At 68.9% G+C, this 57,045-nt stretch carries 52 protein-coding genes, 1 tRNA gene and 8 pseudogenes; 36 read left to right on the forward strand and 25 right to left on the reverse strand.

Annotated features, from left to right (window positions below; translation table 11 throughout):
- Positions 1–78 precede the first annotated feature (78 nt).
- Positions 79–945 (reverse strand): ScbR family autoregulator-binding transcription factor, encoded by an 867-nt coding sequence (locus OHA11_RS18450; protein ID WP_323186585.1) that lies wholly within the window; start codon positions 943–945, stop codon positions 79–81.
- Between the two features lie 273 nt (positions 946–1,218).
- On the opposite strand from OHA11_RS18450, the gene OHA11_RS18455 reads away from it, so the two are divergent.
- Positions 1,219–3,120 (forward strand): acyl-CoA dehydrogenase, encoded by a 1,902-nt coding sequence (locus tag OHA11_RS18455; protein ID WP_266497635.1) that lies wholly within the window; start codon positions 1,219–1,221, stop codon positions 3,118–3,120.
- 514 nt (positions 3,121–3,634) lie between these two features.
- On the opposite strand, the gene OHA11_RS18460 is transcribed toward OHA11_RS18455, so the two are convergent.
- Both OHA11_RS18460 and OHA11_RS18465 read right to left on the reverse strand, forming a co-directional pair.
- Complete coding sequence (locus OHA11_RS18460) at positions 3,635–4,963, reverse strand: enolase C-terminal domain-like protein (RefSeq protein ID WP_266497637.1); 1,329 nt, start codon at positions 4,961–4,963, stop codon at positions 3,635–3,637.
- A gap of 43 nt (positions 4,964–5,006) precedes the next feature.
- The gene (locus OHA11_RS18465) at positions 5,007–6,353 is read right to left on the reverse strand and encodes a gluconate:H+ symporter (protein ID WP_266497639.1); all 1,347 of its coding nucleotides are present in this window, start codon (positions 6,351–6,353) and stop codon (positions 5,007–5,009) included.
- Between the two features lie 488 nt (positions 6,354–6,841).
- Here OHA11_RS18465 and OHA11_RS18470 point away from each other — a divergent pair, with 488 nt between their 5' ends.
- Positions 6,842–7,633: an IclR family transcriptional regulator gene (locus tag OHA11_RS18470; protein WP_266507275.1), complete on the forward strand. Its 792-nt coding sequence runs from the start codon at positions 6,842–6,844 to the stop codon at positions 7,631–7,633.
- Between the two features lie 197 nt (positions 7,634–7,830).
- The gene (locus tag OHA11_RS18475; protein WP_266497643.1) at positions 7,831–8,535 is read left to right on the forward strand and encodes a transposase; all 705 of its coding nucleotides are present in this window, start codon (positions 7,831–7,833) and stop codon (positions 8,533–8,535) included.
- Here the strand turns inward: OHA11_RS18475 and OHA11_RS18480 are convergent.
- Positions 8,467–9,156: a hemerythrin domain-containing protein gene (locus OHA11_RS18480; protein WP_266497645.1), complete on the reverse strand. Its 690-nt coding sequence runs from the start codon at positions 9,154–9,156 to the stop codon at positions 8,467–8,469. The genes OHA11_RS18475 and OHA11_RS18480 overlap by 69 nt on opposite strands.
- Positions 9,157–9,207: 51 nt before the next feature.
- Between OHA11_RS18480 and OHA11_RS18485 the strand changes: the two genes are divergently transcribed.
- A complete protein-coding gene (locus OHA11_RS18485) occupies positions 9,208–9,834 on the forward strand; it encodes a TetR/AcrR family transcriptional regulator (protein ID WP_266497648.1) in 627 nt (208 codons plus the stop codon).
- Between the two features lie 1,000 nt (positions 9,835–10,834).
- On the opposite strand, the gene OHA11_RS18490 is transcribed toward OHA11_RS18485, so the two are convergent.
- On the reverse strand, positions 10,835–11,245 hold the full coding sequence (locus OHA11_RS18490; RefSeq protein WP_266497662.1) for a helix-turn-helix domain-containing protein: 411 nt from the start codon (positions 11,243–11,245) through the stop codon (positions 10,835–10,837).
- A 111-nt stretch (positions 11,246–11,356) separates the two neighbouring features.
- Here OHA11_RS18490 and OHA11_RS18495 point away from each other — a divergent pair, with 111 nt between their 5' ends.
- Both OHA11_RS18495 and OHA11_RS18500 read left to right on the forward strand, forming a co-directional pair.
- Positions 11,357–12,277 (forward strand): NADP-dependent oxidoreductase, encoded by a 921-nt coding sequence (locus OHA11_RS18495; RefSeq protein WP_266497663.1) that lies wholly within the window; start codon positions 11,357–11,359, stop codon positions 12,275–12,277.
- A gap of 147 nt (positions 12,278–12,424) precedes the next feature.
- Positions 12,425–13,060, forward strand: a complete 636-nt coding sequence (locus OHA11_RS18500; protein WP_266497666.1) for an NADPH-dependent F420 reductase — start codon at positions 12,425–12,427, stop codon at positions 13,058–13,060.
- Positions 13,061–13,096: 36 nt separating this feature from the next.
- On the opposite strand, the pseudogene OHA11_RS18505 reads toward OHA11_RS18500, so the two are convergent.
- Positions 13,097–13,366 (reverse strand): annotated as a pseudogene (locus OHA11_RS18505) (IS5/IS1182 family transposase); the annotation flags it as partial.
- A 91-nt stretch (positions 13,367–13,457) separates the two neighbouring features.
- Between OHA11_RS18505 and OHA11_RS18510 the strand changes: the two are divergent.
- From OHA11_RS18510 to OHA11_RS18530, 5 genes and pseudogenes are all read left to right on the forward strand, one after another.
- A pseudogene (locus tag OHA11_RS18510) lies at positions 13,458–13,588 on the forward strand (sigma factor); the annotation flags it as partial.
- A 34-nt stretch (positions 13,589–13,622) separates the two neighbouring features.
- Positions 13,623–13,880 (forward strand): annotated as a pseudogene (locus OHA11_RS18515) (transposase); the annotation flags it as partial.
- A gap of 341 nt (positions 13,881–14,221) precedes the next feature.
- A complete protein-coding gene (locus tag OHA11_RS18520) occupies positions 14,222–14,854 on the forward strand; it encodes a TetR/AcrR family transcriptional regulator (protein ID WP_266497667.1) in 633 nt (210 codons plus the stop codon).
- 273 nt (positions 14,855–15,127) lie between these two features.
- Positions 15,128–15,844, forward strand: a complete 717-nt coding sequence (locus OHA11_RS18525) for an alpha/beta fold hydrolase (protein ID WP_266497669.1) — start codon at positions 15,128–15,130, stop codon at positions 15,842–15,844.
- Positions 15,845–16,893: 1,049 nt separating this feature from the next.
- On the forward strand, positions 16,894–17,679 hold the full coding sequence (locus OHA11_RS18530; RefSeq protein ID WP_266497672.1) for a GNAT family N-acetyltransferase: 786 nt from the start codon (positions 16,894–16,896) through the stop codon (positions 17,677–17,679).
- 80 nt (positions 17,680–17,759) lie between these two features.
- Here the strand turns inward: OHA11_RS18530 and OHA11_RS18535 are convergent, their stop codons facing one another.
- Positions 17,760–17,930 (reverse strand): hypothetical protein, encoded by a 171-nt coding sequence (locus tag OHA11_RS18535; protein ID WP_266497673.1) that lies wholly within the window; start codon positions 17,928–17,930, stop codon positions 17,760–17,762.
- 45 nt (positions 17,931–17,975) lie between these two features.
- On the opposite strand from OHA11_RS18535, the gene OHA11_RS18540 reads away from it, so the two are divergent.
- The 8 genes and pseudogenes from OHA11_RS18540 (at position 17,976) to OHA11_RS18570 (ending at position 24,069) form a co-directional block, all read left to right on the forward strand.
- Positions 17,976–18,605, forward strand: a complete 630-nt coding sequence (locus OHA11_RS18540) for a TetR/AcrR family transcriptional regulator (RefSeq protein WP_266497676.1) — start codon at positions 17,976–17,978, stop codon at positions 18,603–18,605.
- A 424-nt stretch (positions 18,606–19,029) separates the two neighbouring features.
- Entirely contained in the window at positions 19,030–19,281 is a 252-nt protein-coding gene (locus tag OHA11_RS18545; RefSeq protein ID WP_266497677.1) for a hypothetical protein, read from the forward strand.
- Between the two features lie 458 nt (positions 19,282–19,739).
- Positions 19,740–20,198 carry a nuclear transport factor 2 family protein gene (locus tag OHA11_RS18550; RefSeq protein ID WP_266497679.1) on the forward strand — a complete coding sequence of 153 codons (459 nt, stop codon included), beginning with the start codon at positions 19,740–19,742 and terminating at the stop codon, positions 20,196–20,198.
- A gap of 71 nt (positions 20,199–20,269) precedes the next feature.
- Positions 20,270–21,502, forward strand: a complete 1,233-nt coding sequence (locus tag OHA11_RS18555) for an epoxide hydrolase family protein (protein WP_266497680.1) — start codon at positions 20,270–20,272, stop codon at positions 21,500–21,502.
- A 74-nt stretch (positions 21,503–21,576) separates the two neighbouring features.
- Positions 21,577–21,963 (forward strand): SDR family NAD(P)-dependent oxidoreductase, encoded by a 387-nt coding sequence (locus OHA11_RS18560; protein ID WP_266497681.1) that lies wholly within the window; start codon positions 21,577–21,579, stop codon positions 21,961–21,963.
- Positions 21,863–22,258, forward strand: a pseudogene (locus tag OHA11_RS48525) (SDR family NAD(P)-dependent oxidoreductase); the annotation flags it as partial. The gene OHA11_RS18560 and the pseudogene OHA11_RS48525, both read left to right, overlap by 101 nt.
- A 249-nt stretch (positions 22,259–22,507) precedes the next feature.
- Positions 22,508–22,882, forward strand: a complete 375-nt coding sequence (locus OHA11_RS18565) for a nuclear transport factor 2 family protein (RefSeq protein ID WP_266497684.1) — start codon at positions 22,508–22,510, stop codon at positions 22,880–22,882.
- Between the two features lie 260 nt (positions 22,883–23,142).
- Positions 23,143–24,069, forward strand: a complete 927-nt coding sequence (locus tag OHA11_RS18570; RefSeq protein ID WP_266497685.1) for an NADP-dependent oxidoreductase — start codon at positions 23,143–23,145, stop codon at positions 24,067–24,069.
- Here OHA11_RS18570 and OHA11_RS18575 read toward each other — a convergent pair.
- Positions 24,015–24,500, reverse strand: coding sequence for a hypothetical protein (locus OHA11_RS18575; RefSeq protein WP_266497687.1), 486 nt, complete (start codon positions 24,498–24,500; stop codon positions 24,015–24,017). The two genes, OHA11_RS18570 and OHA11_RS18575, sit on opposite strands and share 55 nt — an antisense overlap.
- Positions 24,501–24,732: 232 nt before the next feature.
- Here OHA11_RS18575 and OHA11_RS18580 point away from each other — a divergent pair, with 232 nt between their 5' ends.
- Positions 24,733–26,307, forward strand: coding sequence for an ISL3 family transposase (locus OHA11_RS18580; protein ID WP_266497690.1), 1,575 nt, complete (start codon positions 24,733–24,735; stop codon positions 26,305–26,307).
- 370 nt (positions 26,308–26,677) lie between these two features.
- Here OHA11_RS18580 and OHA11_RS18585 read toward each other — a convergent pair whose 3' ends face one another.
- The 3 genes from OHA11_RS18585 to OHA11_RS18595 form a co-directional block, all read right to left on the reverse strand.
- A complete protein-coding gene (locus OHA11_RS18585) occupies positions 26,678–27,115 on the reverse strand; it encodes a class I SAM-dependent methyltransferase (RefSeq protein ID WP_266497692.1) in 438 nt (145 codons plus the stop codon).
- 115 nt (positions 27,116–27,230) lie between these two features.
- Positions 27,231–27,368: a hypothetical protein gene (locus OHA11_RS18590; RefSeq protein WP_266497694.1), complete on the reverse strand. Its 138-nt coding sequence runs from the start codon at positions 27,366–27,368 to the stop codon at positions 27,231–27,233.
- 66 nt (positions 27,369–27,434) lie between these two features.
- On the reverse strand, positions 27,435–28,016 hold the full coding sequence (locus tag OHA11_RS18595; protein WP_266497697.1) for a TetR/AcrR family transcriptional regulator: 582 nt from the start codon (positions 28,014–28,016) through the stop codon (positions 27,435–27,437).
- A 126-nt stretch (positions 28,017–28,142) separates the two neighbouring features.
- Between OHA11_RS18595 and OHA11_RS18600 the strand changes: the two genes are divergently transcribed.
- The 4 genes from OHA11_RS18600 (at position 28,143) to OHA11_RS18615 (ending at position 30,605) form a co-directional block, all read left to right on the forward strand.
- A complete protein-coding gene (locus OHA11_RS18600) occupies positions 28,143–28,982 on the forward strand; it encodes an alpha/beta fold hydrolase (RefSeq protein WP_266497702.1) in 840 nt (279 codons plus the stop codon).
- A gap of 137 nt (positions 28,983–29,119) precedes the next feature.
- Positions 29,120–29,593, forward strand: coding sequence for a cupin domain-containing protein (locus tag OHA11_RS18605; protein ID WP_266497706.1), 474 nt, complete (start codon positions 29,120–29,122; stop codon positions 29,591–29,593).
- 256 nt (positions 29,594–29,849) lie between these two features.
- On the forward strand, positions 29,850–30,155 hold the full coding sequence (locus OHA11_RS18610; protein ID WP_266497709.1) for a helix-turn-helix transcriptional regulator: 306 nt from the start codon (positions 29,850–29,852) through the stop codon (positions 30,153–30,155).
- A 377-nt stretch (positions 30,156–30,532) separates the two neighbouring features.
- Positions 30,533–30,605, forward strand: a tRNA-Arg gene (locus OHA11_RS18615).
- Positions 30,606–30,788: 183 nt separating this feature from the next.
- Here the strand turns inward: OHA11_RS18615 and OHA11_RS18620 are convergent.
- Complete coding sequence (locus OHA11_RS18620; RefSeq protein WP_266497712.1) at positions 30,789–32,207, reverse strand: DUF234 domain-containing protein; 1,419 nt, start codon at positions 32,205–32,207, stop codon at positions 30,789–30,791.
- A gap of 518 nt (positions 32,208–32,725) precedes the next feature.
- Between OHA11_RS18620 and OHA11_RS18625 the strand changes: the two are divergent.
- From OHA11_RS18625 to OHA11_RS18635, 3 genes and pseudogenes are all read left to right on the forward strand, one after another.
- A pseudogene (locus tag OHA11_RS18625) lies at positions 32,726–32,965 on the forward strand (AraC family transcriptional regulator); the annotation flags it as partial.
- Between the two features lie 379 nt (positions 32,966–33,344).
- Positions 33,345–33,486, forward strand: a pseudogene (locus OHA11_RS18630) (IS110 family transposase); the annotation flags it as partial.
- Between the two features lie 587 nt (positions 33,487–34,073).
- Positions 34,074–34,646 (forward strand): MarR family winged helix-turn-helix transcriptional regulator, encoded by a 573-nt coding sequence (locus tag OHA11_RS18635; RefSeq protein WP_266497713.1) that lies wholly within the window; start codon positions 34,074–34,076, stop codon positions 34,644–34,646.
- Positions 34,647–35,086: 440 nt separating this feature from the next.
- Here OHA11_RS18635 and OHA11_RS18640 read toward each other — a convergent pair.
- Positions 35,087–35,206, reverse strand: a pseudogene (locus OHA11_RS18640) (leucine zipper domain-containing protein); the annotation flags it as partial.
- Between the two features lie 691 nt (positions 35,207–35,897).
- On the opposite strand from OHA11_RS18640, the gene OHA11_RS18645 reads away from it, so the two are divergent.
- The 3 genes from OHA11_RS18645 to OHA11_RS18655 all read left to right on the forward strand — a co-directional run bounded on the left by OHA11_RS18645 (position 35,898) and on the right by OHA11_RS18655 (position 37,881).
- Positions 35,898–36,077, forward strand: coding sequence for a hypothetical protein (locus tag OHA11_RS18645; RefSeq protein WP_266497716.1), 180 nt, complete (start codon positions 35,898–35,900; stop codon positions 36,075–36,077).
- Positions 36,078–36,182: 105 nt separating this feature from the next.
- Entirely contained in the window at positions 36,183–36,410 is a 228-nt protein-coding gene (locus tag OHA11_RS18650) for an SDR family oxidoreductase (RefSeq protein ID WP_266497718.1), read from the forward strand.
- 106 nt (positions 36,411–36,516) lie between these two features.
- The gene (locus tag OHA11_RS18655; RefSeq protein WP_266497721.1) at positions 36,517–37,881 is read left to right on the forward strand and encodes an aminotransferase class V-fold PLP-dependent enzyme; all 1,365 of its coding nucleotides are present in this window, start codon (positions 36,517–36,519) and stop codon (positions 37,879–37,881) included.
- A 254-nt stretch (positions 37,882–38,135) separates the two neighbouring features.
- Here the strand turns inward: OHA11_RS18655 and OHA11_RS18660 are convergent.
- The 12 genes and pseudogenes from OHA11_RS18660 to OHA11_RS18715 form a co-directional block, all read right to left on the reverse strand.
- Positions 38,136–38,291: pseudogene (locus OHA11_RS18660) on the reverse strand (SpoIIE family protein phosphatase); the annotation flags it as partial.
- 107 nt (positions 38,292–38,398) lie between these two features.
- A complete protein-coding gene (locus tag OHA11_RS18665; protein WP_266497723.1) occupies positions 38,399–39,235 on the reverse strand; it encodes a hypothetical protein in 837 nt (278 codons plus the stop codon).
- Between the two features lie 132 nt (positions 39,236–39,367).
- Complete coding sequence (locus OHA11_RS18670) at positions 39,368–40,090, reverse strand: gamma-glutamyl-gamma-aminobutyrate hydrolase family protein (protein ID WP_266497725.1); 723 nt, start codon at positions 40,088–40,090, stop codon at positions 39,368–39,370.
- Positions 40,087–41,577 carry an aldehyde dehydrogenase gene (locus OHA11_RS18675; RefSeq protein ID WP_266497727.1) on the reverse strand — a complete coding sequence of 497 codons (1,491 nt, stop codon included), beginning with the start codon at positions 41,575–41,577 and terminating at the stop codon, positions 40,087–40,089. The genes OHA11_RS18670 and OHA11_RS18675 overlap by 4 nt, the downstream gene beginning before the upstream one ends.
- Before the next feature lie 432 nt (positions 41,578–42,009).
- Positions 42,010–43,467: an APC family permease gene (locus tag OHA11_RS18680; protein WP_266497730.1), complete on the reverse strand. Its 1,458-nt coding sequence runs from the start codon at positions 43,465–43,467 to the stop codon at positions 42,010–42,012.
- 444 nt (positions 43,468–43,911) lie between these two features.
- Complete coding sequence (locus tag OHA11_RS18685) at positions 43,912–44,526, reverse strand: TetR/AcrR family transcriptional regulator (protein WP_266497733.1); 615 nt, start codon at positions 44,524–44,526, stop codon at positions 43,912–43,914.
- Between the two features lie 168 nt (positions 44,527–44,694).
- A complete protein-coding gene (locus tag OHA11_RS18690; protein WP_266497736.1) occupies positions 44,695–45,540 on the reverse strand; it encodes a fumarylacetoacetate hydrolase family protein in 846 nt (281 codons plus the stop codon).
- Between the two features lie 11 nt (positions 45,541–45,551).
- Positions 45,552–46,487, reverse strand: coding sequence for a 3,4-dihydroxyphenylacetate 2,3-dioxygenase (locus OHA11_RS18695; RefSeq protein WP_266497739.1), 936 nt, complete (start codon positions 46,485–46,487; stop codon positions 45,552–45,554).
- Positions 46,480–47,964, reverse strand: a complete 1,485-nt coding sequence (locus tag OHA11_RS18700; RefSeq protein WP_266497741.1) for an aldehyde dehydrogenase — start codon at positions 47,962–47,964, stop codon at positions 46,480–46,482. The genes OHA11_RS18695 and OHA11_RS18700 overlap by 8 nt, the downstream gene beginning before the upstream one ends.
- Before the next feature lie 34 nt (positions 47,965–47,998).
- Positions 47,999–48,805 (reverse strand): acetoacetate decarboxylase family protein, encoded by an 807-nt coding sequence (locus OHA11_RS18705; RefSeq protein WP_266497742.1) that lies wholly within the window; start codon positions 48,803–48,805, stop codon positions 47,999–48,001.
- Between the two features lie 12 nt (positions 48,806–48,817).
- Positions 48,818–50,029 (reverse strand): NAD(P)/FAD-dependent oxidoreductase, encoded by a 1,212-nt coding sequence (locus OHA11_RS18710; RefSeq protein ID WP_266497744.1) that lies wholly within the window; start codon positions 50,027–50,029, stop codon positions 48,818–48,820.
- A gap of 3 nt (positions 50,030–50,032) precedes the next feature.
- Positions 50,033–50,221 (reverse strand): ferredoxin, encoded by a 189-nt coding sequence (locus OHA11_RS18715; RefSeq protein WP_266497745.1) that lies wholly within the window; start codon positions 50,219–50,221, stop codon positions 50,033–50,035.
- A gap of 392 nt (positions 50,222–50,613) precedes the next feature.
- On the opposite strand from OHA11_RS18715, the gene OHA11_RS18720 reads away from it, so the two are divergent.
- The 6 genes from OHA11_RS18720 to OHA11_RS18745 all read left to right on the forward strand — a co-directional run bounded on the left by OHA11_RS18720 (position 50,614) and on the right by OHA11_RS18745 (position 56,870).
- On the forward strand, positions 50,614–51,969 hold the full coding sequence (locus OHA11_RS18720) for a glutamine synthetase family protein (protein WP_266497748.1): 1,356 nt from the start codon (positions 50,614–50,616) through the stop codon (positions 51,967–51,969).
- Between the two features lie 32 nt (positions 51,970–52,001).
- Positions 52,002–53,276: a cytochrome P450 gene (locus tag OHA11_RS18725; RefSeq protein WP_266497751.1), complete on the forward strand. Its 1,275-nt coding sequence runs from the start codon at positions 52,002–52,004 to the stop codon at positions 53,274–53,276.
- A gap of 913 nt (positions 53,277–54,189) precedes the next feature.
- Positions 54,190–55,488 carry a hypothetical protein gene (locus OHA11_RS18730; RefSeq protein ID WP_323186587.1) on the forward strand — a complete coding sequence of 433 codons (1,299 nt, stop codon included), beginning with the start codon at positions 54,190–54,192 and terminating at the stop codon, positions 55,486–55,488.
- Between the two features lie 79 nt (positions 55,489–55,567).
- On the forward strand, positions 55,568–55,705 hold the full coding sequence (locus tag OHA11_RS18735; RefSeq protein WP_266497756.1) for a hypothetical protein: 138 nt from the start codon (positions 55,568–55,570) through the stop codon (positions 55,703–55,705).
- Positions 55,706–55,823: 118 nt separating this feature from the next.
- A complete protein-coding gene (locus OHA11_RS18740) occupies positions 55,824–56,243 on the forward strand; it encodes an SHOCT domain-containing protein (protein WP_266497759.1) in 420 nt (139 codons plus the stop codon).
- Positions 56,244–56,258: 15 nt separating this feature from the next.
- Entirely contained in the window at positions 56,259–56,870 is a 612-nt protein-coding gene (locus OHA11_RS18745; RefSeq protein ID WP_266497762.1) for a cation:proton antiporter, read from the forward strand.
- The last annotated feature ends 175 nt before the right edge of the window (positions 56,871–57,045 follow it).

Consider the following 57,045-nt stretch of genomic DNA (forward strand, 5'->3'; position numbering starts at 1 on the left):
TTCGGTTGGTCGTCGCACGCCCCCGCGGTGAGGGCGCTTCAGGGACCTTCAGGGACCTTCAGGGACCTTCGGGGCGCTTCACTGAGCGGCGGTCGCGACCTCGGCGGGCGCCTCGGCCCCGACTGAGGCTCCGGCCCCGACTGAGGCTCCGGCGCCGGCGCCGGCTGAGGCCGCGACCCCGGTCCCGGTCTCAGTCCGCGAGCCGGTCGCGATGCCCGTCCGCGGACCGGCCTCGCTCTCGCTCCCGGCCTGGGCCTCGGCGTCCGCCTCCGCTTCAGCCTCCGCCTCGCGCAGTTCCATGGCCTCCCGGTGGATCCGAGCCGCCCGCTCCGGCGTGAAATCCAGCCGTACGAGCACGCCCGGCACCGCGATCGACGGCATCAGGTGCCGGTAGAGGTCGGCCACCCGCTCCGCCAGATCCGCGCGGCCCGTCATGATCCGCGACAGCACCTGTACGCCGGTGAAGGCGCCGACGAACAGCTTCGCGAGCGAGGCCACATCTGCGTGCGGCAGGACCTCGCCCTTCGCCTTGGCCTCCTGGAAGAGAGCCTGGGTGTGGTCCTGCCAGGCCTGCATCGGCACCCGCCGGTTCAGGTGATCCTTGGGCGACCCCTGGTCGACGGTCAGCCGCACACTGCCCTGGACGATCGGATCACCGGTGTCGGACTTGAGCAGATACGCGAGCAGCAGCGCCTCGTCCAGCGACTGCTGGAGCTTCAACTCCTGTTCGGGCACCCGTGGCAGGGACTCGACCTGCGCCGCGAGGACCGCCTGGGCGAGCTCCTCCTTCGACGTGAAGTGGAAGTAGAGGGCGCCCTTGGTCATGCCCGATTTCTTGAGGACGTCCGAGATGGTCGCCGCTTCGTATCCGACCTCGTCGAACACCTCGGCCGCCGCGACGAGAAGCGTCCGCCGCGTCCGAATGGCCCGCTCTTGCCGCGCCACGAAGAACCTCCGTACCATCCCGCTCACCGATAAAAGAGACCACGAGGTCGGAAAATGGGGGCTACGACCTCGCTGGTCAGAATAAAACCAGCCGAACGGTTTCTCAAGGATTCACCCATAGTCAACTCGCGGCTCGCACATTGAACCGCAATGAACCGCAATGAACTGCACCGATGCACCGTGCGCGCCGCAAGCGCCCCTCGGGCTCCCCCAATGAGCGCCTCCGTCTCCCCAAGCACCCTTGAAAACAAAACCGGTTGGTACGTATCTTCAGTGCGCAGTGGTTCGTACCTGACCGGTTCCCACACCCAGGGGAGTTCGATGGCCGTGCCCGCACACACGAAGACCCACCCCGTCGCCGACGAGCTGGCTCAGCTGCTCTTCGAGGGCGCCGACCGCGAACGCGTGCACGGGGCCTGGCGTCGGCTCGTCTCCGGCAAGGAGTTCGCGTACCGCCCCGGACTGCCGCCCGAGAAACGGACGGCCCTCTCGTACGAACGGCTGCGGCTCCTCAACGACGCGGCCGGTGATCCGGTGGAGCTGGCGGCCGATCCGTACCGCCTCGCCGGGCTGCACGAGTGGACGGGGCCGGTGGACGGCGGGCTGACCACGCTCGCGAGCATCCACTACAACCTGTTCCTCGGCAGCGTCCTCGACCACGACGGCGGCCGGCGCAGGGACCTGTCCGCCTTCATCTCGCTCCAGCACACAGGAACGTTTCTCTGCACGGAGTTGGAGCACGGCAATGACGTCGCGTCGATGGAGACGGTCGCGGTGTTCGACCGGGCGACGGGCGGCTTCCACCTCACCACCCCCACCCCGGGCGCACGGAAGTTCATGCCGAACACCAGCCTGACCGGCGGCCCCAAGACGGCGGTGGTCGCCGCCCGCCTCGTCGTCGACGGCGAGGACCAGGGAACCTTCCTCTTCCTGACCCCGCTCAGCGACGAGAAGGGCCACCTCCCCGGAGTACGGGTCCAGCCGCTCCCCCAGCGCACCGGCACCCCGGTCGACCACTGCCTCACCTCGTTCGACCGGGTGTGGCTGCCGCGCGGGGCCCTGCTGGAGGCCGAGCACGGGCGACTCGGCCCCGACGGGACACTGGCCAGCAACCTCGGCAACCGGCGCAAGCGGCTGCTGCGTTCCATCAACCGCGTCACCATGGGCAAGCTGTGCATGAGCGCCGGCACGCTGGGCATGTCACGCACCGCGCTGACCATCGCGGTGCGGTACGCCCACAGCCGCTTCCTGGCCGGACCGAAGGCGGGCGAGCGCATTCCGCTGGCCGCCCACCGCAGCCACCACGGCCGACTGCTGCACGCCCTGGCGACGGCGTACGCGATGACATTCCTGCACCGCTCGATGGTGAGCCGCTTCGCCGTCCAGACGGACGAGGACCGGGCGGAGGTGGAGCGTGACGTGGCCGTGGCCAAGGGCTGGATCACCTGGCAGGCTCGTGCGATCACCACCGAGTGCCGCGAACGCTGCGGCGCCCAGGGCCTCTTCCCAGCCAACGGCCTGGCGGACCTCCCCCTGAACATCGAGGGCGGCATCACCGCCGAGGGCGACAACCTGGTGATCTGGGTGAAGGCCGCCTCCGAGATGGTCTTCGGCCACCAGGGCGTACAGGCGGGTGAGTCCGGCGACCCCGAGGGCCAGGAGCTCACCGAACTCCCCTTCCTGCGCGACCTGTTGGCCGAGGTCGAGCGCATCTGGCAGGACCGGGCACGCACAGCTCTGCGCGAGGGCCCGTCGGGCGATCCGGTCGGCCGCTGGAACGTGACGTCGGACGCCGCCCTGGAGATGGTCTCCGCCCACGCCCGCCTCCAGGCAGCCGACGCGTTCCTCGCCGCGGTCGCCCGGGCGGCAGATTCCCGCGCCGCCTCCCTGATGCGGAACCTGTGCCTGCTGTTCCTGCTGAAGCAACTGGGCGAGCACACGGGCGATCTACTCGCCGAGGGCTGGCTGACGCCGGATCACGTACGCGCCCTGCCGAAGGCCGTCGACACGGTCCTCGGCGAACTCGCACCGCACCTGATGACCCTCGTCGACGCCTTCGACCTGCCGGCGGAGGTGCTGTCGGGCATCCCGATCGCGAGCGGGGGCTCCGTGGGCGGCACCGCGACCACTCCGGAGGAGCCGGGCGTGGGGGTGATGGCCGCGGGGATGTACTGAGGCGCGGCGGTGGGGGGTGGAGGTGGAGGTGGAGGCAAGCGGGGGCGGGGGCTGAGAGCTGAGGCGGCTGCGGGCTGCGGGCTGCGGGCTGCGGGCTGCGGGCTGCGGGCTGCGGGCTGCGGGCTGCGGGCTGCGGGCTGCGGGCTGCGGGCTGCGGGCTGCGGGCTGCGGGCTGCGGGCTGCGGGCTGCGGGCTGCGGGCTGCGGGCTGCGGGCTGCGGGCTGCGGGCTGCGGGCTGCGGGCTGCGGGCTGCGGGCTGCGGGCTGCGGGCTGCGGGCTGCGGGCTGCGGGCTGCGGGCTGCGGGCTGCGGGCTGCGGGCTGCGGGCTGCGGCAAACTACAGGGGCGCACCGCGAACCGCGCATCCTTTAGGGGCGCGGGGAACTGCGCGACCAGCCCCCACCCACCCGCAGACCGCCGCCCCACCCGTAGCCCCCCAACGAACCCGTAGCCCCCCAACGAACCCGCAACCTCCCAGCCCACCCGCAGCCTCCCAACGCACCCCCAGCGGAGCGCTACCGCACCAGACACGGACGCTTCGCGTCGAACTCCCAGTCAGGGACGAGGTACCGCATACCCGCGGCATCGTCCCGGGCCCCCAGCGCCTTCTCCTTATAAAGGTCGTGGGCCGCGAGAAGACGGTCCACGTCCAGCTCGATGCCCAGGCCGGGCGCGTCGGGGACGGCGATCTCACCGCTGGTAATGCGAGGCGGCGCAACCGTGAGGCGCTCCAGTCCCTCCTGCCAGATCCAGTGGGTGTCGAGCGCGTTGTACGCACCGGGCGCCGCTGCACCGCAGTGGGTGACCATGGCGAGCGAGATGTCGAAGTGGTTGTTGGAGTGGCAGCCCCAGGTCAGCCCCATCGCGTTGCACAGCTGGGCCACGCGTACCGATCCCTGCATGGTCCAGAAGTGCGGGTCGGCCAGCGGGATGGAGACCGACTGGAGGGCGAGGGCGTGGGTCATCTGGCGCCAGTCGGTGGCGATCATGTTCGTCGCGGTCGGGAGACCGGTGGCTCGGCGGAACTCGGCCAGGATCTCGCGCCCCGAGTAACCGCCTTCCGCCCCACAGGGGTCCTCGGCGTAGGCGAGGGTGCCCAGGAGCGGCGTACAGAGTGTGATCGCCTCGCGCAGCGACCACGCGCCGTTCGGATCGAGGGTGATACGCGCCTCGGGGAAGCGGTCCTTGAGTGCCCGCACGGCCTCGACCTCCTCCGCGCCCGCCAGGACCCCGCCCTTGAGCTTGAAGTCCCGGAAGCCGTAGAGGTCGTGGGCGGCCTCCGCCTGGCGGACGATGGCCTCCGGCGTCAGGGCCTCCTCGTGCCTGACGCGGTACCAGTCGACGTCCGAGTCGGGCTCACGGACGTACTCCAGGTCGGTGCGGCCGGGGTCGCCGACGTAGAAGAGGTAGCCCAACACCCGTACGGTGTCTCGCTGTTGGCCGTCGCCGAGAAGGGCCGTGACCGGTACGTCGAGGTGCTGGCCGAGGAGGTCGAGCAGCGCCGCCTCGACGGCGGTGACCGCGTGGACGGTGGTGCGCAGGTCGAAGGTCTGGCCGCCGCGTCCGCCCGAGTCGCGGTCGGCGAACCGGTCCCCGATCGCGCGCAGGACCCGCTTGTAGTCGCCCACCTTCGCACCGAGGACGAGGGCTTCGGCGTCACGGAGGGTCTGGGTGATCTTCTCGCCACCGGGGACCTCACCGAGTCCCGTACGGCCCTCGGAGTCCTTGAGGACGACGATGTTGCGGGTGAAGTAGGGACCGTGGGCGCCGGAGAGGTTCAGCTCCATGGAGTCGCGGCCGGCGACGGGATAGACGGCGAAGTGGGTGACGGTCGGCTGGCTCATGCGGGTCGAAGTCCCTTGTGTGAGAGGGGGATTGGGCCGGTGGTCACAGGCTGAGGGTGCCGAGGGCGTCGAGGGCGGGCTCCAGCGCCAGGACGCCGCCCAGGCCGATGACCGCGAGGACTGTCGTATAGGTGGTACGGACCTTGATCGCCTCGATGACCGAGAGGTTGAAGTACTCCTTGAACAGCCAGAATCCCGGGTCGTTGACGTGGGAGAAGGCGATCGACCCGCACGACACGGCGAGGACCATGATCTCGGGGTGGACGCCGCTGCCCGCGAGGAGCGGCAGGACCACGCCGGAGGCCGTGACGACGGCGACCGTCGCCGAGCCGAGGGCCACGCGGAGGATGACCGCGATGAGCCAGGCCAGGACGATCGGCGAGATGGACCAGTCGTCGGTGGCGTCCTTGATGTATCCGGAGATACCGCCCTCGACGAGGACGTTCTTGAAGGCGCCGCCCGCGCCGATGACGAGGAGGATCATCGCCATCGCCTTGGCGGCGGAGGCGCAGGAAGCGCTGACGTCCTCCATACTGCGGCCGATCCGCGGTCCGAACGCCCAGACGGCAAGCAGCAGCGTCAGCATGAGCGCGATCGGCGCCGAGCCGATGAAGGCGACGAAGTGCAGGAAGGGGCTCTCGCCGGAGACGACCATGTCGGTCACCGCGGCGCCCGCGATCAGCACCACGGGGAAGAGCGCCACGAACAGCGACCAGCCCATGCCGGGCATCTCCTCGTCGGTGAACTCGCGTTCGCTGACCAGGCCGTTGGGGATGGCGGGGTTCATCCGCCTGACGAACGGCAGCCGCGGCCAGGCGAGCGCGATCAGCGCGCCGGCGGGTACGGCGATGAAGAGGCCGTAGAAGAGGGTGTGGCCGACGGACGCGTGGAAGGTCGCGGCCACGGCGGTGGGGCCGGGGTGCGGCGGCAGGAAGCTGTGCATCGTGGACAGCGCGATCGACATCGGGAGGCCGACCCAGAGCAGGTTCGCCCCGGTGACCCTGACCAGGGTGAACGCGATCGGCACGATGATGATGAAGGCGACCTCGTAGAACATGGTCACGCCGATGAGCATGGACGTGACCACCATGGCCACCTGGACCCAGCGGGGCCCGAAGGCGTCGAGAAGCTTGCCCGCGATGCGTTGGGCGGCGCCCGAGTCCCCCATGACACGGCCGACCATCGCGCCGAGTCCGATGGTGAGCATCGTGTCGCCGATCTGGTCGCCGATGCCGTCCGAGAGAACATCCGGGATGTCGGCCACCGGTATCCCGCGGACCAGGGCCACGCCGACCGCCACGAGGAGGAGCGCGGCGAATCCGTTGAGTTTCAGCCGGGTCATCAGGATCAGCAGGACGAGAACGCTGATCCCAACTACGAGGAGAGGCATGGCAGTTCCCCTTTGAACTGGCTTTGGCGGTGTGCCGAGTGCGGGTCGGTGGGGGCGGGTCGCGCGGTTCCCCGCACCCCTTAGGGCTGCGGGCACTCCGATCAAGTCCAGGCCGACGAGGCCCGTCTCCATATGCAGATGCCGTCTACGTATGCAGATGGAGGCTAAGTTGGTGAACTCGGTGGGGTCAATGGGTGCGACAACGCGGATTTACGATGAGCCCCATGCCGGAGAACGAAGAGGTCCAGAGCGGAGGGGTCCGCGGAGGGACCTCGGGCGGGCGCGGAGGGACAACGGGCGTGCGCCGAGAGACGGCAGGCGCGCGCGAAGAGACGGCAGGTGTACCCGCATCGACGTCCGGCGTGCGCGAAGAGACGGCAGGTGTACCCGCATCGACGTCCGGCGTGCGCGAAGAGACGGCGGGTGTACGCGCATCGACGTCCGACATACGCGAAGAGACGACCGGTGCACGTGGGGCGGCGTCCGGCGTGCGGGCAGGGGTCTCGGGCGTCCGTGAGGTCAAGTCGGCGGCCCGGACTCTCGCGCTGCTCGAACTCCTCGCCGCGCGGGGCGACAGGCCCGCCCGCCTGGACGAACTCGCCGAGGAGCTCGGCGTACCGCGCAGCAGCATGTACCAATTGCTGCAGACCCTGATCGACCGCGGCTGGGTGCGCTCCGACACCACCGGTTCCCTGTACGGCATCGGGATCCGCGCGCTGCTCACCGGTACGAACTACCTCGACAGCGATCCGCACGTACGCACGGTCCGCCCCTTTCTCGACCAGGCCTCGGACGCCCTCGGCGAGACGATCCACCTGGCCCGGCTGGACGGCCCGAACGTCGTCTACCTCGCGACCCGCGAGTCCCACGAGTACCTGCGCACCATCAGCCGGGTCGGCCGCCGGATCCCGGCCCACGCGGGCGCCCTCGGCAAGGCGCTTCTGGCCGAGCGCCCCGACGCCGAACTCCCGCTCCCCGAGGGACCGTTGACCGCCTTCACGGAGAACACCCACACCGACCGCGTCACGCTGCTCGCCGACCTCGCGGGGGTGCGCGAGCGCGGTTACTCCATCGACCGCGAGGAGACGGTGACCGGCATCGCGGGCTTCGGCTTCGCCCTGCGGTACGACTCACCGGCCACGGACGCCATCAGCTGCTCGGTGCCGGTGGCCAGGCTCGACGAGGAGCACGAGGCCCGGGTCGTGACGGTCATGCGGGAGATCCGGACAAAGATCGAGAGCGTACTGTCACCCGCGTCCGGCGCTCCCGACTGGCGTTGACCCGCAGCCACCCTCCCTCAAGTCCCGCTGACACAGAGGCAGTTCAACACCGCCCGTACACCCACCCGCGACCCCTCCCGGCGGCCCCACCACAACCGAGGCGACTCTCCCTTAACCGTGGTAGGCCTCCTTGAGGTTCCCCCGAGATGCGGGGAAAGGTGACAGAAGGTCAGATGGGTCTCATGAGAGGAGCCCAGATGATGCCTGCCCCGAGGAAGTACCCGCTGGAGTTGCGTGAGCGTGCGGTGCGGATGTACCGGACCGCCGAGCCGAAGCCGGTGATCCGCCGCATGGCCGAGGAACTCGGCGTGCATCACGAAGCCCTGCGGAACTGGATCCGGCAGGCCGAGGCCGATGCCGGCGAGCGGGATGACCTGCTCACCACCGAAGAGAAGAACGAGCTCGCCCAGCTGCGGCGCGAGGTGCGGGACCTGCGCCGGGCGAACGAGGTCCTGCGGACGGCCTCGGCTTTTTTCGCCGCGCAGCCTGAGAGTGACAGACCGCTGACCTTCTTGATGCCTGGCCTTCCCTCACCAAGGAGCGTGCCCGTGACAAGTGCTCAGCATCGACGCCGATCTCCATCTCGCGGCCCATTGGGATTGGAAATTCGGACGATTCTAGCAACCACGGGACCGCCTGAAGCGGACAGTGACGACCGCTACCGCACACACGGTGTCGTGGTGACCGATTCCGGTGAATCGGCCGGCGTGGAGTGGTTCACCTCTCGCAGTCTGCGCCGCGCCGCTGCCGACGAGCAGCTACGAGGCCGGCCCATGGCCGCCGCGGACTCTGGACGCTCTCCTCCTAGTAGCGCCGGGCCCACGCAAGAGCACTCAGCTCGGGCTCGATGCGCCGATCCGTATCAGCCGCACGTGTGCGTCGTATTGGCGAGCACCCATTAGCCGCCACAGCAGCCGGGCAGGGGCAGGCATCTCGCCGAGGAACCATGCGCGTTCGCGCGGCGTGGCATCCTCCAGGACCATACCGGCCAGGGTCAGCTTGCCGGTCAGCGTCTTGGGGCCGTGCTTCATGGCGTGCTTCTGCGGCGCCAGCCATTCCGGCACGGTGAGGTGATCGTGGATGAGCGGAAGCACTGAGTCCTCTTCCAGGTCCAGATGCTCGGTCAGGGCCGGGCCGAGATCCCGCAGGGAGTCGGCAAGCCGGTCGCGGGCCGGGGCCTTCGCATCGGCGGTCCAGGCGGGCAACGCGGCCGCGACTGTGCCGACGGCGTCGCCGATCGCCTGGTGCTGCACTTCCATGACGCCGATCAAGTCCTTCTCGATCGGCACGCGTTCCATGAGGACCGGCCAGAGCAGTTCGTCTTCGGCCTCGTGGTGGTCGTGCAGCATCCCCAGAACCAGGGAGAGGTGACTGCCGAGCAGACGGGCGCGGGCGGTATCGCCCACGGACACCCCGGCGATGAGAGCGGGAAGCTGGGCGAACTCCCGCCTCATCACACGGTGAATGACCTTCATCTGCTGGATCTCGGGCTTGTCGACAGGGGCATCAGGGTTAATCAACATACATTGATAGTAACACCATTAATATCAATGTATCCCTGCCATAATGACGGGATGGCGAAGCGCACCTACCGTTCGAAGGTCCGGACCGTCGCGGCGGGACAGACACATACCGCCATCCTCCGAGCCGCGGAAGAACTGTTCGTCGAGTCGGGGTACGCCAGGGCCACGGTCTCCGCCATCGCGGACCGGGCGGGGGTCGCGCTGAACACCGTGTACACGAGCGTCGGAGGCAAGCCGGCACTGGTGGAGGCGCTGGCACGGGAGGGCACGGAGGACGAGGAGATCCAGACCGCACTCGACGCCCTCCTGGCCACAACAGATGGCTCGGAAGTCCTGCGTCTGACGGCCGAGAGCACCGGCGAGATCACACGCCGCCATGAACGCGTCCTGAACTTCCTGCGCGACAACGCGACCGCCGATCCTGCGGTGGCCGCTGCAGCCGAACACGCTGTCAAGCGCTACCGCGAGCGGCTGGCCATCATCGCCGACCACCTGGTGGCCCTGCGGGCGGTCCGCCTGGACGCGGTCCGAACCGAGCAGATCCTCTGGTTCTACTTCGGCCAGGGGGCCTGGAGGACCGTCCGCGGGTTCGGCTGGGCCTGGGCGGACGGCGGCGTCTGGCTGGCCGCACGGGCAGCCGACGCCCTGCTGCGCACACCCACGGGCGACGGCGGCTGACCACCCGCAGTTCGTGAACAGGAGAAGACCGCGCCTCTGACCGCCTCGCTTCGTGGTCTCAGTCGTGGTCTCATTCATCAGCGTTCATCGCCGTCCGAATGCCGGTCCGCCGACCGTTGCACCGGAGGTCAGAACATCCCCGCTCACCCACGGACCGTGCCGTGACCCATTGGGAAGCGTGTTGGGGGCAACCCCTCACGAGTTCGAATTCGTCTCCTCTGCACCGGCTGGCCAGCCAAAACGAGGTCTCGGACCGCATCGCGGTCCGAGACCTCGTTTGTCGTCGGTCCTGAGCACTACTGCTGCCGGGCGAACAGGCCTGCCACTCCGGCGACCCATCCCCAGCTGCCCGGACCGCACCGTCTCCGCCGGCTGCCGCTCACGTGGGGACCAGAGACCAAGGTCCGATGCAATGACCTGCCCGCATGTCCCGTCGATAACGCGACGCCAGGCCCGGTACACCGTCGCCGTCCCCCTCGCGGCAGCCGCCAGCCTCAGCGCCATGCGGTGAACGCACCGACCACGCCGTGCCCACCGATCAGACGGCCGCGACGGTGGTCCGTGCGGCAACCCGCCGGTGCAGCTCGAAAGCAGGACCATGCCTTCCCCGTCAGCGCGTCGGGTCGAGCCCGGAACGTACGAGGCGTGCACGGATGACTGCCCCCCCGGTCAGAAGAGGCTCACCCGGACCTTGCGTTCACCTGGAACGACCCGTGATCCGCCGTGAAGCAGAGCGAGGCATTCTCCACCTACCTGGGCACGCTCCCGGAACGGCTCCTGCAGCATTCCACGTACTGGCGGGTCCGTCGCCGAGTTCTGGCACGACGACGAGCATCGTCCCCGCCGAACTGCGACCATCTGCCGTCCGTCACGCACGAGTCTTGATATGGGCCCCTGACCTGCAGTGATGATGTACGGGCCCCGCGACGGTCGCTGACGATGAGGCCGGTCATCCCGTTCGGGCGCAGGTGCACAGCCCGCGGGGAGGCTTGTGTTGTCGTTACTGGTCGGTCTGCCGGGTGTCGTAGCGGGCCCGCGCCGCGTCGACCTCATCGGTCTTGTCGACGGCCCAGTCGCGTACCTGGGACAGCAGGTCATACAGGCCCTGTCCGAGCGGGGTCAGCTCGTAGTCGACACGTACCGGCACAGTCGGTGTGGCCGTCCGCTTCACCATGCCGTCGCGCTCGAGCATGCGCAGGGTCTGGGTGAGCATCTTCTGGCTGACGCCAGGGATCTCGCGACTGACGTGGCTGTAACGCATCGGATCGCCGTAGGACCCGAGGGTGCACATCGTCAGGCTGACCCACCGGTTGCTGATCGTCGAGAGCAAGGCCACCGCGGGACAGTCGTGCATGTACGCCTCGTACGTGCCGGGCTCGACCTGGCGCGCCGACTTCGTCGTGGTGGCCATCCATCTCTCCTGTCAGGAGCGCAACGCACTTAAAAGTGCCTACTTACTAATCGATCGTAACCCACCTAGCGTTCGTGGTGTTCCAATCACACAAAAGGGAGAACGAAGACCATGCGAGCAGTTGTCTACCGGTCCGTCGGCGCACCAGACGTCATCGAAGTGGCAGCCATCGACCTGCCCGAACCGGGCATGTTCGAGATACGGATCAAGGTCGATGCCGCCGCCCTCAACCCCGCTGATGTCGCAGCCTGGAGCGGCCTGTTCCCGGCCCCCGAGCAGGGCAGTCACTTCGGTCTCGGCTGGGATGTGGCCGGCACGGTCGATGCCGTCGGCCCCGGCGTGGCGTGGGAGGTCGGCACGCCTGTGATCGCGATCGTGCAGGGGGCGACCGGTGTCGTGCGGGCCCAGGCCGAGTACACGATTGTGCCCAGTAACGCCCTGGCCCACGCGCCGACCGGGATCGACGCCGTGCACGCGTCCACCATCCCGTTGAACGGCCTGACCGCCGCGCAATCGGTGGAGCTTCTCGGCCTCGGTGAAGGGCAGAGCGTCTTCATCACCGGCGCGGCCGGTGCGGTCGGCGGCTACGCCGTGCAACTGGCCAAGCGACGCAAGCTGACGGTGATCGCCAGCGATTTCGCCGACGACGAGAACTTCGTCACCGGCGTCCTCGGCGCCGACACCTTCGTGCCCGCGAGTGACGACCCCGCCGCAGCGGTGCGCCGGTTCCACCCGCATGGCGTGGACGCGGTGCTGGACACCGCCATGCTTGGCGTCATCGCGGCAGTCAGGGACGGCGGAACCTTCGTCACCACCCGGATGGATGCTGTGCCGCAGACGGAGCGCGGCATCCAGGTACGGCTGACCCAGGTCTCCCCCGACGCGGCGATGCTCACCACCCTCTCCGACCTCGCCACCTCAGGCGCGCTCACCCTTCGGGTCGCCCAGACATACCCACTGGAAGAGGCGGCGCAGGCCCACGGACGCCTCGCGGAGGGCGGCCTGCGAGGCCGACTCGTCCTCACACCCTGACCACTCGGTACAAGCGCAGATCCGGCCGACGAGCTCGGACCTGGCCGCCTGCTTCGGCCAAAGCGGACCAAAGCCGACCGGAGCAGGCGGCCATCCCGGGCCTGCCCGGGCGACTCACTGCAGTGCACCCACGAAGGAAAGACAATCATGGCCGTCATCGGCTTTATCGGCAGCGGCAACATCGGACAGGCCCTCGCCCGACAGGCGATCGTCTCCGGCCACGACGTCGTGATGAGCAACTCCCGAGGCCCGCACACCCTCCCCCGGTTGATCGACGCGCTCGGCCCGAGGGCACGCGCGGCAACACCCGAACAAGCCGGCGTGGCCGGCGACCTGGTCGTTGTGGCGATCCCGTTCCGCAACGTGCGGCAGATCCCGGTGCAACCCCTGACCGGCAAGATCGTCATCGACGCAAACAACTACTACGCGCCGCGCGACGGACACATCGCCGCCATCGACAACGGAGACACCGCGGCCAGTGAAATACTCGCCGCGCACCTCTCAGACGCCCGCATCGTCAAAGCCTTCAACGCGATCATGGCCGCCCAGATCATCGAGCACGCCCGCCCGCCCGGCACACCTCACCGGCGCGCCATACCCATCGCCGGCGACGACAACCAGGCGAAGCGAGCCGTCACCGGATTCATCGACCGGATCGGCTTCGACACTGTCGACGCCGGATCACTGGTCAGCGGCCGAAGCATCGATCCGATGGATGCCTGGGGCCCGGTTCTCGACGCGGACGCACTGCGTGCGGCCATGGCCGCACGCACACAGCACTGAGAGGGTATCCGGCGTGGCGGCATTACCCCTTGTGCCCTAGTAGGTTCCTCGGCAAGTAGGTGTGGTCTCGTCTGTTATGCACTTGGCGAGGTTGTCGATCGAAGCGATGTGGATCATGACTTCCGAGCTGGCGGGGAGGGTCTCGTACTCGCGGGTGAGGCAGCGGCGCGTCATGATCCAGGCCAGGTTTCGCCCCACGACCCAGCGCCTTTTGACGACTTGGAAGCCGCGAACTCCGGGATTTCGGTTGACGACTCCGACGTCGATTCCGAGGTTGGCCCCGAGTTCGACGACGGCGGATTCACCGCGGTGTAGTGGCGCGGCGGTGCGGCGGGGAGGGCCGCGGCGGCGGCGCCGAGGTCACGCCTGGTGAAGTGGTACGTCGGTGCCCACCCGGCTGATCAAGTCGGCCGACCGCTTCGACCCACAGAGCGGTGTCGAGTTCTCGACGTACGCGACGCCGACGGTGGTCGGCGAGATCAGGCATCGAGGCTTGTCCGGCCACGGGGGATTGAAGCGCTCCGGGTCTGATGGAGAATCGATTCCCTAAGAGGAACGAGTCATGGCACGTCCGTCCCCCTATCCTGCTGAGCTTCGTGAGCGTGCGGTGCGCATGGTTGCGGAGATCCGCCCGAACTACCCGACCAAGTGGGCCGCGATGAAGGCGGTCGCGGCGAAGCTGGGCATCGGTGCAGCGGAGACGGTGCGGACCTGGGTCCGCAAAGCGCAGGTGGACACCGGCCAGCGGCCCGGCACCACCTCGGAGGAAGCCGCGGAGATCAAGCGTCTGGGGGCCGAGAACGCCGAACTGCGTCGGGCGATGCGCGACCTCGGCCTGGAGGGCGCCCGACGCGGAAAGAAGATCCGCACCACCATTCGGGACGACGGCCAGGAGAGGGCTGGTGACCTGCTCCGGCGCGACTTCACCGCTGCATCCGGGGCCGACGCACGCCTCGCCTCGTCGAAGTCGACGGCGCCCGGTAGTCCTTGTGTCGTTGATGATCACGATGTCCGCGCCCACATGCGAAGACGGGGTACGGCCACCCTCAGGCTCCGCAGGTGAACAGACTGTATGAACATTCCGTATGATGTTCTTGGCCGGCCGGACAGACCGGCGCCACGCCAGTCAGGCACCGTTCGCAACTTTCCGGGAGGGCAACCATGTCGTCGGTGACGCGACGCCGAACCCATGATCGCGAGCGGCGGTCCGCGGCAACAGAGGCGAAGCTGCTCTCGTCGTTGGAAAAGCTCCTCGACGCCGGTGAATCCTTCACGGAGATCAGCGTTCAGCGCATCATCGAAGAAGCCGGCGTGTCACGAGCTACGTTTTACGCGTACTTCCAGGGAAAGCCGGACATCCTCAAGCGTCTCGCACAGAAAATCAGGGAGGCTTCTCTGGCCTTGGCCAGGCAGTGGGACCCGGGGGCGGGCGAGGACGGTGCGGACAGGTACGCACAGTTCTTCGAAAACGTGCTCGCCCTCCACCGGGCGCACCATCCGGTGCTTTCCGCGGTTCGCGAGGTCGCTTCGTACGACTCAGAGGTACGGGACTTCTATACAGCCGATCTGGAGGGGTTCGACGAGGCCGTGCTCGCGACGCTCGTGGAGCAGCAGAAAGCTGGGGCGACGCCGTCCGACCTTGATGCAGTGGCCGCGAGCAGGGTCATCGTCTGGGGCGGAGCCCAGGCCATCGCCCGGCACATCAGCGTGGACGACGGGAGCGGCGATGCCGCACTGGCCCGTGAGCTCGGGAGGATCTGGTGGTACGGCGCCTATCGCCGCCCGGCCGGATAACGCGGGTCTTCGAAGTTGCTGGGGCCGGCGGCCGGGCGGTGCTCCTCCGTGACCAGTCAGACGACGGCCAGCACCCGCCTCTGCCGGACTCTCATCAGTCCGGCGGCCGCGCGAAGGAGCGCCTGCACGGCCGCACCCCCATCAAATTGGAAGACCGGTAACGCCGGTCGGCCACATCACAGGTGAAGGCGAATCACCTGATTCGGATAACGGCTGCCTTCCGTTGTTTCGTGGTTTTTACTGAGGACAAACCTTCAATTAGCGAGGATTGAAATGAGCGGTAAAGACTCTACGTATGTCCTGATCCCGGGTGCCTGGCATGGGGGGTGGTCCTGGCGTCCGGTTGCCGAGCGGCTGCGTGCCGCGGCGCATCGTGCGATCTGTCTTACGCTGCCCGGCCTGGGTGATGGTGACGATCCCACGGGGCTTGGACTCAAGGATGCGGTGGACCATGTGGTGTCCGAGGTGGAGAGGCTGGGTCTCACCGATGTGACTCTGGTGGGTCACAGCTGGGGTGGGTATCCGCTGGCCGGCGCAGCGCACCGTCTGCCGGGCAGGGTCTCCAAGGTCGTCTACTACGCTGCGCAGGTTCCCGTGCGGGGCAGGTCCATGGTGGATGACAATCCTCCGGAGGCGGCAGCGATGCTGCGGGGGCTGATCGACGCATCCCCGACCCGAGCGATCCCGCCTACGCTGCAGTTCGTCCAGGGCATCTTCATGCAGGGCGTCGATGAGGGGACCCAGCGTCTGGTGGCGGATCTGCTGACGCCGCAGCCCGGCGACTATTTCCTGGACGCACTCGACGTGCCCAATGTGAGCGAGCTTGGAATTCCCGCTCTGTACATCCTCGGCGAGGACGATCGTGCGCTTCCCCGACCCGGCGCCGAGTTCGCGGCGCGGCTGGGACTCGAACCCATCATGGTTCCAGGGACCCACGAGGGCATGCTGACCCACCCCGACGAGGTCGCCAAGGCGATCCTCAACGACTGAGACTCATTGGACAGTGGAGTCTGGCCGACCGCGCGCGCCAGAGTGAGTGCCCGACCAACGTCGCGAAATCGATGACCGCCAGTCGGCGAGCCTCCTCCTGTTCCCCTCCCGCGACTTCCTCGTATTCGGCGATGACATCGAGGACCTTCTCCAGCCCATCCAGACAGGAGCGCTGCAGCGGGCTGTCACCATGCACGTGGGCGGCATCACTGGCAAGGGCGGCGGCGCGCATCCGGCGCCCGGAGTCGCGAATGCCCGGTCGACAAGTATGTCCTGAAAAGCTCGCTGCGTGCTTGCGTCCGGTCGTGAAAGTCCTCGGATATCCGAGTGAGGGGTTCGAGACGTTCGTCGAACGCGACCGCAGTGGCAAGGCCCAGCAATTCATCCTTTGAAGCGAAGTGCTTGTCGGCGGCCGACCCGCGGGGAGCGTTGCCGGTCCGCAGTCGGGAGGCGTCCTCGGCGGCGCCACGCAGACTCTTGCCGTCCACGGTCGGAGCGCGAAGCCCGGAGGTCCTCGCGCCGCGGTCGGCAAGCCGGCGGTCGCTGCGGCAAGTACGACACACGCGGTGAGGGAGAGTACGACGGTCAGAGCAAGGCGCACGCCACCTGGATCACGCGCGTCTGGCACCTCGGCCAGTCGCTCCAGCAGGCCCGGAACCTCCTCGGAAGCGACCTCGGGCTGTGGGCAGAGCTGGTCAAGAGCCGATGGGATCAGGGATGATGCGGCGGCAGGCGCGGTCTTTCACTCGGATCACGGGGCGTCGAGAACTCCATGATCTTGGAAACCGTTCCTGTCACGTTCCCCGGTAACGAGAAGGCAGATCGCCATGAACCGGGTGCCCTCCGACTACACCGAGGCCCTGGAGCCTGTACGGCTCGCGCATTACCCTTCGGAATTTCCGGGAGTTAACCGTGACCGGGCGCATGGAATCCCAGAGGAAACGAAAGTGAACGCCATGGAAACGCCTACCCTACCGAACAGTGCACCGGATGGAGCCGCCTCTTCCGGCGCCGCCAAATTCTTTCCGGAAGTCGGCGAATTGGCGGAGGTGACCGCCAATTTCCGCCAGTATCTGCTGGGCTGGGGCATGGCGGAACGGGCCGAAGGCGAACTCGACCTCTACAGCAGCGGGATCGCCGCGGCGCAGTTCAACGGTGTCGTACGCGTACGGCCCCTCGAAGCGGTCGAGCAGGCGGTGACGACCGCACGGAAGCGGCTGGCCGGCGTCCCCTGGTGGTGGTGGGTCGGGCCGGACAGTCCCGAGGGCACCTCCGCCGCACTGACCTCCCAGGGTGCGATGCCTCTCGCCGCCATGCCGCTGATGGTCCGTCCTCTGGACGGGGACGGGGATGGTTTCGGCGACGGGTGCGGCATCGGCTCGGGCGGCGGCAGCGGTGTACCGGGCGAAGAGCCCGCCGGCCTCCGCGTCGAAGTGGTCGGGGAACCCGGGCGGCTCGCCGAACTGGTCGATGTCTACACCACGTCCATGGGCGTACCGGCGGAGCTGGCTGCCGAGGTGGTCCGGGCGGAGGCCGGGCGCGAGGACAGCGCCGACGTGGTCCGGCTCGCGGCCGTCCTGGACGGCCGGGTCGTCGGCACGACGATCGTCATCACCGCCCACGGGACGGCTGGAATCTTCATCGTCCACGTCGCCGAGGCCCAGCGGCGGCGCGGCATCGGCCGGGCACTCACGGCCGCCGCCCTGCGGGTCGGGCGGGAACGCAGGATGCGCAGGGCCGCCCTGATCGCAAGCCCGGCGGGCGAGCCCATGTACCGCGGCTTCGGCTTCACGGCCGTGTCCGAGTACCGGATCTTCGCCGTACCTGCCGCCTGAGTGGCCGGGCGTCCGCCTGACCGGCCGACCGGTCAGGCGGACGCGGCTCGATCGGCTCCGAGCTGTCCGCCGTGAGTCGTTCAGGCGAAGACGCCGACCTGCCGCCCGATCGCGTCGCCGTGGGTCGGCGTTTCCAGCCGGGCGTTGATGTCATCCAGCTCGACCGGGGTGACCGTGTGCTTGATCCTGCCCTCGCCGGCCAGGGCGAGCACCTCGGTGAGGTCGGTGTAGTAGCCCCAGAAGGTGACCATAGGGTCCGATTGGACTACACTCGCAGCCGAAGCAAGGAGGACGCCATGGCCAACGCTGCGGTGAAGCCGATGCGCAGCGACGCCGTACGGACCAGGAGACTCCTGGTCAACGCGGCATCCGAGGCGTTCGCCGAACACGGCATCGAGGTGTCGGTCTCCGAGATCGCGGAGCGGGCCGGAATCGGCAAGGGGACGGTGTTCCGGCACTTCCCCACCAAGGAGGACCTCCTTGCGGCGATCGTCACCGACAACATGTACTTCCTCGTCGCGACCGGCGACGAACTGGCAGAAGCCCAGGACCCCGCGCACGCACTGTGCGCGTTCATGAGCGCCGCCATCGAGCTGCAGATCAAGGACCTCGCCTTCTGCCAGGTCGCCCACGGAGTGGCGCGCGACCACCCCGAGGTGCGCAAGGCCCAGGAGAAGCTGGATGCGGTCGTCGAGGCGCTCACCGACCGCGCCCGCCGGCACGGAGTCATCCGCCAGGACATCACCGGGCAGGACATCACGCTGCTGATGAGCGGGATCTACCAGACCGGATCCCCTCTGCAGGCGACACAGCCGCACCTGTGGCAGCGCTACCTGCGCCTGGCCTTCGACGGCATGCAAGCCGCCGAAGCCCCGGCACTGCCGGGCCCCCCGCCCCACACCGAGACCACGGCCACCCCTCTGTGACCGCTCTGGATTCCGCCGGCCCATCAGTCATGCCTGCCCAGGCACAGCACCCCTAAGATCACCACGCGGCGGGCCCTCACTTCGACCAGCGCGCGGACAAGTTCAGCAGCTGCTCGTAGACCATCCGGCCCCCTCCCCACCACCAGCTTCGGCATCGCAGCGCCGACAGCGGCCGCACCACCTTCCTCGGCCACGTCTCTTCCGCCGCCTGGGTGCCGGCGCATGACCAGCCCGCCACCCCGGCCCGTGCCGGGCCTCGTACCGATCACCTTCGGGGCCGGCTTCGTCGGCGTATGGCAGTCCCACGACACCACCGACACCATCCGCGAGATCTAGATCCAGGCTTCACCTGGGTGAGCTGCATGCCGCCAAGTCGGGTGGGCCCTCGCCTTCGCCGCCGCTCTGGCGTCATGAGCCTGCAACGTTGCGACGATCAGGCCAATCCGCCGACGCGGACTGGATACCCGACGAGTACGAACGGGACTTCGTCGATCCGTTTCGGACGGCGAACAAGTTCGACGGCCGGCCCGTCGCGGTGCAGGCCGAGGCGGATGTCGCCGGCATCTGGTACCGGCGGGCCGATGTGGCCGCCGTCGGGCACGAGCCACGCGGACCTGGGAGGAACTGGCCGCACTCGGTGCCGCGCCGGCCGAGCGTGGCACCACCATCCCGCTGAGCTTGCCCGGCGGATCCCTGGCCGGCGAGACGGTGACCTACTGTCCTTCGGCGAATGCCTCCGCCGCAGCCTTCACCAAGAGCTTCCTGCCTCCGCACGGCATCGCTGCGCAGCTGCTTGACCGCTGCCGGGTTCGTCATGGCGGGCTCCCTCATCCACGATCAGGTGCAGCCCAACCGGACCCTTTGGTCAGATTTCATGCAACCAACGTGACCCACCGGTCATAGCGGCTGCGGCGACATGACCCGCCGGTCATATTTTGCAATACCGAACATGACCGCCCGGTCCGATTGTGTGCTACGGTCAATGTGACCGCCCGGTCCGATTTGTGGTCCATGGGGCAGGCCAAGTGCCGCTGCCCGTTGCCGAGGCTGGCCGTCGTGCCGCCGGGGCGAGTCGGGCTGCACCGTCGAATCCGGGCGCCTGCACCACTGAAACCGACAGGAATGTGATCGATCATGGATGCTGTCGAGCGTCTGAGTATCATCGAGGACCTTCGTCGCCTGATGGCCAAATACGTCCGCTCCGCGGACCACCAGCGCTGGCGGGACTTGGCCGGCCTGTTCACGCCGGACGGCACGTACACCCCGCACAAGCCGGATGGCTCGGTGTGGCTGCGCATGGAGGGCCGCGAAAAGATCGCGGAAATAGTCGGCTCCAGCGGTGGTCCCGACGACGTCCTCATCCACCACCTGTTCTCGGACGAGATCGACGTCGAGTCGGCAACCTCGGCCCACGGTGTGTGGGCCATGGAGGACATCGTCACCCGGCCCGAGAACGCCGAGGTGAACGAGGAGTTCCCCTTCAAGGGCATGCACGGTTTCGGCCACTACCACGCGCACTTCGTCAAGGCAGACGGCTCCTGGTACATCGCCGAGCTCAAGCAGACCCGACTCCGCCTGGACTTCACCTACTGACACGGCGGTGCCCCGCACCACCAGGCACCGGTCTTCCCCCTCTCACCCCCTTCGCAAGAAAGCAGAGCCTCATGAGTGACAACAGCAACCGTTCGCCAGAGCGGTTCACGATCGATGTGGCGCAGGACGTGCTGGACGACCTCACGGCGCGCCTGCGGTCGACCCGCTTCTTCGACGACCTGGACAACGAGGACGAGTACTACGGCCTGAGCACGGACTACCTCAAGCCGCTGGTCGAGTACTGGGCCGATGGGTTCGACTGGCGTGCGGCCGAGAAGCGGCTGAACGGCTACGACCAGTACAAGGTCGAGATCGACGGCACGCCCGTGCATTTCATCCGCAAGCCCGGCAAGGGCCCCAACCCGACGCCGCTGCTGGTCCTGCACGGCTGGCCCTGGCCGGGTGAGTTCAGCTACCCGCTCATCAACCCGCTGGCGGACCCCGCCGCCTTTGGGGGCGACCCGGCCGATGCCTTCGACGTCATCGTGCCGACCCTGCCCGGCTTCGCGTGGTCCACCCCCGTCGGCAGGGGCGACCTGAACTACTGGAAGATCGCCGACATCCTCCACAAGCTCATGACCGAAACGCTGGGCTACGAGAAGTACGGGTCGCTGGGCACCGACTACGGCGCGCTGGTCAACAGCGCACTGGGCCACAAGTACGCCGACAGCATCATCGCGCTGCACTACGGCCACGACCTTATGCCGGGCATGTTCCAGATCGACCGTTACTGGGACCTCACCGGCGGCGAGCCGATCCCCGCGGACGCCTCGCCGGAGCTGCGGGCGGACATCCTGAAGCTCCACTCGACCTACGCCTCCCACGTCGCCGTCCACATGCTGGATGCGTCGACGCTCAGCCACGGTCTGAACGACTCGCCGATCGGGATGCTCGCCTGGCTGGTGCAGCGGTGGAAGAAGTGGAGCGACAAGAACAACGACTTCGACGCCGTCTTCTCCCGCGACTTCATCCTCACCCAGGCCACCATCTTCTGGGTGACCCAGTCCATCGGCTCCTCCATCCGCATGTACCGCAACACGATCCGCTACCCCTGGACGCCGCTGCACGACCGCCAGCCGACGGTCGAGCCCCCGGCCGGCTTCACCTTCCTCCTCGGCGACGTCTACCCTCCCGGCGTCACCACCGTCGAAGGACGCATCGCCGCCTTCGAGAACGGACCCACCCACAGCGCGTTCAACGTCGTCAACGTCAACGCCCACCCCAAGGGCGGCCACTTCGCCCACTACGAAAACCCCGATGCCATCGTCGGCGACCTCCGCGAAACCTTCCGCAAGGTGCGCTGACAGTCGAAGCTGCGGAAGCGCCCGCTGTTCACCGACGCCTCGGTCGGCCCGAACCCCGAAGAGGGAGAGCCCTCATGTCGAACAATCTGCGAGACAAAGTCGCCATCGTCACGGGATCCGGCTCCGGCTCCGGCATCGGACGCGTTACCGCCCGGATCCTCGCGGAGTGCGGTGCCTCGGTGGTGGTGGCGGGCTTGATCTCCCAGGCCGGGGAGGACGTGGCCAAGGAGATCCGTTCGGCGGGCGGTTCCGAAGTCGCCGTGGCGACCGACGTCACGCACGAGGAGCAGATCCGCGCGATGGCCGACACCGCCGTCTACGAGAGCGGTCGGCGTCGACATTCTCCACAACAACGCCGTCTTGGTCGCCCCGACGTCATTCGCCGGGACATCAAGGTCACCGGCCTCGAGCCGGCCTCTTTGCCCGGGTGCAGCGGGTCAACGCCATCGGCTGCACCCTAAGGGCTGTCCCGTAATCCCGGGCGGGCGCACGACGACAGCTACGGCACCTCGCCGCGTTGTCGGATCGCCCGAATACGCCCAGTATGAGGACGCCCCTCCGCCTTGCGATGCACCGCATCTGACGCCGCGCGCTGATCCACCCGGGATTACGGGACAGCCCTTAGGTGCCACAAACGCGATTCCGCACATGACCGAACGCGGTGGCGGTGGGGTCATCAACACCAGCTCGGCGTCAGGGGTGCTCGGGGAGTACATCCGGCCCATGTACGGCACATCGAAGACCGCGACCATCGGCCTCACCGCAATATCACGGCCGAATTCGGCAAGCAGGGGTCCGCGCGATCGCCATCGCGCCGGGCACGATTTCCGACACCGGCCGCCCGCGCCCGCCATGGGGGTCACGATCCCCGTGGACGGCGGGTTCACCTCGCACCGGCCCACCTACGCAGAGGAGGTCGAGGGCGGTCCGGGCCCGCCCGCCGTGCTTCCACGGCAACACCAACACGACCGCCACACCCGCAGGAACAAGCAAGGAGACCCCGTCGTGACGACCGACAACAGTAAGGTGATCGCTGACTTCCTCGCCCTCTTCGCACAGAAGGACGCGTCGAAGCTCGCTCCGTACTTCCACCCGGACATCGCGTTCCACAATTACGGCGACCCGGAGATCCAGGGCCGTGACGGCGTCATCGCTGTGTGGGAGGGGGTCTTCCGCATCATGGAACGGGTGGAGTTCACGACGCTCCATTCCGCGGTCAACGGCGACCTCGTCATCGAGGAACAGGTACACGGCCTCGCGCTTCCGGGTGGGAAGCTCGCGCCCATCAGGAACATGGCCGTCTATCGAATGCGGGACGGTCAGATCATCGAGTGGCGCGACTACACCAACCAGGAGTACGCACGCTCGCTCCTTCGCTGACGACACACGCCCCAAGCCCAACGCCTGCACGGCAATGTGCCCGACCTCGCCTTCCGCCACGAGTTCCGACAAGGCCCGTCGACGGCCGCGGCTTGTTCAACGTCGTCAACGTGAACGCCCACCACACAAGGGCGGCTTTCGGCGACTGCGAAAACCCCGACGCCTACGTCGGCGGCGCCCGCGAGACCTTCCGCAGGGCGCGCTGACACCTCCGTAGCGGGCACCAGCGCTTCCGATATGCAAAGGGAAGAAGGAAAATCATGCGGGCAGCAGTCGTAAAGGTAAAGAAGTTCGGCGGACCTGAGGCTGTCGAGGTCTTGGAGGTCCCCCTCCCGGAACCAGGTCCTCTGGAGGTTCGCATCAAGGTCGCGGGTGCCGCGCTCAATCCCGCCGACACCGTTCTGCGGACCGGGGTCTTCAGCCCGTTCGAGGATTTCGAATACATCGGTCTCGGCTTTGACGCTGCCGGGACGGTCGACGCGGTCGGCCCGGGTGTCCTCCTGAAGGTCGGAACCCCGGTGATCGCGTTCGATGCCCCGTTGCTGCGCCCGACGAAGGCCCAGGCCGAATACCTTGTGACCGACCTCAACTCCATTGCCCTCGCCCCAGAGGGTATGGCCCTGACGCTCGCGGCGACGATCCCTCTCAATGCGATCACCGCCTCACAGGCTCTGGACCGTCTCCCGCTGCGCCCCCGTGACACCCTGCTTGTCACGGGTGCCGCCGGGGCCGTCGGCGGCTACGCGGTGGAGTTGGCCCGGACCCGGGGGGTGCGGATCGTCACGCAGGGGCGGCCTGAGGACGAGGAGTTTCTCCGCGGTCGTGCCAGCTGGTTCGTGTCGAGCGACGAGGAGCTGAGTGAGGCGGTGCGCCGGTTCGTGCCGGAGGGCGTGGACGGCGTGCTGGACGCGGCGGCGCTGGGCGCCCCTGCCCTGGCGGCTGTCCGCGACGGCGGCATCTTCAGTAGCGTGAGGGCTGACGTGCTGCCGGCCCCGGAGCGAGGCATCGCGGTGCGGCACACTCCCGCCGGTCCCGAACCGACCCGTCTCTCGTATCTCTCCGCGCTCGCCGAGGTTGGCGTGCTGACGCCGCGGGTTGCTCAGATCTACCCCCTGTCGCAGGCAGCCGAGGCCTACGCCCAGTTCGCCCGGGGCGGCCGGCGCGGCCGGATCGTGCTGGTGCCGTGAACGCCGAGACCGACGCCGTGGGTTCTTCGTGACCTGCCGCGGGCGGGCGTCAAAGAAGGCTCTCGGACACTGTGACCAGGCGTGAAGAAGATCGAGTTTCTCTCGGTCGGGCATTCGACCGCGATGAGCCGCAGCACGCTGTCTGGTGCGGTCAGCACCGGGTACTGCAGGCCGACTGAAGCGAAGCCGATACCGACGCCTGCGCTGACCAGTTCGATCACCAGCGGGGTCCAGGCGGGCGACCAGGGACTGGCCGGGGCGCTGTTCACCACCAGCCAGCAGCCGGCGCCGCAGTCGGGCCGGCGATCCTCGCCACCCCCGCCGCGGCGGCCAACGACGGCCACGGCGGCTCCCTGGTCGACGGCTACCGCCTGTCGTTCCTGATCGCGACCGGTCTCGCAGTCCTCGCCGCGATCATCGTCGCGCTCCACCTCAGCTCGAAATCCCACCGCGTTGAACCCGGGCACCATCAGGCCGGCCCCGGCGGACCGCCCCCCGCGCCGCCCGCCCCGGCGCAGCTCGGCAAGAGCTGACAGGTGTCGGCGTACAGGCAAACGTGGCCCTGGCAAGATTTTCGTGAAGCAGGGCTGTGCCACCGTGCGCCGGTGACGCTCCGTCACGGGTAGCGGGACCTTCGGCGAGTGTGATGACCTCGTACGAATTGTGTCGCCGCACCTGGATGTGGTGCGGGTGGAACGGGTGTGGTCGTCGGGTGGCGTGGTCCGTATCGCTGCCCGTACCCGCGAGTTGATGGTGGCGTGTCCGGACTGCCGGTGCGAGTCGGCGCGGGTGCACAGCCGGTATTCCCGCACGCTGGCCGATGTTGCTGCCGGGGGCCGCCCGGTGCTGATCAGTCTGACGGTGCGGCGGTTGTTTTGTGACAGTGCGGACTGCGGTCGGCGGACGTTTGCCGAGCAGGTGGAGGGGCTGACGCTGCGCTATCAGCGTCGCAGTCCGCTGCTGCAGCATCTGGTCGAGATGGCCGGGGTGTTGCTCGCCGGCCGTGGCGGGGCCCGGCTTCTGCGCATCTTGAAGACGCCGTTGTCGCGGACGAGTGTGCTGTTCCAGTTGATGCGCATGGGACTTCCGTCGGTCGCGACACCGCGGGTGCTGGGCGTGGACGACTTCGCGTTGTACGCGGACGTCTACGGCACGCTGCTCGTGAATGCCGACACGCGGCTGCCGATCGAGTTGTGGGCCGGGCGCGATGCCGAGCAGCTGGCCTCCTGGCTGCGTGCGCATCCCGGCGTCGAGGTGGTGTGCCGGGACGGTTCGCTGGTCTACTGGCAGGGCATCGCCGAGGGAGCCCCGGACGCGGTACAGGTCAGCGACCGTTTTCACCTGTGGCAGGGGCTGTCGAAGCGGGTCTCGGACATCGCCGCAGCCCACCGCGGCTGCCTGGCCGCGGCAGTACTTGAACCCGAGCCGGCCCCACCGCCGGCGGACGAACCGTGCGAGGCGGCCGATACTCCTGCCCTCCGTCACACGAAGCGACTGTTCGAGACTGTCCAGGGGTACACCGGCACGGCCCACAGTCTCAGCGCGATAGCCCGCGAGCTCGGCTTGAACCGCCGCACCGTGGCCAAGTACGCACGCGCTGCCTGTTGGCAGGAGTGCGTACGGCGCACTCCGCCCCGCCGGTCCACGAGCCTCGACCCGTATCTGGAGTATCTGAAGCAGCGGTGGGAGGAAGGCGAGCACACCGCGACCGTGTTGCACCAGGAGATTGCCGCCAAGGGGTACGGCGGCCACTACCAGCGGGTCAAGATGGCCATCGCGCCGCCACGCCGCGATCTGCCGATCGACACACCGCGCGAGCGGCCGCCCTCGCCCCGCCAGGTCGCCCGGTGGATCAACGCCACACCGCCTCGGCGCGGCCTGCACCCCACCGAGGCACTCCGTCGGCTGCTTGAACACTGCCCAGAGCTCGACCAAACCCACACTCTGGTACGGCAGTTCGCGGCCATGCTCGATGCCCGCGACGCCGCCCCGCTGCCGGCCTGGCTCGACCAACTCGCGGCCTCTGGCCTGTCTGCCTTGGCGAGCCTGACCAACGCCATCCGCGAAGACCAGCTGGCAGTCGTACAGGGGATCACCACCCCGCTCAACTCCGGCGTCAACGAAGGCCGGATCACGGACCTGAAGCTCCAGAAACGGATCATGGCCGGCCGCGCCAGCGTTCCGCTCCTGCGCCACCGCGTCGTCCTCATGGCCCACCTCCGACGCCGCTACCCGTGACGGAGCGTCACCGGCGCACGGTGGCACAGCCCCGCTTCACGAAAATCTTGCCAGGGCCACAAACGTGCACAGTCAGGTACGCCCGAACGTACACAGGGGCCTCGGTGCGAAATGAGCTGGTCTCAAGACCAACAGGCGTTGCCCCGCGCCGACAAAACGGCAAACGGCATCGGTGAGGTGGGCGACCGAGGCAATGGAACCGAGCCGTGATGCCCCGACGTCCTGGCCGCCCAGCGGCGCGAACACGCCCGTATCCGCAGCGAGAAAGGCATCCGCTGGGGCGGCCGCCTTCCCAACCCCGCGGCCTGACCGCCGCGCCGTGACAGTCGGCGATCTGACACGAGCGGCCTCGCCGCAGGAACAAGCCCCGTCAGGGCTTTTCGGGCTTGCGGGCCAGCAGGCAGGCGTGCGGTCTGTTCACCCGTCCGCCAGGCTCCTGTTCCAGCCTGGAGTACCAGGCCAGGATGGAGCCGAGCTCGTCGCCCCTCATCTCCAGCGCGGTCATCGAGCCCGCGGTGAACCGCAGGTTCGGATAGGCGTGCCGGGCCAGCCCGATCATCTTCGGTGACAGATCGACGCCGAAGGCGGACACTCCCAGCCCGGCCAGGTGCGCCGTCACGCGGCCGGGGCCGCATCCCAGGTCCGCGACCGGCCCCAGACCGGCCGTCCGCACGAGTTCGGCGAACCCCGCCAGCATCGCGCGTGACAGCGGGTCCATCACGGCTGGAGGCGGGACGCGTTCGACGTAATCGGCGGCGACCGTGTCGTACGACTCGCGGACAGCGGCCAGAAAGGAGGGCTCAGCCATGCGGGCGACCCTAGACCCGAGAACTGACAGGCCGTGTCACGACCTTGAGTTGACCTGCGCGACATCCACCGCCGTAGACACTCGGCCATCACACCACTCCGCTGATCGTTTCCGGTCAGAGCACCGGCCTCGAACAGCCGGCTCCGGCGTCCTGGGCCGCGAAGACAGGGGCGTCGACCGCCTCGGGCTTCCGCACGAAGACACCGAACCGCGCGCGTTCGGCATCGGTCACTTCCGCGGCCGGTTCCAGCACACCGTCTACGCTCCGACGCGGGCGCTGGTCACCTCTGCTCCACTGCGCAGCCGTACCCCGTACCCGTCAGGGCTCGTCCGTGATCGATTGCAGGGCAGACGCGAGGACAGCGTCGAGTACAGCCTGGGCCTGGTCGCCCGAGGGGAGAGCCCGGGCGATCGTGACCGCGCCCACGATCGAGGCGACGAGGGTCCAGGCCAGCTGCGCCTGTTCCTCCTGCGTGCCGCGCATGGCGGGGGCGAGGAGGGCGATCACCTCGACCATCCGGCGCTGGTACGCCGCACGGACCGAGTCGCCGGCCCGTGCCACGTCCGCGCTCAGCGACGGCATCACGCAGCCGTGTCCGGGATCCTCACGGTGCAGGTCACTGAGGTAGAGGCGAAGTACCTCGCCCAGCATGCGTCGTCGCTCGGACGGCTCCTGGCCGGCGAGGTCGGCGAACTCGATGCCGAGTTGTGCGGCCACGACCTCTTCGAGGACCGCTTCCTTGTTGGCGAAGTTGGAGTAGAGCGCCCCTGAGGTGACCTGGGCGGACGCGGCCAGACCGTCGACCCCGACACCATGGAAGCCGTTCTCCTTGAGCGTACGGCCCGCCTCCCGCACGATCGCGGCCTTGGCCTGCGCTTTGTGCTCCTTCGAGTACCTCACCCCCGGCCCTCCTCCACGTCGCCGATCCTGAGGGACACCTTAGGGTAGCGCTCGTTATATAACGAGCGTTACGCTACGAGGGTCAGCACGCCCTCACCGGCACGAGGCGAGAGAAAGAGCACAGCCATGTCTGCAACCAGCAAGGAAGCCGTCACCAAGACCGTGGAGGTCGGCGGGACCCCGTTCACCTACCGCGATGTGGGCCCGACCACGGGTATTCCGGTCGTGTTCCTGCACCACTTCACCGCGGTACTGGACGACTGGGACCCCGCCGTGGTCGACGGCATTGCGGCCGAGCGACCCGTCATCCTGGTCAACCTGCGAGGCGTCGGCGGCTCCGGCGGCACCACCCCCGACAGCGTCGAGGCCATGGCCGACGACGCGGTGGCGTTCCTGGAAGCGCTCGGACTGAGCACGGTCGACCTGCTGGGCTTCTCCCTGGGCGGCATGGTCGCCCAGGTGATCGTCCAGCAGCGACCCGACCTGGTCCGGCGCGTCGTCCTGGCAGGCACCGCACCCGCCGGCGACGAGGGGCCGACCGCCACCGGGGCCGTACTCCAGGCCGCCATGGAGAAGGCGGGCGCCCAGGGCAAGCACCCCAAGCACTTCCTGTTCTTCTCACCGACGGCGACCAGCCAGACAGCCGCGGACGCCTTCCTCGCCCGTCTGGACGAGCGCACCGAGGACCGCGACGCGCCGGTGTCCAACGAAACGATCGGCGCCCAGCTGACCGCCCTGGCGAAGTGGGAGCAGGGCACCTCGCCCGCGGGCCTGGCGAACGTGGACAAGCCCGTCCTGGTCGTCAACGGCGACGACGACACGATGCTGCCGACGATCAGCTCGTTCCACCTCGCCCAGCTGCTGCCCGGCGCCCAGCTGAGCATCTACCCGGACTCGGGCCACGGCGGCATCTTCCAGCACCACGACCTGTTCGTGGCACAGGCGCTGGACTTCCTCCGCCACTGACACGAAAAGCGTCCACCACCGCGCCGAGCAACCCACGCCCGGGCCCTGCCCCCACCCCCGGCAGGGCCCGGAGCGCCGTGGCGGCGCCGATCACAGGTGGCAGGCCCCTGAACCAACCACGAAGAGAAAGCGCCTCGATGTCCTTCAACTACAGACCCGTGCACGTCCCGCCGGACGGAGGCATATCAGTCTTCCTCGTCGGGGACACCTACACCGTGCTGCTCAACGCAGCCGAGACGGGCGGGAATCTCTCCATGGTCGAGGCCATCGTCCCGGCCAAGGCGGGTCCTCCGATGCACACGCACCACCAGGAGGCCGAGTCCTTCATCGTCATGGACGGCGAGCTGGTCATCACCGCCGAGAACGAGGAGTACGAGGTTTCCGCCGGTGGTGTGGTGTACGTACCCAAGGGGACGTCGCACAAGTTCCGGAACCGGAGCGACACCAAGCCCGCCAAGATGATCCTGCTGTTCACCCCCGGCGGCATGGACGGCATGTTCACAGACATCGGTACGCCCGGGGTGCGCGGTCAGCTGGCGCCGCCACTCAACGACGCGGACGTCGCCGCGATGGGAGCCGCCGGCCAGAAGTACAACTACACCTTCGACTAGAGGACTCGTTGCGGAAGTTGATCACGGTCGTAGATGATCAAGTACCGGTGCGGCGTCATGACCTGACCAACAGCCAGTGAGCGACACCGACCAAGGAGGTTTTATGGCACCACCGAAGAGGTCGTCGCGTTGCGCTCCGGACTGAAGGCCCCCTGCACGCAGGTGCTGAGCCAGTTCGGCTTCCTCCATCGGTCCCCCGCAAGACGCGGTGCGGCACGATCTGGGCATACCGCGCAGTAACAACGATAAGCACCCTTTGCACTACGCAGCGGACGGAGACTGGCCGGAGGTCACCCTGACCCACGACGCTCCACTGAGCACCCACTGCGGGCTGCTCCTCGCCAGCGACCTGAACCGCACCATGCGCTCCCGCAAGCTCTCGCTTCGCGGACTGGCCGACGTGGCCAGTGTCGCGCATTCCACCGTCGCCCGAATCCTCAACGGCGACGTCCTGCCGGACATCGGCACCCTCACACGACTGGAGGACGCACTCGACCATCAGCTCTGGCCCGGCCCCGCAGCGATTCGCACTTCGGTATCAGCCAGGCCTCAGGTGATCTGACCCGACGGGCTCCGCCGCGACAGGACGGCGGCGGAACACTCCCTCACCTGAGGCCACCCCGCTCCACGTCCGCGACGGAACGGAACGGAACGGACAAACCGAGCCTCCGTCACACGCAGACCGAGACGAACACCATCCAGCCCTGCACAGAAAACTGCAGTTCAAGCCCTTCGCAACGCCCCACCCCCGCACTCCACACCTCCGCTCCGCCCCGATCCGCTACGCTGTTCACGTCAGCGGTCAGGTCGCGCCAGATGTCCGCCCGGGAAACCGTCGCGAGCACCAGCGCACCCCCAGTGACCAGCGGGCTTGTGTGCCTCGGCTGAAGATCCACTCGCTGGGTTTTCTCCAAGGTTTTTTTACAAGCCCCCGCCTTCGCCTTCGTAGCTCAGGGGATAGAGCACCGCTCTCCTAAAGCGGGTGTCGCAGGTTCGAATCCTGCCGGGGGCACAACGCGATAGCACTGACCTGGGGTTTCTCGCCCAGGGAAGCAGTTCTCGGCCTCGGACTCATCATCCGGGGCCGTTTGCGTGAGCGGGAGGACGTCACCGTCGCGGTGGGCCGGAGGCTCGACCGACCCGAGTTGGGGCGACAGGCCATAAACACCTGACACCCACACGTGTTCCTGCATGCTCAGGAGGACCACGCCGCGAGGAGTTCCGCCGGGCCGTACGCGGCGTCGAGCCCCGCGCAGTCGGTCCCGCTGCGCGAGAGCGCGATCACAGGCACGGGAGCAGGAGTGAGCGCGGCGCGGTGTCGGTGCAGCGCCGCGAGATCATGCCGGTCGAACGGGGAGTTCTCCAGCCACTTCACCGAGCCGACGAACAACAGCTCCTTGGCGATCGGCGCGCGGTCCGCTCCCACGACGTCGATCTCCACATCGTTGGTACGGGTCCAGTAACCACCGATGGCGGGGGCGGCGGGGAGGTTCGCGTCGGGCAGCAGCCGTGCCAGCGCCTCGCGCACCAGAGGTTCAACGGCCCTGCCACGCCAGCTGGTCCAGTTTTCGCGGATGCGCCGCAGCGTCAGGTCACCCCGACCCCGCTCGATCTCCTCCATCGCCGGCCCCAGGAGCTTCAGCCAGAAGCGAAGGTAGGGATCCGCCACCCGGTAGCGACGATCCTTGGAAGGCCGCGTAGACACGGGCAACTCCGCCGCGATCACCCGCTTGTCCGCAAGGATCGCCAGCGACCGCTGGAGCGGGGTTGCCCCGATCCCGCCGGCGGCGCGGGCAATATTGGAGAACCTCCGCTCACCGCTGCCGATCGCCGAGAGGACAGTGCGGGCTTGGACCTGCTGGGGGAACTCTGCGGCGAGCGAGCGCTCCGCCGACACCAGCAAGGCCGAGACCGGATCGCTGAGTGCCGCCTGCAGGAACTCCCACACTCCGGCGCCGTGCGTCCACTCTGCGCAGATCAGCGGCAGTCCACCGGTGATCAAGGCCGCATCGAAGGCCGAGGCGGGATCGAGGCCCAGCATCTCGCCCACCTCCGCCGGGTTGAGCGGACCCAGCACCATCTCCCGTCCGCGCTGGTGGAACGGGCGCCCATAGTTGTTCAGCGCCTCCATCATCGACAGGTCGGAGCCGATGAGAACCAGCAGAACCGGTTTCGTCTCCAGCACTCGGTCCCAGGCCCGCTGAAGCATGCCCTCGAAGGCGCCCTCCGCGTCCATCAAATAGGGCACCTCATCCACGACCACCACGCTCGCTCGGTCGTGCGGCAGTGCCGCCGCCAGTACATCGAAGGCGGCGTCCCAACTCGCCGGACGGGCCGCGGACAGTAGATTCGCCAGCGGAAGGCTGGATGACTGCGCATCCTGGCTGAGCCGCTCCAGATCCGCCCCCGACGACGCCCCTGTGGCGGCGTAGAAGAGGAACGGCGCACCGGACCTCTCGGCGAATCGCTCCACCAACCGCGACTTACCCACCCGGCGGCGCCCACGAAGCATCACGCACCGCCCGGGTCGCTCCCCACCGACCCCGGCCGTCACCTTGCCCAGCTCGCGATCCAGCGTCTCGAGCTCGTGCCGCCTGCCCACGAAATCTGCCATGCGTCACCTTCCAGTTCTAACAAACGCCACAGAGACTAACATCAACGTTAGTGACATCATCGTTAGTCATGGAGGGCTGGGGGATGCCGGGGGCACCAGTCACACTGTGTGTTCTCGCAGGTCAGGGCCAGTAACGGCCCTGACCTGCGAGGCTTCCTGTGGTTCAGGACAAAATTAGCCACGCAGGTAGATCACGCACGCCCACAGCATGCTGGCCAACGGTCCGCGACGCGGCCGCCTTGCTGATACGCAATGAGTCTCAGGACGGCGCCCGTGCGGGCGAGACCAGGGAGCCGCGGACCTCTTCCGGGCACTGGCCCGGAAGGAGCCTGGGATTGCCGCCCGCGTGGAGGCCTCGTGGCGCATGCGCTTGTGGCGCGCCCTGCGCGACGGACCGGCAGCCTCGAGCGGCTCCGATCGATCCTGCGCCAGGTCTCGCCCCAATCTCCTGAACCCGGGCCTCCCTTGGCCTCGACTCCGAGACACATGATGAGTCCGGGCCGCCGGCCGCTGGCACCGTGGAAGCGGCTGTTCGGAAGCTTTCCGGGCGACGCCGCAAGGAGATCGTCGCGGTGCTGCTGTTCAGCGGTGGCCCCCGTCTTCGAGAGTTCCATACCGCTGTCGGTATTCGGAATCGACCGCCAGGATGCGAGGGTCCCGCGCTACCGCCTGCTGGTGGCGGCCGGCGAGGAGGGCCTGCTGCGGACCGCAGGGGGCTGCAATTCGCCGCGCCCTATGGGCTGGAGACAACGACGAGATGCGCCGCAGACTGCCTCGCCTGGCCCCGCTGTTCCTCGGTAGGAGCGTCTGAGGATGCCCGTTCCATGATGGTCGTAGGGGTGAGGACGCGGGTGCGGAGGAGCTCTCACGAGGCCCGGCCATACATGGCCCTCTTGAGGGCTTTCACCCGGTTCACGTGCCCACTCCTGAAACGATCCCTCGTTCCCGCCCCTGACCTGGGGTTTCACGAAACCGCGGACAGAGCCAGATTCGAAGAGCGCCATCACGCCCGGGAGTTGGGGTCGTAGCGCTCAGCAAAGCGGACATGGCATGTAGAAGATGCGCTGAAGACCCGGTGGTACTGGCGGGGCCGGTGCCGGTTGGGTTGCCGTTCCGCTTTCCGGAATCGTGCGGTGCTACGACCGCGAACGAGCCGAGGGCAAGAGGCACTCCCATGCAGTCCCGGCGCTGGCCCAGGCGACGAGTCGAAGTACTGTGGGCACTTCTCCGAGACCGGCGGCACTACGAACTCACGCCACCGGCGGCAACCGCCCAATAGGTTTTCTCGCCGATCGCAAACCTTCTCAGGGAGGATCCCATCAGCATTGGCCCATGACGCTGAGGAGACCTCTGTGATCACGCAAGTAGTACAGGTCACGGGCCGGTGCAGTGCCTGCGGAGGCACGACGACCTGCGATGTCGGTCAGTTCTTCGACCGCGGCATGCTCCGCTGGTGCGCCGAAGGACGATGCGCGGACTGCCTGGTTGAGTGGTGCGAGCAAGACAGCAGGCCCGTTACACCCGAGAACACTCGACAAGCTCTGCTGCAAGCGCACGGACCCGCGCGGCTTCGGCCGCCTGGAGACGTGCCGGACCTCGTTCCTGTGCTGCAGGCCCTCCGCAGTGCACAGGAACCATCCCTGGGCGAAGCACGAACGCAGGCCGCGGAACTCGCCGGGACCGGTCTCATCGGCACGCTCGCCGAAATGGAGGTCCTGGCGGTTCACCTTCGGCAACGAGTCATCGCGGTGAGCGTGGAACCAATGGCGTAACCCTTCTTACCAGCACCCGCTGCGACTTGACATCGGCGCTGAGAAGTCTCACAAGGCAATACAATGGCGCGCCGCCCACAACGAGGGGGAGTCCGTGACCGGCCACCGATCCATCATCGAGACCGAGCGAGCCGTCCAGGCGAAGCTCGGCGGCTTCCAGTTGCAGCGAGAGCAGATGGCGGCAGTCGCCAACATCCATCGCGCTGCCGCAGCCGTTCGGCAGCACCTGGAGAACTCGGTTCTGCGGCCTTCCGAGCTGACCTGGACCGCGTTCGTCGTGCTGTGGGTGCTGTGGATCTGGGGCGAGGCCGAGACTTGGTCCGTGGCGGAGGAGGCGGGGATCTCCAAGGGGACCTTGACCGGGGTTGCACGCACCTTGGAAGCGCGGGGCCTGGTGGCGCGCTCCTCTCATCCCGAGGACGGTCGGCGGGTCCTGCTCTCGCTGACCACCGAGGGCGAGAAGCTGATGGAGCAGCTCTTCCCGGCGTTCAACACCGAGGAGGCTTTCGTGGTCTCCCGGCTCAATCCCGAGGAGTGCCTGAGGCTCGCGGACAGTCTGCGCGCCGTGGTTGCCCAGCTCGAGGAGCACGGCGAGGAACGGCGCCAGCAGCTGCGGAACGGCGCGAAGCCCGCTCCGCGCCGTTCCGGTCGACGGACGCGCGCCTAGACCGTATGGAGAACCGGCGCCTCGCTCGCAAGTCGGCGCGGGTTGCCGCCACTCCGAGTGGCGGTAGAGCCGCAATTGCGGAAGGTGCCGGTCATGTTCGAGCGTACGTATGCCGGGCTGGATGTTCACGCCCGTAACGGTTGTCGGGGCCGCGATCGATGGGGTTCCGGGGAGATCCGGTCCCTGCGGCTGGCGGCGGAGAGGGACGCGGTGGTGGCCTGGGTGGTGCCGCTGCCGGGTCCGGTGACGGGTCCGGTCCCGCTGCCGGGTCCGGTTGCGGGTCCGGTGGCGGCGGCCCATGAGGCCGGGCCAACCGGGTTCGCGTCGGCGTGTACGTAGTCGTAGCCGATCCGCGCCTGTTTTTGCGCGTAGCTCTTGCCGGCTTCCCGGCCGTGGCTCCGCCGTCCGGGATCCGTCCGAATTTCTTGACGTCGATTTTCTTGGCGCGACACTCCGAGCTCCTTGGCCACGTGCGCCACCGGACGCAGGTCGTGCACGACACGGCGTACCAGAAGACGTCTGCCGTGAAAGGTCAGCCCGGCATTGGCGTGGGTCGCCAAGACCTCCGGTTGTGGTGAAGACAGGCGTCTCCATTACGCCCGGAGTTCTTCCTCTCGCGTCAACTGCCGACGCGAGTTGCCAGCCTCTTGGCCGAGTACGGCCGGGCGCTTCGTGGCTCCCTGTCGAGGGCTGCCCCGGTCCGCGATCGGCGACCGGGGAGGAGGAGTCTGCGCGGCAGACTCGACCGGGGAGGAGGAGTCTGCGCGGCGGACTCGACCGGGACGGAGGAGTCTGCGCGGCAGACCTCTTGTGAGGTGCAGATGCCCCGGGATATCGTATGGATCCAAACGACAAGGAGGGTGGGACCCGCTCTTCCTGTCGGGCGGGGCCCCGCCATGCCGGGCTTCCGGACGAGGCCCCGCCTGCCCATCCATCCCTCTCCCCGCTACCCGGCCGGACCGCCGCCCCTAAATCCCTGCACCTCCTGCCAGTACCGCCCCAACGGCACGTATCTTCGGATGGACCGCGCCATGGCTCAGACACCCCATTCCGCCGCCACCCCCCAGAAAACAAGGGCTTGTCGCTCATCGACGTGGCCCAGTCCGTCGGCTTCATGGGCCCGGTCGCTGCCGCCTTCCTGGCCGTCAACGCGATGCCCACCCCCTCCCGAACCTGCTGGAGCTGCCGGACACGCCCGCCTACTCCTGGTTCTCGACATTCGGTGTCTTCTGTCTGGCCGCCATCTACCTGATGACGGCCAATGGCGCCCCACGCATCCCGCGCGACCCCTCGCGCCGTCGGCAGTTGTGGCCGTGTTCGGCCGTGGGAGCACTGCTCACCGTTGGCGCCCTGTTCGGTTTGGTCTACAAGGTGCCCGCGCCCACGGTCTGTGCGACCTACGCCGTGCTCGGCCGGGTCGCCCGGCGGTAGTGGTCGCCGTGGTCGTCGGTCGGCGAGCCGCGCACGTGCGGATCGCCGAAATGGACCCGACCCGCACGGCAGTCGCTCCGTACCGGAACTGAGGAACGTCAGCAGTTGCCACTGACACACCTGGAAAAGGCCGGGCGGCACCGCGAAGCACTGGAGAAGGTCGCGGCTGCCACCGACGCGATCCCCTACGCGGCCGACGTCACCTCTCTCCAGGCGGTGGAGCAACTGGTCGCCAAGGTCGAGTTCGAGCACGGCCGACTGGACGGGGTGGTGGCCAACGGGGGTGACGCACCCGGACCCGCCCCGTCCAACCGGCGATGCGGTCGAGGTTGATTCATCGCCCAGGCTCTCGCCGCGTCGACGTCCTGTGGGCTGAGGACAACCCATCATCAGCCACACCCGGCCCTCCTGGGCCGCCCAACACCTTACGGAGTCCACCATGGATCTGAGCTACTGGCTCGACCGAGCCGTGACCGCGAACGAGAACTGGTCGAGCAGCTTCGGCCCCTACCCCGAGCACCCCTCGCTGGGCGTCGACACCCAGCGGTTCGGCACCGCGTTCGAGGACTTGACCGAACGGTTGAAGGACAACTACCCGTTCTTCCACCCCCGCTACGCCGGACAGATGCTCAAGCCGCCGCACCCAGCCGCAGTCGTGGGCTACCTGAGCGCGATGCTGATCAACCCCAACAACCACGCCCTGGACGGCGGCCCGGCCACCGCCCGCATGGAACGCGAGGTCGTCCAACAGCTCGCCACCATGTTCGGCTACGACACCCATCTGGGGCACCTCACCACCAGCGGGACCATCGCCAACCTCGAAGCACTCTTCGTGGCCCGCGAACTCCACCCCGACAGGGGCATCGCGTACAGCACCGAAGCGCACTACACCCACGGACGCATGTGCAAGGTCCTGGGCATGGAAGGCCACCCCGTCCCGGTGGACCACCAGGGCAGGATGGACCTCGACGCGCTGGAAGAACTACTGCGCACCGGGCGAGTCGGCACCGTCGTCCTCACCGCCGGCACCACCGCCCTGGGCGCCGTCGAACCCATCCACGAGGCCCTGGAGCTGCGCGAACGCTACGGAGTGCGTATCCATGTGGACGCCGCCTATGGAGGCTTCTTCACCCTCCTCGCCGGCGCCGACGGGCCCGAAGGACTGCCCGAGGCGCCCTGGCGAGCGATTGCCCAGTGCGACTCGATCGTCATCGACCCGCACAAGCACGGACTCCAGCCCTACGGCTGCGGTGCCGTCCTGTTCCGCGACCCCTCCGTGGGCCGCTTCTACCTGCACGACTCGCCCTACACCTACTTCACCTCCGAGGAACTCCACCTCGGTGAGATCAGCCTGGAGTGCTCGCGCGCAGGTGCCGCGGCAGCCGGGCTCTGGCTCACCTTCCAGCTGCTGCCGCCCACCTTCGAGGGCCTCGGCCAAGCACTGGCCGCGGGCCGCAGGGCGGCGGCGCGCTGGAGCCGGCTCATCGAGGAATCGGACTTCCTGGAGCTCTACCAGCCGCCGGATCTCGACATCGTCACCTACTTCCCGGTGACCCGACCCAGCTCGTTCTCGCAGATCGACGCCGCCAGCGCCCGGATCATGCAGACGGGTATGACGGACGCCGAGGACCCGGTTTTCCTGAGCACCCTCCGCGTTGGCGCACAGGCAATGGACGCCCGGCATCCGAAGATCACTGCCGACGCCGACGGTGCCCGGATCCTGCGCAGTGTGCTGATGAAGCCGGAGTCCGAGTACTACGTCGATCACTTGCACGCCCGCCTGGAAGACCTCGCCCGCTCCTGACGGCGCGCGGTGCCCGGATGTGACGACGAACGACCAAGTGGTTGAGAGAAGGCACGTGCGGGGCACTGTCATCGAGCACGACCACTTGGACGCCGTCCGAACCCGAGGGCGTGAAGCGGAGCCCGTACAGCGGGCCGGCCTCAGACCGAGAACTCCGCCACCGCGAAGACACCCGGAATCCCGGTCGGCGTCAGGGACACCTCGGTCCAGATCGTCTTGCCTGTCATGGTGCAGCGGGTGCGGCGCTCGCGAAGGGGAGGCCCCCCGAGACCCAGCGGTGGTCCGGCGGGCATGTCCACGAGTTCGGCGTGTCTCTCGGGAGTGACCAGCACCGGCGGGAGTTGGCCCGCTCGTGACATCACACAGTGCCGCGGGACCGGGTCGTGGATCGCGTACAGGCACGTCACGCCCGGCGCCTGGTCCTCGTCCCCGGCCAACCCCGGAGGCCGTGCGAATCGTCCGCACGGAACGGATACGAGCGGCTGCCCCCCGTCCGGGAACCGGAGGCTGAGGGGCCTCAGCCGGAGATCCGGCCGTACCAGTAGGTGTAGCGGTCCACGGGGTCGCCGTCGTGCCCCCATGGCCAGGCGGTGACGAGGCCCCCGGTCGCGTGCGTCACTGGGGTCGCCTGCCCCGCACGGCCTGCCCGGGCGAGGGCGTAGGCGAGGAGGTTGAGGTCGGCGAGGGCTGCCGCGTGGCGCCGGAAGCCAGGGCGGAGCCAGTGCTCCAGTGCGTGGTCGAGCAGGGGTGCCACGTGCGGTTGGGCCCAGTAGCGGCTCGCGCCGAGTACCCGTGTGCCGCCGCTGTCCAGGTCGCGGTGGTACTGCCGTACGGCGGCGGCCAGCGGAAGACACGCCGCCGGCGCCCCCGACGGCATGGCGGCGCGGACGTCGTCCAGGAAGTCCCGCAGAGAGGACTGGCTGCCCTGCTCCTCCGGGGAGAGATATCCGAGGACCTGCAGATGCGCCTCACGATGCCAGGCGTCGCGGGCATTGATCTCCCGCCAGACAGAGGTGAGTTCGCCGCCCGGCCGGCCCAGCAGCCGCAGGGCCGCGAGCATGGCCACCCACGGGGTGGGATCGGCCGGGTGGGCGGTCTCGGCGGCGAGCCGGCAGGTGTCCAGCGCCGCCCGGGGGCCGGTGGCCAGTTCGGACCAGGCGTGCAGGATCAGTGCGTCCGGGCGCGGGGCCGCCGCAGCCGCCAGCCGCGGGCTAGGGGGCTTCTGATGGATCTCCGTGGGGAAGGAGCGGCGTCTGGTGCGTGCGATCGCAAGGCGCCGGAGCGCCCTCGATGGGGGTCCCCCCGCTCGAGCGAAGCCGAGAGTGGGGGAGGAGCCACGTGGGCGTTTCGGCAACGCGGCTGGGGGTCCCCCCTCTGGGGGAGTGCGTGCCAGACGCCGCGACGCCGCGGAGATCCATCAGAAGGGCCCTAGCCGCGGGGCGGATCTTCTACGGCGTCCGATGAAGGTCATGGCGGTGGTGTGTCGTCAGTGGCGGTCGCGGGCGGCGCGTACGAGAGCGTCGAACAGGCCTTGCTGGGCGGGGTCCTCGTGTGCGGTGTCCTCGGGGTGCCACTGGACCGCGACGAACCAGCCGGGAGCCGCCGGCATTTCCAACCCCTCCACCGTGTCGTCGGCGGCCCGCGCGGTGACCGTGAGGCCGGCGCCCGTACGGTCCACCCGCTGGTGGTGGAAGCAGGATGCCTCCACCTTCTCCGCGCCGGTGACCCGCTCCAGCAGCGAGCCGCGCCGGATCGCCACAGGGTGCACCACCTGACGGTGCTCTCGCTCCGGGCCGCCCATGTCCTGATGCAGGGTGCCCCCGAGGGCGACATTGACGACTTGCATGCCCCGGCAGACCGCGAGCAGCGGCACGCCCGAGTCCAGGGCCTGGCGGGCCAGCTCCAGATCGAAGCCGTCCTGTTCGTCGTCGACGTCGTAGACGGCCTCGTGGACCTCGGTTTCGCCGTAGCGGTACGGGGCGAGGTCGCCGCCGCCAGGCAGCAGCAAGCCGTCGAACCGGGCGAGGCGAGACGCCACGTGGGTGGCGGTGGAGTCGGCCGGGTGGATGGTGGCCGGTTCGCCGCCGGCCCGCCAGACGGCCTCGATCAGGGCGCGGGCGTTGACCTCGGCGGCGTAGCGCAGTGCGGAGGTGGAGGCGGCGAAGCGGGCGGGGACAGCGATCAGCGGGCGCGTCTGCGAGGCGGTCACAACTGGATCCAGGTGGTCTTGAGTTCGGTGTACTTCTCGATGGCGTGGGCGGACTTGTCGCGTCCGTTGCCGGACTGCTTCATGCCGCCGAACGGCACGGTGAGGTCGCCCTCCTCGTAGCAGTTGACCCAGACCGTGCCGGCCTTCAGCGCGCGCGAGACCTGGTGGGCGGTGGACAGGTCGGAGGTCCACAGCCCGGCGGCCAGGCCGTACTCGGTGGCGTTGGCGAGCGCGACGGCCTCGTGGAGGTCGTCGAAGGTGAGCACGGACAGGACGGGGCCGAAGATCTCCTCACGGGCGAGCCGCATGCCTGGGGCCACGTGGTCGAAGACCGTGGGGGGCAGGTAGCTGCCACCGGTGTCGGCCAGCGTGCGGCCGCCTCCCACACGCAGCCGTGCGCCTTCGTCGAGACCGGTGCCGATGTGGTCCAGTACGCGTTCCAGATGGCTCTCGCCGACGAGGGCGCCCATCTCGGTGGCGGGGTCGAGCGGGTCGCCGATCCGCAGTTCCCGGGCCCGCTCGACGATGGCGTCGGTGACGCGCTCGGCGATGGAGGAGTGGACGAGCAGGCGGGAGGGGGCGGTACACATCTCGCCCTGGTTGAAGAAGATGCCCCAGGCGGCGGTGGCGGCGGCCTTCTCCAAGTCCGGGGCGTCCGGGAGGATGATGTTGGGCGACTTGCCGCCCAGCTCCAGCCAGACCCGCTTGAGGTTGGAGTCGGCTGCGTAGCGCAGGAAGTGCCGACCGACCGTCGTGGATCCGGTGAAGGCCAGGACATCGACATCGGGGTGCAGCCCGATCGCCCGCCCCGCGGTGGGCCCGTCGCCGGTGACGACGTTGAGCACGCCCGGCGGCAGCCCGGCCTCCGTCGCCAGCCGCCCGAGCAGCAGCGCGGACAGCGGCGAGTTCTCCGACGGCTTGAGCACGACGGTGCAGCCTGCCGCGAGTGCCGGGGCGACCTTCCAGGAGGCGAGGGTGAGCGGGAAATTCCACGGCACCACCGCGCCGACCACGCCCGCCGGCTCCCGGGTGACCAGCGCGAGGGCGTCGGGGGCGGTGTGCGGCGACTCGTCCGTGAGTTTGTCCGCCAACTGCCCGTACCAGCGGAAGGTGTTGATCGCCGCGCGCAGCTCGATGTCGTAGGCGTCCGTTATGGGCTTGCCCATCTCCAGACTGACGGTGAGCGCCAGCCGGTCCCGCTGCTCCTCGAGCCGGTCGGCGATCCGCAGCAGGACCCGGCCCCGGTCGGCAGGCGCGAGGCGCGGCCAGGGGCCCGAATCGAAGGCCCGGCGCGCGGCGGCCACCGCGGCGTCCACCTCGGCGGCCTGGCCGTCGGCCACTTCCGCCAGCACCTGCCCGTCGCGGGGCGAGACGGCCGTGTAGTACTGCCCGCCCCCGGGTTCGTCGGTCCCGTCGATGTGGTGCGCGCCGGACAGGTCCAGCGCCTTGGCGCGGCGCAGCCATTCGTCGTGGGTGATGTCCAGCACGCGTGGCCTCCAGCTCACAGGGATTACGTTTGATCCCAAACGATAGGCCGCCCCATGGGCCTCCCACAAGGGAGAGCGGCACCTTCTGCCATATTGTTTGAGGTCGTACGATTGGCGGGCCGCGGATATTCCGTGGGAAGGGAACGCCGATCGTGCGAGCACTCGTCGTCGGGCACGAGCATGTGACGGAGCTCGGGGGGATCGGAGCTCGCGGCTCGTCGAGCGCGGATACGACCTCACCACCATGACGGTCGTGCCCGAGTCCCGCCACCACTTCCCGGACGTACCGTTCGACTTCCCCGAGCCGACGGATGGGACCTGATCGTGCCCCTCGGCGCCCCCGGGTCGGTGGACGACGAGGACACCATCGGCAGCTGGATGCCGGAGCGGGCCCGGGAGGTCCGCTCCGGCCACACCACGGGAATGGCACGTTCAGCCGTCGGTCGTCGTCCTGCCACGGGTCAGCCGGGCGGTGATGACGCCCAGGACCAGGACCGCCGGGACGGTGAGCTCCAGCCACATGGCCGTGCCCGGCTCGCCGCCGATGAGGGTGGTGAAGTTGGCCAGGATCAGCCAGAGGGCACCGGCGATGCCGAGCGCGCCCAGAGCCGGGGCGATCAGCGTGTTCCAGGGGCGGGTGTCGAGGCGTTCGCGGCGGAAGAAGACGATCACCGAGGCCGAGGTGAGGAAGTACAGCAGCATGATCCCCAGCACGGCCACGCCGCTGAACCAGGAGAAGAGGGTCAGCACCGGGTCCTTGCCCGCCCATGCGAACGGAACGACCAGCACCAGCGCGATCGCGGTCTGCACGGTGCCCGCGGCCCAGGGCGAGTGGCGCCGGTTGAGGGCGGACACCCGGCGCGGCAGCAGTCCGTCGCGGCTGAGCGAGAACAGGTAGCGGTTCGCGGAGTTGTGGAAGGCGAGGATGCCCGCGAAGAGCGAGGTGGCCAGCAGGATCGGCAGGACGTCGTTGGCCCAGCCGCCGAACTGCTCAGCGATGGGCGCGAAGACGAATGCCGTGGCCTGGCCGCCCTCCAACGCTTTCCCGGCCGCCGCCGTGGCGTTCGACGCGCCGTACGCGGAGATCAGCATCCATGAGGTGAAGGCGAAGAAGCCTCCGACGACGATCACGGACAGATAGGTGGCCCGGGGCACGGTCTTGCGCGGCTCCCTCGCTTCCTCCCCGTAGATCGCGGTGGCCTCGAAGCCGAACATGGATGCGATCGCGAACATCAGTGCCACCCCCGGGGCCCCCTTCAGGGCCGCTCCCGGTGAGAAGCTCTGCGCGAAGCCGAGCCCCTCGGGCCCGCCGCCCTTGAAGAAGGTGACCAAGGCGAAGGCGATCAGGATGCTGAACTCCGCCAGTACGAAAACCGCCAGGACCCGGGCCCCCATCTCGATCCCCGCGGCACCGAGCACCTGGGCGACGGCCATCGTGACCAGGGCCCAGACCCACCAGGGTGCGTCCAGCCCGGCGTACTGCGCGACGAGGCCGCTCACCAGGTACCCGTACAGGCCGTACATGGCCGCCTGGATCGCACAGTAGGCGAAGAGCGCGACAGCGGCGCCGGCGGTGCCGGTGGTCCGGCCGAGGCCCTTGCCGATGTACGTGTAGAAGGCGCCGGCGTCTACGACATGGCGCCCCATGGCCACGAAGCCGACCGCGAACAACAGGATGATCACGCCGGCCGCGACATAGGCGGCGGGAACGCCGGGACCGTCACCGAGGGCGACGGCGATGGGGACGGCTCCGGCGATGCCGGTCAGCGGAGCCTGTGCGGAGAGGACGAAGAAGAGGATGCCCACAACGCCGAGGGCGTTGGGCTTGAGCCTGCCTGCGGAGGGACTGCCCTGCGCGGTCTGGATTGTATCGACGGTCTGACTGTCCACTCGGATCACCTGCCAGGGGACGGGGAGGGGAGGGGGAATCATTTCAGGCCAAACGAGTTGCCTCATGGTGGGCCCGCGCTATCCATTTGGCAAGGAGTTGTGCGGAGATTCCCGCCCCACGCTCGGTTCCTTACGGGCCCGTAACCGAAAAGACATCGGCACCGGCGGCCGGACTCCGGCCTACGCGCGCACGGCGATGGCCTGCAGAGGACTCACGTCACCCGTGTCCTGGGACTCCTCGGCGAGGGCGTCGTCCACCTCGGCCGCTGGGTTCGCAGGGCCGGCCGCCTCTACTCGCCGAGCGCGAACAGGTCGAGCGCGAACAGGTCGAGCGCGGAGAGGTCGGGCGCGGAGAGGTCGGGCGCGGAGAGGTCGGGCGGGGAGAGACCTGGACGCCTTCACACGTCCAGCGCCTCACGACGAGCCCGTCGGGCCGGGGCCGGGTCAGTCGTCCGCGTGGGCGTTGAGCAGCCGCAGCAGAGAGCGCAGCTCGTCGAGGGCGGCATCGGTGACCTCTGGCCCGCCCAGCACCAACTGATGCAGAACCAGGCCGTCCAGGGCGGCGAAGACCAGGCGGGTCAGCGCCCGGCTCCCGCCCGCGGGCAGCATGCGCGACAGCTCGCGCTCGGTGGCGTCGAAGTACTCGTCGTACAGCGCGCGGATCTGTGGCAGCAGCTCGGGCCGGCGCCGCGACTCCAGCAGCAGTTCGTACTGGAATGCCTGGGTGTCCGGATCGGCGATGACCATCTCTGACACGCCGGCCGAGAAGTCGGCGACCTTTCCCGTGCCGGGCTCCACCGCGCTGATGCTCAAGCTGGTGCGCACGGTATGGGCCAGCGCCTCCTCGATCAGTGCGTCCCGGGATCCGAAGTGGTGGACGACCAGACCGTGCGTGACCCCGGCCTCCTCCGCGACGGCGCGATAGGTGAGCTTGCGCAAGCCGCCCCGGGCCACCACGCGCACGGCGGCGTTGAGCAGGGCCTCCCGGCCCGCTCCGTAGTTCACCTGCTTGCGGGACCTGCCGCCCTTGCCTTCGGCGGTTTCGGCGGATTCGGTCATGTCGGCGACTCTATCCGGCGGTTACGGATGCAGGCGTGCCGCGGGGAGGCGGCGCTCAGCCAGGCCCGGAGGGGCTCCCACGCTCTGGAGGTCTGCCCCCGATGCCATGGAGCGCCGCACCGGGCTCTGTTCGTGGCAGGCCCGGTGCGGCGCCGTCTTTCGGCGGTGTCAGCGTCTGGGCGGCCTGACGCCCCGGAACTCCCAGTCGCCGCCGAGCGCGGTGGACAGGACCTCCTCGGACTCGGTGGGCTGGGCGCCGACGTCGGTACGGATCGAGGTCGGGCCGGTGACGATGTGGTTGGTCAGCCGGCCGAGGCCCTCGACCTCGACCTCGACGACGTCGCCCGGCTGGACGGGGCGGGAGTTGGCCGGGGTTCCGGACAGCAGCACATCACCGGGGTAGAGGGTGATGGTGCGGGCGATGTCCGCGACGAGGTAGTGCATGTCCCACTCCATCTCGTCGGTCGAGCCGTCCTGGACGACCTTGCCGTTGACGTAGGTCCGCAGGTATTTGCCGTGGAAGTCCCAGTCGGTGACAAGGCCCGGGCCGAGCGGGCAGAGGGTGTCGGAGCCCTTCACCCGCAGCATCGAACCGGCGTCGGTGTCGCGGAAGTCGTGCAGGCCGTAGTCGTTGGCGACGGTGTAGCCCGCGATGTACTCGTCCGCCTCGGCGGGGGAGATGTTGCGCGCGGTCCTGCCGATGACGATGGCGACCTCACCCTCGTAGTTGAGCCACTTGCAGCCCTCCGGGCGCACGATCGCGCCCTTGTGGGAGTTGAGGGCCGAGGTCGGCTTGTGGAAGTACGTCGGGGTCGGCGTGAGGGTGATCTGGAACTCCTCCACCCGGCTGCGGTGGTTGAGGTGGACTGCCACCACCTTCGACGGCACGACCGGCGGCAGGTGCTGGGCGTCCTCGATCCTGACCCGGCGGCCGTCCCCGGCCACGAGTTCGACGCCGTCCCGGACGGTCTCGACGGCGGCACCGTCGAGGAGGATGCGGCGGTATTCGGGCATGGCAGGCCTTTCTAGGAGCGGCTGTGCGGATTGCGCGGGGACGCGGAGTTTGGCACTCCCGTGCCGGTCCAGCCCTCGGCCGGGCGGTCGAACCAGAGGTGGACCTGGCCGGTGCCGATGGAGTTCTCGTACTCGCCGTACTGCCGGCCCTTCGCGGTGCACGCCTGCTCGCCGAGGGCGCCCGCCATCATCAGGTAGTGGTAGAAGCGGGCCTCGGGCTTGTACTTCCAGAACTCCGGCATGGTGTCGAGGACCTTGGCGTGGCGGCCCTCCTTGAACCAGGCGATCCGTTCGCCGTCGGCCTCGCGTGCCTCCTGCGTGAAGATGTGACTCGGGTCGCTCGCCTCGTGGTCGCGCAGCTCGCGCAGCGGCCAGAAGGTGTGCGACAGCGCACCGGAGGCGATCAGCAGCACCCTGCGGCCGGGCGTCGCCGCGATGCCGTCGGCCAGCGCGCGCCCCAGTCGCAGGTGGTCCTCCATGTCACCGGTCTGGCAGACGCCGATGGTCACCCAGCGCTTGTCGGGCAGGCCCTCGCCGAGGAACTTCCACAGGTTGATCGTCGCGTAGTAGATCGGAAGGTACTCGTCGTCGATCGCGCTGATCCAGGTGCTGTGCTTGTCGGCGAACTGTGCGATGTTGTGGGCCAGTTCGGGGTCGCCGGGAAAGTCGTACGGCATGCGGCACATGCCGCGCGGCAGCTCCTCGGAGGTGAACAGGCCGGCCCGGCGCTGTTGCGCGGTGACGACGAACTCGACGGTGGTCGCCCAGTGCGAGTCCAGGACGACGACCGTGTCGTAGTCGTCGCGCTCGAAGACCTCCTTGCGGAGCTGGTGCAGGCCGGTGACGAGGGTGATCTCCTTGCCCTTGTTGAGCTCCAGCCGCTGGGCCTGCGGCAGCACGATGGTGGGGACGTGCGCGAGCAGGCCCGCGCCGACGATCTCACCCATGACGGGTCACCTCCTGCTGCCATCCCTTCGGCGCCGTCACGGTGTTCTTGACGTCGCAGTAGAAGTCGAAGCTCCAGTTGCCGCCCTCGCGACCGACGCCGGAGTGGCGGGAACCGCCGAAGGGCGCCCGCAGGTCACGTACGAAGAAGCAGTTGACCCAGACCGTGCCCGCGACCAGCTGCGCGGTGACGCGCTCGGCGCGCTCCCGGTCGCCGGTGACGAGGGTCGCGGCGAGACCGAAACGGGTGTCGTTGGCGAGCCGGACCGCCTCCTGCTCGGTGTCGAAGGTCTGGAGGGTGAGCACCGGCCCGAAGACCTCTTCCTGGACGACTTCCGAGTCCTGGGCGACGTCGGCGAGCAGGGTCGGCCGGTAGAACAGGCCGCCGAGTTCGGCGTTGGGCTCGCCGCCGATCACCGCGCGAGCGCCCGCGTCCAGCGCGCGGCGGACGAAGCCGTCGATCTTCTCCAGCTGGCGGGGGTGGATGTTGGGACCGAGGTCGGTGGCCTCGTCGCGGGAGTCGCCCTGGACGAGGCGGGCGGCCTTGGCCGTGAACCGCTCGGTGAACTCCTCCACGATCGAGGACTCGACCAGGATGCGGGTCGCGGCCAGGCAGACCTGGCCGGCGTTGTCGTACTGCTCCACCGCCAGATCGACCGCGAGGTCGAGGTCGGCGTCCGCGAAGACCAGCAGCGGCGACTTGCCGCCGAGCTCAAGGCTGAGCGGGGTCAGGTTGGCGGCGGCAGCGGCGGCGATCCGCTTCGCGGTCGGCACGGAGCCGGTGAAGCTGATCCGTCGCACATCCGGGTGCGAGACCAGGGCACTGCCCACCTCGGCGCCGTACCCCTGCACGACGTTGAGCACACCGGCCAAAAGCCCGGCCTCGGCCGCGATGTCCGCGAGGAGCGACGCCGTGAGCGGGGACCACTCGGCCGGTTTCAGGATCACGGTGTTCCCCGCGGCCAGCGCCGGGGCGACCTTCCAGGTGGCCAGCATCAGCGGCGCGTTCCACGGCGTGATCAGCACGCACGGACCCGCCGGGTCCCAGCTCACATGGTTCGTGTGGCCGCGCGTCTCGAAGTCCTCGTGCTCCAGCTTCAGCAGCCAGTCGGCGAAGAAGCGGAAGTTGTGGGCGACGCGAGGCATCACACCGCGGCGGTGCGAGCGCAGGAGGGCACCGTTGTCGAGGGTCTCGACGCGGGCGAGGTCTTCGAGGCGCTTTTCGACGCCGTCGGCGATGGCGTGCAGGATGCGGGCGCGCTCGGCGCGGGGCGTGGCTGCCCACTCCGGGAAGGCCGCACGGGCGGCGGCCACGGCAGCCTCGGCCTCGACGGCGCCACCGCGGGCGATCTCACCGAGGGGGCTGCCGTCGATCGGCGAGATGTCGGTGAAGGTCTCGGCAGAGGCGACGCGTTCGCCGCCGATCCAATGCCGGGTGTCGACGACGACCCCGGCCAGGGTGGTGAAGTGTTCTGACATGTCCGGTCTCCAAGTCCTTTGACTCGTAGGGGAGTTACTCGGCCTCGGAGGTGCCGGACTCCAGCAGGCGCCCGCCGTCCCACACGACCCCGACCTGGCGGTAGTACGCGGCGATCGGCTCGCGGATCTCCAGCCGGGCCAGCTCCTCGGTGGGCGCCTCGAACAGTTCCAGCTCCGCGTCGCCGACCCATGGCTGCCCGGCCTCGAAGGACGCGGCGCCGGTCTCGATGAGCTCGTCGAGCGCGAGGCCCTTGCCCTTCTCGATGGAGGGCAGCCACCGGTGGTGGGCCATCGGGTGGCCGTTGACGAAGCCGTTCGTCCCGGACGGCTCGCGCAGGGTCACCACCGTCTGGGCCAGGCGCCGGTCGGCGGCCGCGAGGGTCGCGCCGAAGCGCGCCCCGGCCTCGATCCGGGGGGCAGGCCCGTACGGATGCGGGCGCGTCTGGTGGATGGAGCCGAGCTTCTTCGGGTAGCCCTGGTGCAGTCCGCGGGCGATGGCGAAGTCCTTGTCGACCCAGATGTAGACGCACCGCGAGTACGTCTGTCCCTTGTAGGAGCAGCGGACGACCGCGAACGCCTCCTTGTACTGCGAGAGCACCGGGTCCAGCAGCTCCTGCCCGCCGTCCGAACACGACTGCCAGTCGGCCCAGATCAGTGCGACCGCGCCCGGGTCCTCCTCGGCGAGCTCCAGCGGCTCGGGCAGCAACTCCCGTACGCGCGCGGGATCCGTGCGGTACTCGACGGTGAGCAGATCACCGGAGTAGAGCCACGGCGGGGAAGGGATGAGGGACGACTCGCCGGTCGCCGTCTTTGGGTGGAAATAACCACGGACGCTGGCCATGACGTTGGTTCCTTACGCGGTGAGGGCGGGCTGCTTGAGCAGTTGGGCGCGGTAGCGGGCGGCGCCGGTGGCGGCGGCATGGCCGCCGAGGGCGACGACGCCGACCAACCGGCTGTCGCAGTGGTAGCCGACGAGGACGTCGCCGTCCGGATCGCCGTCGAGGACCCGGACGTCGGCGAGGCCGAGCCCGGGGGAGCCGAAGGACTGCAGCCGGAACTCGTGCTGATCGCTCCAGAACGTGGGCAGCGGGGCGAACAGCGTCAAGTCGGCTTCCGCACCAGTGAGATGAGACACCAGGGCCTTGGCGGCGTGCTTGGCGGTGTCACCGGGGATGGACCAGTGCTCGACGCGGCGCGGTACGCCGTCGTAGCGGGCGTTGGGGAAGCGTGCGACGTCGCCGACGGCGACCACGTACGGCAGCCCGCCGACCCGCAACCGGCCGTCCGTGAGCACACCGTCGGCCAGGTCGAGACCGTTGCCGTCGAGCCACTCGGTGTTGGCGACGGAGCCGACCGATTCGACCACCACGTCCGCCGGGAGAACCCTCCCGTCGCTCAGCACGACACCGGTGACGCGCTCTTCACCCCGGAACCCGGAGACACCGGTCCCGAGGACAAAGCGCACACCGCGCTCCTCGTGGCGCTCCAACAGCGAGCGGGCCAGCAGGCCACCGAGCGGCCCGACCATGGGCAGCGGCAGCGGGTCGACCACGGTGACGTCCCTGACGCCGAGGCCGATCGCGGTGGCGGCCACCTCGCAGCCGATGAACCCCGCGCCGATGACGACGACCCGGGCGCCGGGCCGGGTCAGCTCGGCCCGCAGGGCCTCCGCGTCGCCAAGAGTCCGTACGGTGTGACGGCCGGCCGCAGGGCCCTCGCAGCGCAGCCGCCGGGGACGCATACCCGTGGCGATCACCAGGCCGTCGAAGGGGATCTCCGAGCCGTCGTCCAGCTCGACGACCCGGTCCGCGAGCCGGGCAGCGGTGACCGCCGTACCGAGCCGCCACTCCACGTCGGCCACGTTCGGCCTCGGGGTGAAGGCCAGCGACTCGAAGGGGGCCTTGCCGGCCAGCACATCCTTGGACAGCGGGGGCCGGTTGTACGGCATGTGGGGCTCATCGCCGATGACGGTGATCGCGCCGGTCCAGCCGGCGCCGCGGAGCTGTTCTGCCGCGCGCAGGCCGCCCATGGAGGCCCCGGCGACGATGATGCGCTGCGTCGCCATGCCTCAGCCCTCGATACGGATGGCCTGCAGCGGACAGACGTCGGCGGCTTCCTCGACCTCGTCGCGCAGGGCGTCGTCCGGGTCGCTGACGTAGGCCAGCCGCCCGTTGTCGTCCAGCTGGAAGACGTCGGGAGCCGCGAAGACGCACTGCCCGTGGTCCTGGCACTTGTTCATGTCGACGACGACCTTCATGGCCGGTCCTCCTTGGAGGTGAGTGCGCCGGAGCGGGCGGAGGGGGAGGGAAGAAGGGGCCCGGCCTGTGACCGGGCCCCGGCCAAAGGGGTGCGGAACAGCCGAACCCCCAACTCGTTTGGCTTCAAACAAGCTACAAAGCCGTCGCTTGCTGGTCAATACCTATCCGGATGGATAAATTCTTTGGCGCACCCCCTTGCGAGAGGGTGGCCACCTCCATAACGTTTGACTTCAAATGACGAGCTTGGGGCTTCCAGTCCCACCCCGCGCGGTGGGGCTTCCGGTCCCACCCCGCGCGCCCCGCCCGGCACCCGGGCTCCAGTCTTCCTTCCGCCCCCTCCTCCAGGTCCCGAGGCCTGGGAGGTGCCCTTGATCCGCCCGAGGAGACATCGGTGAGTGCTCACGACACCCCATCCGTCCACCAGTACCTCGACCGGCTCGCCGCCGACGGCATCGACGTGGTCCGGGTCGTCTACCCCGACCTCATCGGCACCGACCGCGCCCGTGACGTGCTGCTGGACCACCTGCCGTCGGCCTGCGAGCACGGCCTGGCCTTCTGTCGCGCCGTCTACCACACCACCCCGCGCGGCGACGTCGTCGCGATCGAAGGCGGCATCGAGGCCGGCCTGCCCGACATCGCCGTACGACCGGATCTGGCCACCCTCGCGGGGGTGCCCTGGGAACCCGGCGTGGCCTGGTGTCTCGGCGACACGACCGACCCCGCGACCGGCGGCCCGGCGCCCGAGTCGCCGCGCGACCTGCTGCGCTCGGTCCTGTCCCGATGTGTGGATGCGGGCCTGCGCCCGGTCGTCGGCCCCGAGCTGGAGTACTTCCTGCTCGAAGAGGACGCCACCGCCCCGAACGGCTGGCGCCGCAGCCCACAGGCCACAGGCACCGTCTACACCGCCGGCCTGCGCGCCGACCCGGACAACCACCTGCTGCGCACCCTGCGGCAGTTGCGCGACCTCGGCATCGGCGTGGTCACCGGCAACCACGAGTTCGACGGCGGCCAGTACGAGATCAACCTGACCCACTCCGAAGCCCTGGACGCCGCCGACCGCGCCTTCCGCTTCAAGGCGGCCGTCAAGGAACTGGCCCGCGTGGAGGGCAAGCTCGCCACCTTCATGGCCAAGCCCTTCAACGACTCCGGCGGCTCCGGCTTCCACCTCCACCTCTCCTGCGAGAACGCGGAGGGCGGCAACGCCTTCGACGACCCGGCAGGCGCCTTCGGCCTCTCCGACAACGCCCGCTACGCCATTGCCGGCATCCTCGCGCACGCCCCCGCGCTCGCCGGTCTGCTCAACCCGACCGTCAATTCGTACAAGCGGTTCGGCCCCGACACTCTCGCCCCCTGGCTGATCGACTGGGGCCTGGACAACCGCAGCGCGATGGTCCGCATCCCGCCCGAGCGCGGCTCCGGCGCCCGCCTGGAGCTGCGACTCGGCGACGCCAGTGCCAACCCGTATCTCGCGATCGCCGCCCTCACCGCCGCCGCCCTGCTCGGTGTCCAGGAGGGCAAGGAGCCGCCCGCCCCGCTGGAGGGCTACGGCTACGACCCTCAGAAGTCCCAGGTCCTGCCGATGAGTCTGCCCGCCGCGCTCGACGCGCTGGAGGCCGACGAAGCGCTCACCGAACTGCTGGGCAAGGCCTTCACCGCGTCCTTCCTCGCCTACAAACGCGACGAGGTCGAGCGTTTCCGACGCCACGTCACCGACTGGGAGTTCGCCGAGTACTCCTACTCCCTCTGAGCACCCCGCCCACGCAACATCAGGAGCACTCCATGAACGCCTGCGCACCCAACGACCCGATGCCGCTGGACGAGGTCGACCTCGCCGACAACGACAGGTTCCTCGACGCCGTCACCCCCTGGCGCATGTTCCACACCCTGCGCCACCAGGACCCGGTCCACTGGCAGCCGGAGCCCGAGCCCAACAGCGGGTTCTGGGCCGTCACCCGGCACGAGGACATCGCCCGCGTCGACCGCGACGCGGCGACTTTCACCTCCACCAAGTTCGTCAACCTGGAAGAGCTCGACGACGACCAGATCAAGAAGCGCGCCTCCGTTCTGGAGCTGGACGGCGTACGCCACCGCGCGATGCGCAGCCTGCTGCAGCGGCAGTTCGGTCAGGGCGTCATCAACGAGTACACCGACTTCCTGCGCGGGCTGACCGCCAAGACCCTCGACGCGGCCCTCGCCAAGGGCTCGTTCGACTTCGTCGCCGACGTCTCCGCCGACTTCCCCATCAACGTCCTCGCCCGCCTCCTCGACGTGCCCCAGGAGGACAACCAGCAGCTCATCGACTGGGGCAACCGGATCATCGGCAACACCGACCCGGACTACGCGGACGTGCTGCTGCACAGCGAGGAGAGCGAGAAGTACCGCGACCTGCCGTTCCGCTCCCCCGCCTCCCTCGAACTCTTCGAGTACGGCCGCGAACTCGCCCGGCAGCGCCGCGGCGGCAGCGGCACGGACCTGATCTCGAAACTCGTCAACGAGACCCCGCGCGACGGGGTGCCGCTCTCCGGCCAGGACTTCGACAACTACTTCCTGCTGCTCGTCGTGGCCGGCAACGAGACCACCCGCCACACCATCTCCCACTCCATGCTGGCGCTCATCGAGCACCCCGAGCAGCTGGCCAAGCTCCAGGAAGACCCCTCCCTCATCCCGGTCGCCGTCGAGGAGTTCCTGCGCTGGGCCTCGCCCGTCTACCACTTCCGCCGCACTGCGACCCGCGACGTCGAACTCGGCGGAAAACAGATCAAGGAGGGCGACAAGGTCGTCATGTGGTACGCCTCGGGCAACCGCGACGAGAAGGTCTTCGGCAACCCCTACGACTTCGACGTCACGCGACAGAACAACGACCACGTCACCTTCGGCAAGGGCAGCCCCCACCTGTGCCTGGGCAACCTGCTCGCCCGCACCGAGATCCGCATCATGTTCGAGGAGCTGATCCCCCGGCTTGCGGACATCCGGCTGGCCGGCGACGTCCCCCGGGTACGCTCCAATTTCGTCAACGGCATCAAGAAGCTGCCGGTCGAGGTCACCCTCGCCTGAACACCCACAGCACACGGTCCGCCCGTCCGGGAGCCCTACTGCGAGCGCCTGTGGACGGGCTGCCGGCCCGGTGTGACCGACGACGTCGGAGTCGACCGTCTGTCCAGTGGACCACCCGACTGGGAGAGGCGCATGTTGGTCGGATCCGGCGGTTCCTCCATGTGGGACGGGCGGGGAGGAGGGCGAGCGATGGCGGCCGATGAGATCCGGGTATCTGCGGGGCTTCCCAGATCCTCCCGCCCGCACCCTGGGCGGCAGCCAGGACGACCCACCACTTGGCCATGCGCCATCCTCACGCTCTGGCTATGGTTGCCAGGAAGGGACAACGCAATAACGCATCTCTGACGGGCCCGTGGCCGGTGATGGAGCGGTCGGCAGCCATCACCGCATCAACCTCACCACTGGAAGCCCGCCCGCTCGGGGCGGAGCCTCGGTCGCGGATGTGAAGGCGGTCGGCGAAGGCGTGTTGAACCGCCCCCTCCCCAACAACTCCCCAACGACTCCCTGTCGCATCGGCGTTGGCCACTGGCCACACACAGGGTCCTCGAACAGTCGGTAGCGCTGGTCCTGGTGGTCAGGGAGCAGCGCGCCCTCAGCCGTCACGGCCAGGGCACTCCGCGAGTTCACTGAAGCGCTCAAGGAAGCGCGACACCGTCCTCCCCACACAGTGCTGACTCCTCGTCATGCTCGGACCGCCGTCCGGCTGTCCGGCCGTGCGGCGAACTCACGTCCACTTCCCGACACTTGATGCGCCTCCTGCCGGAGCCGGCCGACCGCCGTGGTGTCCGCCCCTCGTCGGGCTCGTCCCGCGTGCCGTCAGCCTCCAAGCCCAAGGAAGGCCCGCATGGATTCCTCTGGTGGTTCGTCGTCAGCTTCAGAAGGTCCTGACCGTCCGGTCGCCGGCGGCCCTCCTTTGAGCGCCGCGGAACGGGACGAGTACGAACGGCTGCGCAAGGCAGCCGGGATGCGCCACCGGCGCCTGCGCTATTCGGCTGCCTCCGTACTGCTGCTGCTGGCCTTCCTGCTGGCGCCGCTCGCCGTGGTCGCGGCCTGGATCGACTCAGAGGTCGCCGACACCGACCGGTACGTCCAGACCGTCGCCCCGATCGCCACCGAGCCCTCCGTGCAGAACACCGTGACCGACCGGCTCACCAAGCGCGTGGTCGACAGCGTCGACGTCGCTGCCTTCACCGCAGCCGTCGCTCAGACGCTGCGGCGGGAAGGGGCGCGCCCGCAGGTGATCCAGGGCGCCAAGGCGCTGACCGGCCCGTTGACGAGCGCTCTCAACTCCGCCGTCCACGACATCGTCGACAAGGTGGTGACCAGCGACCAGTTCGCCGAAGTGTGGGACGACGCCAACCGGCAGGCGCACGCCGCTGTGGTCAAGGTCCTCACCGGCGAGGGCAGCAGCGCCGTCCAGGCCGGTGACGACAGCATCGACCTGAACCTCGGCACCGTCATCGACAACGTCAAGCAGAAGCTGGTGGACCGGGGTTTCGACCAGGCCGCGAAGATCCCCGACGTCGACAAGACGATCACCCTGTTCAAGACCGACAAACTGAACGAGGCCCAGAACGCCATGCGTCTGCTGAACGTGATCGGCACCTGGCTCCCCGTCGTCGTCCTGGTCCTGGCAGCGCTCGCCATCGGGAGCGCACCCGCGCATCGCGTCGCCCTGATGGCCACGGCCATCGGTGTCGGGATCATGATGATCGTGCTGCTCGTCGGCCTCGCCGTGATGCGCCAGGTCTATCTGGACTCCGTCCCCACGACCGCCCTGCCGCAGGACACCGCGGCCGACATCTACGACACCTTCATCCGCTTCCTCAAGAACAGCACGCGTACGGTCCTGGTCATCGCCGTGATCACCACGTTGGCCGCCTATCTGTACGGGCCCGGAGGGGGTGCCCGCTGGGTCAGACGGACGGTGGCCGGCGGAACCGGGGCAACGGGCCGGTCCATGGCGCGACACGGTCTGCGCACCGGCGCCACCGGTCGCTGGCTGGACGCGCACGGCAAGTGGACCACCGGCATCGCCATCGCCGGCGGCGCGCTCGCCCTGGTGCTGTGGAACTACCCCACCCCCGGGGCCGTGGCACTTGTCCTCGGCATCGTGGTCCTCGTGCTGGCTCTCCTCGGCATCCTCGCCGCAGCCTCCGGCACGGCCGGACACCCGCCCGCAGGCGACCGGCCGGTCATCCGCCCCGGGTGACCCGGGTGACGCGGTCCGGCGCGCGCCGGAACTCTCCTGAAGACACACGTCACCCCAACCACCAGCAAAGGAGCCCGAGATGGCTGCAGAAGAGACCGCGGCGGGCGGCGTCGCCGCCCTCATCGACCCCGTGGTGGGCAGCGCCCGGGTCGTGTCCGCCGCCCGTGCCATCGGCGACGCCTTCGGGCTGGAACTCCCCGAAGACGAGGAACGGTGACGACCTGCCCGGCCGGGGCGGCGAGCCCCGGCCGGGCAGGCAGGAGGCCGAAGGTCCGCGGACCGTCCTCTCGCACGCAAGGCGACCTCGACACAGACGACACCAAACAGGAGAAGCAATGGACAGCAATGTGAACCTGGCCTACGACTTCCCGGTTCTCGGGGCCTTCTGGACGATCATGTGGATCTTCCTGTGGGTCATCTGGATCTTCCTGCTCTTCCGCGTCGTCGTCGACATCTTCCGCGACGACTCCATGGGCGGATGGGGAAAGACGGGATGGCTGGTCTTCACGATCGTCCTCCCGTTCCTGGGCGTCTTCGTCTACCTCATCGCCCGGGGCAAGGGCATGGGCAGGCGTGAACAGGAGCACGCCAGGGCCAAGCTGGCAGAGACTGACCGCTACGTCCGCGAGACCGTCGGTACCACCGGCCCGGCCAGCGAGGCGGACCAGCTCGCCAAGCTTTCGGAGATCCGGGCCCGCGGCGACATCTCCGACGAGGAGTTCCGCCAGGCCAAGGAGAAGGTCCTCCACCCGTAGCCGCACGCAACGGCCGTGGCCGCGGGCGCGTACACACTGGCCGTCGCCACCGAGGGGAGCGGTTTCATCGCGGCCTGGGTGGCCGGTTTCGCCTTCGGTGTCGCGCTGCGGCGGAGCGCAGCGGCGAACATGTCGGCCGAAGCATCGGCCACCACCGACGGCACCGCCGACCTCGCCGGGCATCTCGCCGAACTTCTCGCCTCCTTGAGCTTCCTGGTCTTCGGTGCCGTCCTGCTCGGGCCGACGCTGGAAGACCTCGACTGGCGGATCATCACCTATGCGGTACTGAGCCTCACGGTGATCCGGATGCTGCCCGTCGCGCTCTCCCTGGCCGGGAGCGGCCTGGCCCCTCCCGCGGTCGCCTACACCGGATGGTTCGGTCCGCGGGGGCTCGCCTCCGTCGTCTTCGGGCTTCTCCTGGTGGAGGAACGCGTCCCGGGCGTTCAGCTCCTCGGCCGGGTGATCGCGGTCACCGTCGCGCTCAGCATCCTCCTGCACGGCATGTCGGCTGTGTTCCTCGCGAAGCGGTACGGCGCCTGGCACAGGAAGGCCGCCGAACGGAGCCCGCATGTGCGCGAGGGCGTGCCCGAGGAGGGAGAGGCCGGGCACTCGTCCCCCGCGCGGTAGGGCGACGACGGAGGATTCGAGGATTCATGAGTGCCGACATCGACAGGCACAGAAGTTCGGCGCGAGGGTGGGCGGTCCCAGTGGCGGTCACCGCGCTCGCGGTCCCTGGCGGTGGCCGTCCAGGCAGCAGTCGGCCCGCTCGTCGAAACCCGTGTCAGCCTCCTCCGCCGGGCGC

It is taken from the genome of Streptomyces sp. NBC_00878, assembly GCF_026341515.1.
In the GTDB taxonomy this organism is placed as follows: Bacteria; Actinomycetota; Actinomycetes; order Streptomycetales; family Streptomycetaceae; genus Streptomyces.

Coding starts and splice junctions, on each gene's coding strand:
- OHA11_RS18695 (WP_266497739.1), bottom strand. CDS start 46,487: ATGGGTGAGATCGTCGGCGCGGGCCTGCTCGCGCACGTCCCCACCATC.
- OHA11_RS18740 (WP_266497759.1), top strand. CDS start 55,824: ATGGACAGCAATGTGAACCTGGCCTACGACTTCCCGGTTCTCGGGGCC.
- OHA11_RS18540 (WP_266497676.1), top strand. CDS start 17,976: ATGGCCAACGCTGCGGTGAAGCCGATGCGCAGCGACGCCGTACGGACC.
- OHA11_RS18480 (WP_266497645.1), bottom strand. CDS start 9,156: ATGTTGATTAACCCTGATGCCCCTGTCGACAAGCCCGAGATCCAGCAG.
- OHA11_RS18605 (WP_266497706.1), top strand. CDS start 29,120: ATGTCCTTCAACTACAGACCCGTGCACGTCCCGCCGGACGGAGGCATA.
- OHA11_RS18655 (WP_266497721.1), top strand. CDS start 36,517: ATGGATCTGAGCTACTGGCTCGACCGAGCCGTGACCGCGAACGAGAAC.
- OHA11_RS18555 (WP_266497680.1), top strand. CDS start 20,270: ATGAGTGACAACAGCAACCGTTCGCCAGAGCGGTTCACGATCGATGTG.
- OHA11_RS18690 (WP_266497736.1), bottom strand. CDS start 45,540: ATGCCCGAATACCGCCGCATCCTCCTCGACGGTGCCGCCGTCGAGACC.
- OHA11_RS18550 (WP_266497679.1), top strand. CDS start 19,740: ATGGATGCTGTCGAGCGTCTGAGTATCATCGAGGACCTTCGTCGCCTG.
- OHA11_RS18645 (WP_266497716.1), top strand. CDS start 35,898: ATGACGGCCAATGGCGCCCCACGCATCCCGCGCGACCCCTCGCGCCGT.
- OHA11_RS18460 (WP_266497637.1), bottom strand. CDS start 4,963: ATGAGCCAGCCGACCGTCACCCACTTCGCCGTCTATCCCGTCGCCGGC.
- OHA11_RS18685 (WP_266497733.1), bottom strand. CDS start 44,526: ATGACCGAATCCGCCGAAACCGCCGAAGGCAAGGGCGGCAGGTCCCGC.
- OHA11_RS18560 (WP_266497681.1), top strand. CDS start 21,577: ATGTCGAACAATCTGCGAGACAAAGTCGCCATCGTCACGGGATCCGGC.
- OHA11_RS18500 (WP_266497666.1), top strand. CDS start 12,425: ATGGCCGTCATCGGCTTTATCGGCAGCGGCAACATCGGACAGGCCCTC.
- OHA11_RS18485 (WP_266497648.1), top strand. CDS start 9,208: ATGGCGAAGCGCACCTACCGTTCGAAGGTCCGGACCGTCGCGGCGGGA.
- OHA11_RS18520 (WP_266497667.1), top strand. CDS start 14,222: ATGTCGTCGGTGACGCGACGCCGAACCCATGATCGCGAGCGGCGGTCC.
- OHA11_RS18475 (WP_266497643.1), top strand. CDS start 7,831: ATGATGCCTGCCCCGAGGAAGTACCCGCTGGAGTTGCGTGAGCGTGCG.
- OHA11_RS18495 (WP_266497663.1), top strand. CDS start 11,357: ATGCGAGCAGTTGTCTACCGGTCCGTCGGCGCACCAGACGTCATCGAA.
- OHA11_RS18620 (WP_266497712.1), bottom strand. CDS start 32,207: ATGGCAGATTTCGTGGGCAGGCGGCACGAGCTCGAGACGCTGGATCGC.
- OHA11_RS18725 (WP_266497751.1), top strand. CDS start 52,002: ATGAACGCCTGCGCACCCAACGACCCGATGCCGCTGGACGAGGTCGAC.
- OHA11_RS18490 (WP_266497662.1), bottom strand. CDS start 11,245: ATGGCCACCACGACGAAGTCGGCGCGCCAGGTCGAGCCCGGCACGTAC.
- OHA11_RS18535 (WP_266497673.1), bottom strand. CDS start 17,930: ATGGTCACCTTCTGGGGCTACTACACCGACCTCACCGAGGTGCTCGCC.
- OHA11_RS18735 (WP_266497756.1), top strand. CDS start 55,568: ATGGCTGCAGAAGAGACCGCGGCGGGCGGCGTCGCCGCCCTCATCGAC.
- OHA11_RS18705 (WP_266497742.1), bottom strand. CDS start 48,805: ATGGCCAGCGTCCGTGGTTATTTCCACCCAAAGACGGCGACCGGCGAG.
- OHA11_RS18585 (WP_266497692.1), bottom strand. CDS start 27,115: ATGGCTGAGCCCTCCTTTCTGGCCGCTGTCCGCGAGTCGTACGACACG.
- OHA11_RS18715 (WP_266497745.1), bottom strand. CDS start 50,221: ATGAAGGTCGTCGTCGACATGAACAAGTGCCAGGACCACGGGCAGTGC.
- OHA11_RS18570 (WP_266497685.1), top strand. CDS start 23,143: ATGCGGGCAGCAGTCGTAAAGGTAAAGAAGTTCGGCGGACCTGAGGCT.
- OHA11_RS18600 (WP_266497702.1), top strand. CDS start 28,143: ATGTCTGCAACCAGCAAGGAAGCCGTCACCAAGACCGTGGAGGTCGGC.
- OHA11_RS18465 (WP_266497639.1), bottom strand. CDS start 6,353: ATGCCTCTCCTCGTAGTTGGGATCAGCGTTCTCGTCCTGCTGATCCTG.
- OHA11_RS18710 (WP_266497744.1), bottom strand. CDS start 50,029: ATGGCGACGCAGCGCATCATCGTCGCCGGGGCCTCCATGGGCGGCCTG.
- OHA11_RS18700 (WP_266497741.1), bottom strand. CDS start 47,964: ATGTCAGAACACTTCACCACCCTGGCCGGGGTCGTCGTCGACACCCGG.
- OHA11_RS18525 (WP_266497669.1), top strand. CDS start 15,128: ATGAGCGGTAAAGACTCTACGTATGTCCTGATCCCGGGTGCCTGGCAT.